48 protein-coding genes, 1 tRNA gene and 1 pseudogene are annotated in these 52775 nt (G+C 41.3%); 4 read left to right on the top strand and 46 right to left on the bottom strand.

Translation table 11 applies throughout. The annotated features are described in order from the left end of the window. Positions 1-297: 297 nt before the first annotated feature. The 6 genes and pseudogenes from BMW61_RS17560 to dnaX form a co-directional block, all read right to left on the bottom strand. On the bottom strand, positions 298-750 hold the full coding sequence (locus BMW61_RS17560; RefSeq protein WP_022761041.1) for a CvpA family protein: 453 nt from the start codon (positions 748-750) through the stop codon (positions 298-300). 125 nt (positions 751-875) lie between these two features. Beyond that, the gene (locus tag BMW61_RS17555; RefSeq protein ID WP_091824634.1) at positions 876-2189 is read right to left on the bottom strand and encodes a DUF5711 family protein; all 1314 of its coding nucleotides are present in this window, start codon (positions 2187-2189) and stop codon (positions 876-878) included. Positions 2190-2209: 20 nt separating this feature from the next. Further along, the gene (locus tag BMW61_RS17550; RefSeq protein ID WP_022761039.1) at positions 2210-3250 is read right to left on the bottom strand and encodes an aldose epimerase family protein; all 1041 of its coding nucleotides are present in this window, start codon (positions 3248-3250) and stop codon (positions 2210-2212) included. Between the two features lie 92 nt (positions 3251-3342). Then, complete coding sequence (gene recR / locus BMW61_RS17545) at positions 3343-3942, bottom strand: recombination mediator RecR (protein WP_022761038.1); 600 nt, start codon at positions 3940-3942, stop codon at positions 3343-3345. A gap of 32 nt (positions 3943-3974) precedes the next feature. Continuing rightward, positions 3975-4325, bottom strand: coding sequence for a YbaB/EbfC family nucleoid-associated protein (locus BMW61_RS17540; RefSeq protein ID WP_022761037.1), 351 nt, complete (start codon positions 4323-4325; stop codon positions 3975-3977). 298 nt (positions 4326-4623) lie between these two features. Then, positions 4624-6279: pseudogene (dnaX, locus tag BMW61_RS17535) on the bottom strand (DNA polymerase III subunit gamma/tau); the annotation flags it as partial. Between the two features lie 234 nt (positions 6280-6513). On the opposite strand from dnaX, the gene BMW61_RS17530 reads away from it, so the two are divergent. Next, positions 6514-6599, top strand: a tRNA-Ser gene (locus BMW61_RS17530). Between the two features lie 47 nt (positions 6600-6646). On the opposite strand, the gene BMW61_RS17525 is transcribed toward BMW61_RS17530, so the two are convergent. The 10 genes from BMW61_RS17525 to BMW61_RS17480 all read right to left on the bottom strand — a co-directional run bounded on the left by BMW61_RS17525 (position 6647) and on the right by BMW61_RS17480 (position 18098). Then, positions 6647-7963 carry a sugar phosphate nucleotidyltransferase gene (locus BMW61_RS17525; RefSeq protein WP_091824628.1) on the bottom strand — a complete coding sequence of 439 codons (1317 nt, stop codon included), beginning with the start codon at positions 7961-7963 and terminating at the stop codon, positions 6647-6649. A gap of 64 nt (positions 7964-8027) precedes the next feature. After that, positions 8028-9896: a glutamine--fructose-6-phosphate transaminase (isomerizing) gene (gene glmS, locus BMW61_RS17520; protein ID WP_091824625.1), complete on the bottom strand. Its 1869-nt coding sequence runs from the start codon at positions 9894-9896 to the stop codon at positions 8028-8030. Between the two features lie 239 nt (positions 9897-10135). Continuing rightward, a complete protein-coding gene (locus BMW61_RS17515; RefSeq protein ID WP_278296704.1) occupies positions 10136-10534 on the bottom strand; it encodes a HipA domain-containing protein in 399 nt (132 codons plus the stop codon). Positions 10535-10628: 94 nt separating this feature from the next. Then, a complete protein-coding gene (locus BMW61_RS17510; protein WP_049946260.1) occupies positions 10629-11861 on the bottom strand; it encodes a glycosyltransferase family 4 protein in 1233 nt (410 codons plus the stop codon). Position 11862: 1 nt separating this feature from the next. Next, positions 11863-13542 carry a hypothetical protein gene (locus tag BMW61_RS17505; protein ID WP_091824620.1) on the bottom strand — a complete coding sequence of 560 codons (1680 nt, stop codon included), beginning with the start codon at positions 13540-13542 and terminating at the stop codon, positions 11863-11865. Further along, a complete protein-coding gene (locus BMW61_RS17500) occupies positions 13530-14525 on the bottom strand; it encodes a type II toxin-antitoxin system antitoxin SocA domain-containing protein (RefSeq protein ID WP_091824617.1) in 996 nt (331 codons plus the stop codon). The genes BMW61_RS17505 and BMW61_RS17500 overlap by 13 nt, the downstream gene beginning before the upstream one ends. Before the next feature lie 94 nt (positions 14526-14619). Next, a complete protein-coding gene (locus tag BMW61_RS17495) occupies positions 14620-15273 on the bottom strand; it encodes a flavin reductase (protein WP_091824637.1) in 654 nt (217 codons plus the stop codon). Continuing rightward, positions 15273-15428, bottom strand: coding sequence for a rubredoxin (gene rd, locus BMW61_RS17490; protein ID WP_026499155.1), 156 nt, complete (start codon positions 15426-15428; stop codon positions 15273-15275). The genes BMW61_RS17495 and rd overlap by 1 nt, the downstream gene beginning before the upstream one ends. A 76-nt stretch (positions 15429-15504) precedes the next feature. Then, on the bottom strand, positions 15505-16383 hold the full coding sequence (locus BMW61_RS17485; RefSeq protein ID WP_091824615.1) for a phosphatase PAP2 family protein: 879 nt from the start codon (positions 16381-16383) through the stop codon (positions 15505-15507). Positions 16384-16463: 80 nt separating this feature from the next. Next, positions 16464-18098, bottom strand: coding sequence for a hypothetical protein (locus BMW61_RS17480; RefSeq protein WP_139176425.1), 1635 nt, complete (start codon positions 18096-18098; stop codon positions 16464-16466). A gap of 836 nt (positions 18099-18934) precedes the next feature. On the opposite strand from BMW61_RS17480, the gene BMW61_RS17470 reads away from it, so the two are divergent. After that, positions 18935-20617, top strand: coding sequence for a glycerophosphodiester phosphodiesterase family protein (locus BMW61_RS17470; RefSeq protein ID WP_091824606.1), 1683 nt, complete (start codon positions 18935-18937; stop codon positions 20615-20617). A 60-nt stretch (positions 20618-20677) separates the two neighbouring features. On the opposite strand, the gene BMW61_RS17465 is transcribed toward BMW61_RS17470, so the two are convergent. From BMW61_RS17465 to BMW61_RS22755, 22 genes are all read right to left on the bottom strand, one after another. Then, positions 20678-21433, bottom strand: a complete 756-nt coding sequence (locus BMW61_RS17465; RefSeq protein ID WP_091824604.1) for an FAD synthase family protein — start codon at positions 21431-21433, stop codon at positions 20678-20680. 26 nt (positions 21434-21459) lie between these two features. Continuing rightward, positions 21460-22398 carry a hypothetical protein gene (locus BMW61_RS17460; protein ID WP_091824601.1) on the bottom strand — a complete coding sequence of 313 codons (939 nt, stop codon included), beginning with the start codon at positions 22396-22398 and terminating at the stop codon, positions 21460-21462. Beyond that, positions 22398-23204, bottom strand: a complete 807-nt coding sequence (locus BMW61_RS17455; protein WP_091824598.1) for an ImmA/IrrE family metallo-endopeptidase — start codon at positions 23202-23204, stop codon at positions 22398-22400. Before BMW61_RS17455 ends, BMW61_RS17460 begins: the two co-directional genes overlap by 1 nt. After that, positions 23201-23575, bottom strand: a complete 375-nt coding sequence (locus BMW61_RS17450) for a helix-turn-helix domain-containing protein (protein ID WP_091824595.1) — start codon at positions 23573-23575, stop codon at positions 23201-23203. Before BMW61_RS17450 ends, BMW61_RS17455 begins: the two co-directional genes overlap by 4 nt. Positions 23576-23727: 152 nt before the next feature. Further along, positions 23728-25410 carry a DUF6311 domain-containing protein gene (locus tag BMW61_RS17445; protein WP_091824592.1) on the bottom strand — a complete coding sequence of 561 codons (1683 nt, stop codon included), beginning with the start codon at positions 25408-25410 and terminating at the stop codon, positions 23728-23730. A 10-nt stretch (positions 25411-25420) separates the two neighbouring features. Beyond that, on the bottom strand, positions 25421-26152 hold the full coding sequence (locus BMW61_RS17440; RefSeq protein ID WP_091824590.1) for a glycosyltransferase: 732 nt from the start codon (positions 26150-26152) through the stop codon (positions 25421-25423). A 20-nt stretch (positions 26153-26172) separates the two neighbouring features. Next, positions 26173-27711, bottom strand: a complete 1539-nt coding sequence (locus tag BMW61_RS17435) for a hypothetical protein (RefSeq protein ID WP_091824587.1) — start codon at positions 27709-27711, stop codon at positions 26173-26175. Further along, complete coding sequence (locus BMW61_RS17430) at positions 27708-28145, bottom strand: hypothetical protein (protein WP_139176422.1); 438 nt, start codon at positions 28143-28145, stop codon at positions 27708-27710. The genes BMW61_RS17435 and BMW61_RS17430 overlap by 4 nt, the downstream gene beginning before the upstream one ends. Positions 28146-28161: 16 nt before the next feature. Then, positions 28162-29343 carry a glycosyltransferase family 4 protein gene (locus tag BMW61_RS17425; RefSeq protein WP_091824581.1) on the bottom strand — a complete coding sequence of 394 codons (1182 nt, stop codon included), beginning with the start codon at positions 29341-29343 and terminating at the stop codon, positions 28162-28164. Continuing rightward, positions 29336-29950 carry a hypothetical protein gene (locus tag BMW61_RS17420; RefSeq protein WP_091824579.1) on the bottom strand — a complete coding sequence of 205 codons (615 nt, stop codon included), beginning with the start codon at positions 29948-29950 and terminating at the stop codon, positions 29336-29338. The genes BMW61_RS17425 and BMW61_RS17420 overlap by 8 nt, the downstream gene beginning before the upstream one ends. Before the next feature lie 63 nt (positions 29951-30013). Next, on the bottom strand, positions 30014-31708 hold the full coding sequence (locus tag BMW61_RS17415; protein WP_175475283.1) for an SAM-dependent methyltransferase: 1695 nt from the start codon (positions 31706-31708) through the stop codon (positions 30014-30016). Positions 31709-31712: 4 nt separating this feature from the next. Beyond that, on the bottom strand, positions 31713-33359 hold the full coding sequence (locus tag BMW61_RS17410) for a glycosyltransferase family protein (protein WP_091824575.1): 1647 nt from the start codon (positions 33357-33359) through the stop codon (positions 31713-31715). A 29-nt stretch (positions 33360-33388) separates the two neighbouring features. Next, positions 33389-36142, bottom strand: a complete 2754-nt coding sequence (locus BMW61_RS17405) for a YfhO family protein (RefSeq protein WP_175475282.1) — start codon at positions 36140-36142, stop codon at positions 33389-33391. Continuing rightward, positions 36129-37082, bottom strand: coding sequence for a glycosyltransferase family 2 protein (locus BMW61_RS17400; protein WP_091824569.1), 954 nt, complete (start codon positions 37080-37082; stop codon positions 36129-36131). Before BMW61_RS17400 ends, BMW61_RS17405 begins: the two co-directional genes overlap by 14 nt. Continuing rightward, the gene (locus BMW61_RS17395) at positions 37072-38070 is read right to left on the bottom strand and encodes an acyltransferase family protein (protein WP_091824566.1); all 999 of its coding nucleotides are present in this window, start codon (positions 38068-38070) and stop codon (positions 37072-37074) included. Before BMW61_RS17395 ends, BMW61_RS17400 begins: the two co-directional genes overlap by 11 nt. Positions 38071-38114: 44 nt before the next feature. Then, positions 38115-39266: an alginate O-acetyltransferase AlgX-related protein gene (locus tag BMW61_RS17390; RefSeq protein WP_091824562.1), complete on the bottom strand. Its 1152-nt coding sequence runs from the start codon at positions 39264-39266 to the stop codon at positions 38115-38117. A gap of 19 nt (positions 39267-39285) precedes the next feature. After that, a complete protein-coding gene (locus tag BMW61_RS17385) occupies positions 39286-40701 on the bottom strand; it encodes an MBOAT family O-acyltransferase (protein ID WP_091824560.1) in 1416 nt (471 codons plus the stop codon). 20 nt (positions 40702-40721) lie between these two features. Further along, positions 40722-43205 carry a hypothetical protein gene (locus tag BMW61_RS17380; protein ID WP_091824557.1) on the bottom strand — a complete coding sequence of 828 codons (2484 nt, stop codon included), beginning with the start codon at positions 43203-43205 and terminating at the stop codon, positions 40722-40724. 30 nt (positions 43206-43235) lie between these two features. Beyond that, a complete protein-coding gene (locus BMW61_RS17375; RefSeq protein WP_091824554.1) occupies positions 43236-44762 on the bottom strand; it encodes a hypothetical protein in 1527 nt (508 codons plus the stop codon). Between the two features lie 63 nt (positions 44763-44825). Further along, on the bottom strand, positions 44826-45659 hold the full coding sequence (locus BMW61_RS17370; protein WP_091824549.1) for an AAA family ATPase: 834 nt from the start codon (positions 45657-45659) through the stop codon (positions 44826-44828). A 135-nt stretch (positions 45660-45794) separates the two neighbouring features. Further along, on the bottom strand, positions 45795-45956 hold the full coding sequence (locus tag BMW61_RS22125; protein WP_175475281.1) for a hypothetical protein: 162 nt from the start codon (positions 45954-45956) through the stop codon (positions 45795-45797). A 35-nt stretch (positions 45957-45991) separates the two neighbouring features. Then, the gene (locus BMW61_RS22755) at positions 45992-46114 is read right to left on the bottom strand and encodes a hypothetical protein (protein WP_278296687.1); all 123 of its coding nucleotides are present in this window, start codon (positions 46112-46114) and stop codon (positions 45992-45994) included. Between the two features lie 101 nt (positions 46115-46215). Here BMW61_RS22755 and BMW61_RS17365 point away from each other — a divergent pair, with 101 nt between their 5' ends. Both BMW61_RS17365 and BMW61_RS17360 read left to right on the top strand, forming a co-directional pair. Beyond that, entirely contained in the window at positions 46216-46395 is a 180-nt protein-coding gene (locus BMW61_RS17365) for a helix-turn-helix domain-containing protein (RefSeq protein ID WP_175475280.1), read from the top strand. A gap of 74 nt (positions 46396-46469) precedes the next feature. After that, positions 46470-47702 carry an ATP-binding protein gene (locus BMW61_RS17360; protein WP_091824544.1) on the top strand — a complete coding sequence of 411 codons (1233 nt, stop codon included), beginning with the start codon at positions 46470-46472 and terminating at the stop codon, positions 47700-47702. Positions 47703-47858: 156 nt separating this feature from the next. Here the strand turns inward: BMW61_RS17360 and BMW61_RS17355 are convergent, their stop codons facing one another. From BMW61_RS17355 to BMW61_RS17320, 8 genes are all read right to left on the bottom strand, one after another. Continuing rightward, positions 47859-48077: a hypothetical protein gene (locus tag BMW61_RS17355; RefSeq protein ID WP_091824541.1), complete on the bottom strand. Its 219-nt coding sequence runs from the start codon at positions 48075-48077 to the stop codon at positions 47859-47861. Between the two features lies 1 nt (position 48078). Continuing rightward, positions 48079-48285 carry a hypothetical protein gene (locus BMW61_RS17350; protein WP_091824537.1) on the bottom strand — a complete coding sequence of 69 codons (207 nt, stop codon included), beginning with the start codon at positions 48283-48285 and terminating at the stop codon, positions 48079-48081. A 66-nt stretch (positions 48286-48351) separates the two neighbouring features. Beyond that, complete coding sequence (locus tag BMW61_RS17345) at positions 48352-49128, bottom strand: hypothetical protein (protein ID WP_091824534.1); 777 nt, start codon at positions 49126-49128, stop codon at positions 48352-48354. Beyond that, positions 49098-49415, bottom strand: a complete 318-nt coding sequence (locus BMW61_RS17340; RefSeq protein ID WP_091824531.1) for a hypothetical protein — start codon at positions 49413-49415, stop codon at positions 49098-49100. Before BMW61_RS17340 ends, BMW61_RS17345 begins: the two co-directional genes overlap by 31 nt. Positions 49416-49462: 47 nt before the next feature. After that, positions 49463-49669 carry a hypothetical protein gene (locus BMW61_RS17335; protein WP_091824528.1) on the bottom strand — a complete coding sequence of 69 codons (207 nt, stop codon included), beginning with the start codon at positions 49667-49669 and terminating at the stop codon, positions 49463-49465. Next, complete coding sequence (locus BMW61_RS17330; protein WP_091824525.1) at positions 49659-50369, bottom strand: hypothetical protein; 711 nt, start codon at positions 50367-50369, stop codon at positions 49659-49661. The genes BMW61_RS17335 and BMW61_RS17330 overlap by 11 nt, the downstream gene beginning before the upstream one ends. 89 nt (positions 50370-50458) lie before the next feature. Continuing rightward, complete coding sequence (locus tag BMW61_RS17325) at positions 50459-50929, bottom strand: hypothetical protein (protein WP_091824522.1); 471 nt, start codon at positions 50927-50929, stop codon at positions 50459-50461. Between the two features lie 57 nt (positions 50930-50986). Then, entirely contained in the window at positions 50987-52606 is a 1620-nt protein-coding gene (locus BMW61_RS17320) for an IS1634 family transposase (RefSeq protein ID WP_091823332.1), read from the bottom strand. Positions 52607-52775: the final 169 nt, after the last annotated feature.

Below are 52775 nucleotides of genomic sequence, written 5' to 3'. Positions count from 1 at the left end.
GGGTCTCAGCAATCAAGTTCTCTCTGGCCAGAACATTGCTTGGCTTTGTTCTGTCCGTTTTTACCTAAGTTAGGTTGTTTTGTTCTCTGAATATTCTTTTTGGAATTTTCAGGGTTGCATTACTATTTTATTGTCAAAGTGCTTTGTCTTGGCTTGTCAGCCGCAACTCGTTTACTTTATCATGAGTGGCTGTCTCTGTCAAGAACTTTTTTAATTTTTTTCAAGAATTTTTATAAGTAGTTATCAGCTCTTATATTTTTGCTCTCTCGAAGTGAGCGAAGTTGATTATAGCATCACTCAAACAGGAATGCAACTAATTAATTTTGAAATTGTAAAAGAAATTGCATCGTCGATTTTATAGCCTACTATATGTTGAATGAGCATTACCCACATATATGTTTCCACGGCTCCGAAGGCAGCTCCCATAACCTTATTAGTATTGGTAAGTATCGGGATTTTCTTGGTTCCTTTTGTGCCATTTGCTATTCCCTGGATGACCCTATATATAGTAATTACAATTGCAAGCTGAATTATTGTTTTTAGTATATGAAGATTTTCCCCATGGATTAGTTTGCCGATCGCACCCGCAGAGAGTGAAAATATCACAAATCCCGTGGCGAGGCCGGCTATTTCAATCAGTTCTGCGACGAAGCCGTACTTGTAGCCGTAGGCTATACGCCACATTAGTATTATTAAAACCGCAAGTGATACAATCACCTGCGGCATTGAGATAAATTCTAAGATGTTCATGTTGTCCTTTCAAAGCCCCTCATCCGCCCCTTCGGGGCACCTGTCTCCGCTCCGCTCCGGTCCGCGCAAAGCCGACGTCCCCCGGACGTCGTGCGCCCCCAGGGGGAAGGCTATAAGTTTGGCTATTATTTTAGTTCCAGGGTTTCGATGGCCTTCTCGGTTACAAGGAGGAACTTGCTTCTGACAGTTGTAGGGATCATGACTTTGACTGCGCGGTCGAAGTTGCCTCTGAACTTCTCGGTTCCCTTCATATCATATAGTATGTACTCATTTTCCCCGTATACGACGATCTGGTCGTTCTCGAAGAGTACGTCTACATATTCGGTGTCGAAATATATGGTGGTCTCGAGAGCTCCGGTCTCGCCGTAGATCTGGAGTCTGTATGCGCCCTGGTCTGTGTTGTTCATGAAGACTATTCCGACATGTGACTCGCTGTAGAATACCGATCTTATTTCTTCATCACCTGTCAGACTCTCGGTCTGACTTGTCGGTATCTCTTTTCCTGAGAAGAACATGATTCTGTCATCAGCTACAGCAAATATCTTGGAGTTGTTCATGAACTGTACGTAGGGAACGACCACATCCGGGTATTCGTATCCGCTGGCGTAGTTGCCGGAAAGGTTTTGTCCGACTTCTCCGAAATTGAAGAACGCAACGCTGGTCTTGATTTTGCCGCTATCAGCTTTCAGATAAGATACGCAGACGAGCTCGCCGCTAGGTGAAATCGAAATGTCCGTGGGGTAGCCGCTGTCCTGCATGGTTGTCTTAAAGCTTGCAAGGGTGTTGCCGCTGGCATCGAAGAGATAAATCCATGTGACGGTTTTATCATCGAGTACTGCTGCCACAACTCCCTGGGAAGCAACGCAGAAATCCCTGATGGGAAGGTTGGTGTCGATCTCTCCAAGTGTTCCTGAGGTGTTTGCAACGTAGATGTTGTGACCGTTGTAATCGCCGACTGCCACTACGTTTTTGCAGGTGTGAACGGTCGGGTTCTGCATCTGATAAGTCTGATTCCAGAGCTGCTGCCCCTCTCCGTCAAGACAGCTCATGCCGTCCTTACTGTAGGTGAGAATGTTTCCACCAAGGTTTAACGCCTTGGCTCCGGATGCATCAGTCAGTTTTACCGAAGATATGATGTTTGCTTCCGTGAAATGCTTATCTCTCCAGCTTACATACAATGCTCCCACCAGGAGAGCCGCTATAGCTATGATAACTACGGTTCTTATGAAAACCGCGATTCTGTGGTTTCGGATTTTTTCCTGATAGGATGGTCCGACGCTTTCGTAGTCGTTGTCGTCGGAATCCAGTGCGTCGTCATCCGAATCCCAGGCGTAATCATCGTTTAGCGCGGCAAAGGGATTGTCGTCCTCATCCTTTCCCTTGCCATTTCTACGCTGAAGTTTCTTTATGTATTTGGTGAAATCCTTGACTTCTGCCATTTGTTACTCTTTTCTGGTATTTAGATAAAGCGATAGACTGTGATGGAGTCATACTCGCGCTCAGGTCCGAAAACCGCATCCGGGAAGTTGCTGTGATGGATTGCGTCGGGATGAATCTGAGTCTCTAAGCAGAAGCCATCTCTTTTGCCGTAATCGGCGCCGTCTTTTCCTCCCTTGGCTTCAAGGAAGTTGCCTGCATAGAACTGGAATGCAGGGAGTGTTGTTGAGCACTGCATTGTGATACCGCTGTCGGGGCACTTAACTGTAGCAAAGGTTCTTCTGGTGCCGTCTGCGCCATCGATAATAAAGTTGTGGTCGTAGCCGCCGCCAAGAGCTATCTGATCGTTGTCGGCGTCGATCTCAAGACCTATAACTTTCTCTTTTCTGAAATCAAAAGGTGTGCCCTCAACATCTGCGATCTCGCCTGTGGGGATGAGACCCTCTCCGACGGTTGTGGTCTTGCTGGAATTGAACTGTGCAACGTGATCCGTGATTTTGCCTGAGCCCTGTCCGCGAAGGTTGAAGTAGCAGTGGTTTGTGACGTTGATCATGGTCTTAGCATCACTTGTTGCATGGTAATGAAGTGTGAGAGAGTTGTCCTCACCCAGTGTATAAGTAACTGAGAAGAATCTGTTTCCGGAAAATCCGAGATCTCCGTCATCCGCTTTTAATGTGAACTTAACGCTGTCGTCTGTCTCCTCGGCTTCCCAGACTCTCTTATGAAAACCGTTGTCAAAATCGCTGTGAAGGTTGTTAGGTCCATCGTTCACAGGCATTTCGAATTTCTTTCCGTCGATTTCGTAGCTTGCGCCGCCAACTCTGTTCGCAACAGGGCCTACAACAACGCCCAGGAAGCAGGAGTTATCGAAGTACTTCTCCGGATCATCGAATCCGAGAACCACATCTCTTTTCTCGCCGTCCTTGTCCTTAACAAAGATGTTGCGGATGGTAGCGCCGTAGTTCAAAAGGCAAACCTCCATTCCCTGGCTGTTTGTCATATGATAGCCGTAAATAGGTGCGCCGTCTTTTGTTTCCCCAAGAAATTCTCTTTTTACACTCATGTTTTTCCTCCGTTTCCCCTTATGCCCCTCATCCGGCACTTCGTGCCACCTTCCCCCCAAGGGGAAGGCAAGGGTTAATCTCTGCTTAATTTTTAGAGTTCGGTTCTGCCCTCAAGAGCTCTGAGCAGTGTGACTTCATCTATATATTCAAGGTCGCCGCCGACGGGAACGCCGCTGGCGATTCTTGTAACCTTGATGCCGGTGGGCTTTATAAGCTTACTTATGTACATGCCCGTGGTCTCACCTTCAAGGCTTGAATTCGTTGCGATAATTACTTCTTTTACTTCATCTGTCTGGAGTCTCTGGACAAGCTCTTTTAGCTTGATGTCTCCGGGGCCGATTCCCAGCATGGGTGAAATGGCGCCGTGAAGAACATGGTAGACTCCTTCGTATTTTCCTGTCTTTTCATAAGCCGCAAGGTCTCTGGCGTTCTCGACCACCATGATTGTGCTGTGGTCGCGCTTTTCATTAGCACAGATGGGGCAGATCTCTCCGTCGGTCAGGGTGCAGCATTTGCTGCAGTAGTGCACGTTCTCCCTCGCATCGGTGAGGGAATTCGCAAGGCGCTGAACTCTGTCCTTGGGAAGTCCTATGATATAAAAAGCCAGTCTCTGAGCCGATTTGCCGCCAATCCCGGGAAGGGATGACAGTTCATCGATCAGTCTGTTGATATGTCCGCTGTATAGATCCATTAAAACGAAATTCCTCCGAGGCGTAGCCTGTATTAGAACGGAAGTCCTCCGAGACCTCCGAGGCCGCCGGTCATTTTGCCCATAAGGTCGCCCTGAGCCTTCTCAGCCTGCTCCATTGCCTCATTAACTGCTGCAAGTATCATGTCCTGAAGCATCTCAACGTCATCGGGATCAACTGCGTCCTGCGCAATTGTGATTGCTGTAAGCTTCTTATTACCTGTAACTGTTGCTTCAACGGCTCCGCCGCCTGCACTAGCCTTAAACTCCTTGGTCTCGAGCTCCTTCTGGCTCTCCTCCATCTGGCGCTGCATGCGCTGCGCCTGTTTCATAAGATTATTCATGTTGCCGGGCATTCCTCCCGGAAATCCTCCACGTTTTGCCATTTGTATTTCCTCCTAATGTGTTGGGTTTTGTTTGCCGATATTGTCAGTCGTCCTCTGTATCCTTCTCTTCGAAAGCGCTCTCATCATCCATGGCCTGCTGATGCATATCATATGCTACGCTCTCCGTAGCAGCTGCGGCGTAATACTCGTCTTCGCTGAGGCCGGAAATAATATCGCCGCCGGATTCATCAGAATTGTCTGCTGAAGAAGCTGTCTCGGCAACATCTGAATTGCTGAATGAAGAAGCTGTCTCGTTAGCATCAGTCTGTTCAGAGGTTGTTTCCCTCTCCGGAACAACGGGCATGTTGACTTCGTCCTCAATTTCGATGTCGAAGTGGATGTCGTTCAGGCTGACGTATTGCTCGTTTACGGGTTTGTCGCGTGTCGTGAAGCGAACTTCAAAGTCCACATGTTTGCCGATGGACTCGTCAAGGATTGCGGATAGTTCCTCGCGTCCTTCGCCGTCGTTGTACTTGGCCGCTTTTTCCTTGGTGTCGAGGACTATGAAAAGCTTGCCATCCTCGCCCTGGCTAAGAAGTGCCTTGGTCATGAAGGCTCTCATGGGCATTCCCATCCGGTTAAGTATGCGATTCCAGTTGTTGACAACTTTCTTCACATCCTCTGCAACTGCGGCTTCGAGCATCTTGGCTCTGTCCTTGGAAGTGGCTGTACTTCCTGCGCTGGCGCCGCCTGCTCCCGCACCACCGGCTCCGTTAAAACCCGGGCCGTTACCTCCGTCGCCACCTGCTACATTAACTGCTATCTGTCCGCTCTGGATTCCTCCGAGAACGCCGTCAAGCTGCTCGCTCTTTTGCTCGAGAATTCTGATTCTGTCGAGGAGCGCGTCGGTGTCCTCGTCCATCTGCGGTTTACAGAGGCGTATCAGTGCCACCTCTATTAGAATACGTTTTGCGGCGGCAAATCGCAAGTTCTGCGAGAGTTCCGAGAACACGCGGATGTATCGCATTATGGTGTCGATGTCGGAGCTTTGCGCCAGCTCTTTTAACGAATTCAGGTTGTCAGTGGACATGTCCACCGCGTCCTCCATGTTGTCGGAGGTGCTGACCAGCATGAGGTTTCGCAGGTACCAGATAAAATCGCTGACGAACTGTGTCAGCTCACGTCCCTGGATTACGATATCCGACAGAAGGTTCAGAGCTCCCGTCACATCCTGGACGATGAGATATGAAAACAGTTTTCCGAAAATAGCGGTGTCCACTGCGCCAAGTACACCGAGCACCCTGTCGTAGGTGAGCTCCTCGCCGTAGTTGAAGGCGATGCACTGATCAAGGAGACTCAGCGAGTCACGCATGGAGCCGTCAGCGGCCTTCGCGATATAACGAAGCGCGCGGTCCTCGACCTGTACGCCTTCCTTGTCCACTACCTCGCGGAGTCTGTCCGCTATGGTGTCGATCGTGATTCTGTGAAAATCGTAGCGCTGGCATCTCGACAAAATGGTGATCGGGATCTTCTGCACTTCAGTGGTCGCAAGAATGAAAATCACATAGGATGGGGGCTCCTCAAGGCTCTTTAAAAGTGCGTTGAAAGCGCCGGTCGAGAGCATGTGGACCTCGTCTATGATATATACTTTGTATTTGCCAACGGTGGGTGAATATGAGATCTCGTCAATGATCTCGCGGATGTTGTCTACGCCGTTGTTGGATGCAGCATCGATCTCGATGACATTACCCATCGCTGCACCGGACTCAATCGCTTTGCAGGTGGGACACTCGCCGCAGGGGCTTCCGTCCTTCGGACTTTCGCAGTTGACTGCTCTTGCGAGAATCTTCGCCACCGAGGTTTTACCGGTTCCTCTGGTTCCGCAGAACAGATACGCGTGTCCGATCCTGTCGGATTTTATCTGATTTTTCAGCGTAGTCACTATATGATCCTGTCCTTTGACGTCGTCGAAGACAGGCGGTCTGAATTTTCTATATAAAGCTACGTATGCCATTAAAATCCCCATTTGTCCGGGCAGCTTTTTGGGGTATGTTTAATGCCCCAGGCTGTTAGTAAGCCTATAAAATCTGCTCGGCTTTTTCATACTCTAATCATCTAATTATACTCAATTAGAGGCGCATCAACAATAGTTTATTGACTTAGGAAAAGAGGGCTCGTATAATAAAAAAGCGCGCTGATGCACGCTTTATGTTGTCCTGACGACGAGCCGGGATTTCATAAAAAATATGGAGTCGTATCAAAGTGGTCGTAATGAGGCGCACTCGAAATGCGTTTGTCCTTCTGGGCACGAGGGTTCGAATCCCTCCGACTCCGCTATGAAAGAAAAGCTTCGAAAGCCGGTTGGCTTCGAAGCTTTTTTGTTAGAGGTCGTATTTGATTTTGTCGTCGACGGTAATGTCTGTGCCGAGCTGGACTTCGATGAGCTGAAGTTCTTCGTTGCTGTCGTTCTTGATGGTGTGTTTCTGGCCGGCCTTCATGTTAACGACATCTCCGGGGCGAACGATCTGCTCTTCGCCGTCGATGATGGTCTTACCGACACCGCGGACGATGCTCCATACTTCGTCGCGTCTCTCGTGGCTGTGGTAATTCATTGAGTGACCAGGGTTAAGTGTAACCTTGATGGTCATGGAGTCCTTCTCAACATCAAGGACGCGGTAGCTTCCCCAGGACTTCTCAGCGAACATGATGGGCTGCTCGATCTTCTCGACGTAGGGCTTGATGTATGAGCTCTGCTCCTTGTCTGATACAAGGATTCCGTCGGGTGATGCAGCAACAATTGCGCTCTGAAGTCCCATAACAACTATCGGGATGTTCAAGTCGTTGATTACATGTACGTCTTTGCAATTTTCATTGAGATATGCCTCGCCGATAACGTTCTCTTCCATAGCCTCGGTGAGGGTGTTCCAGGTTCCGAGGTCCTTCCAGAGCCCTCCGAAACGCATTACGCTAATCTTGGATTCCTTCTCAACAACAGCGTAGTCGAAGGAGATCTTCTCGAGGGTCTCGTACTTTTCAAAGAGATCCTGATAATCCTTGAAGTCGATGATCTCATGAGCCTTCTCAAGAAGGTATGAGAGCTTGTATGCAAAAATTCCGCCGTTCCAGAGAGCGCCTTTTGAGATATAATCCTTGGCTGTCTCTACGTCGGGTTTCTCCTTGAAAGATACAACCTTTGATACATCGTCCTTGTTCTCGGGGATGATGTAACCGTACTTCTCTGAAGGATAGGTGGGATCGATTCCCATAAGTGTGAGGTTTGCATCGCCGGTCTCAGCGAGCTTGGAAAGCTTCTCAAGCGCAAGGAAGTATTCCTTGTCAACGTAAGGATCAACAGGGCATACAACTACTGCTTCATCAAGAGATACCTTCTGCACATCGTGGAGGTATGCGCTTGCGAGAGCGATTGCAGGGAAAGTGTCGCGTCTGCAGGGCTCGATAGATATGCCAACGTCCTCTCCGAGCTGGTTGTTGATGGCAGAAACCTGAGTCTTACTGGTTGCGATGGTTACGTTAGCGTCGGGATCGATTGATCTGATCTGCTGGTAAACACGCTGAACCATGGACTCGTACTCGCCGTCCTTACCCTTGAAAATTTTGATAAACTGCTTTGATCTGACTTCGTTTGAAAGTGGCCAAAGGCGCTGGCCTGAGCCACCTGATAATAAAATTACGTTCATTCTTATTCCTTTCTATCCCCTCATCCGGCGCTTCGCGCCACCTTCCCCCCAAGGGGAAGGCAATTTATTCTACGGTTACACTTTTGGCGAGGTTGCGGGGCTTGTCGACATCAAGGCCCTTGGCAACGCTGATGTAATAGCCAAGAAGCTGGAGCGGGATAACTGCGAGGGATGCAGCGAAGTGCTCCTCAATCTTGGGAACATAAGCTGCGAAATTAACAGTATCCTCTATCTCGTAATGGCCGTAGGTTGTAAGACCCATGAGGTATGCGCCTCTTGCCTTACACTCAACCATGTTGCTGATGGTCTTCTCGTAGAGGTCGTTCTGGGTGAGGACGCCGATAACAAGGATTCCGTCCTCGATAAGGCTGATGGTGCCGTGCTTAAGTTCGCCGGCAGCGTAAGCCTCTGAGTGGATGTAGGAGATTTCCTTCATCTTAAGGCTTCCTTCAAGGGATACAGCGTAGTCGATGCCACGTCCCACGAAGAAGACGTCCTTAGCGTTTGCGTATTTAGCCGCGAACCACTGGAGTCTTTCTTTATCCTCGAGAACTTTCTGGATCTTCTCGGGGATGGTTTTCATCTCTGCAATATAATTAGCGTATGCCTTATTATCGATGTGCTCTCTCACAAATCCGAAGTGAACAGCAAGAGCGTAGCAGGCAACGAGCTGTGCACTGTAAGCCTTGGTTGTGGCAACTGATATCTCGGGTCCTGCAAGTGTGTAGAGGACATGGTCTGCCTCTCTTGCAATTGAAGAGCCAACAACATTGACGATTCCGAGGGTTGCAACGCCCTGGTTTTTCGCCTCACGAAGAGCCGCAAGGGTATCAGCAGTCTCACCGGACTGGGAGATAACGATTACCAGGTCATTTTTATCAAGAAGCGGCTTCCTGTATCTGAATTCTGAAGCGAGCTCCACGCGAACGGGAACTTTGGCAAGATCTTCAAATATGTACTGCGACGCCATACCTACATGCCATGCGGAACCGCAAGCTACGACGAAAATCTGTCTTAAGGATTTGATCTTTTCATCGCTGATGCCGCACTCTGTGAGGTCGATCTTTTTACCCTTGATAACGGAGCTGAGAGTATCCTCAACTGCCTTGGGCTGCTCGTGGATCTCCTTCATCATGAAGTGCTCATAGCCGCCCTTCTCTGCTGCCTCGGCATCCCACTTGATCTCAACCTTTTCCTTCTGGATCTCGTCGCCGTCGAGGTTGTAGAAATGTGCCTCTCCTTTTCCGAGGCGGGCCATCTCCTGGTTGCCGATGTAGTATACGTTTCTGGTGTATTTCAAAATTGCGGGAACATCGGATGCAACATAAGTAGCGCCGTCTGCAATACCGATTACCATGGGTGAATCCTTGCGGGCAACCCATACCTCATCAGGATAATCCTTGAACATGAGGGCAAGGGCGTATGAACCGCGGACACGAACCATGGTCTTTGCAATCGCATCGATGGGTCCGATGTTGTACTTTTTGTAGTAGTAATCAACGAGCTTTACGGCAACTTCGGTATCTGTCTGTGAGTAAAACTCATAGTCGTGGCGCATGAGCTTTTCTTTAAGCTCCTGATAATTCTCGATAATTCCGTTATGAACGCCGACAACGTTGGCCTCTTCAACTGTGGTTCCATGCTCAAACTTGTTCGCCGAAACATGGGGATGCGCGTTGTTCTCTGAAGGCTCACCGTGTGTAGCCCACCTTGTGTGACCGATACCGATGCTACCATCAAGAGAGGTTCCATCGTTGGTCTTCTCTGAAAGAACCTTGAGTCGGCCCTTCGCCTTAACGACTTTGACCTTGCCGTCAGCGCCGCGAACAGCGAGTCCTGCTGAGTCGTATCCACGGTACTCGAGCTTGGAAAGCCCATCAAGAAGAATGGGTGCCGCCTGCTTTTTACCTACATATCCTACTATTCCGCACATATATTTATCCTCTTAAATTAAAAATTGACTTATCAACATGTTATTGCAATACCCCTCATCCGGCGCTACGCGCCACCTGTCTCCGCTCCGCTCCGGTCCGCGCAAAGCCGACGTCCCCCGGACGTCGTGCGCCCCCAGGGGGAAGGCTTAGTATTGCTCCCCTTATTATATTCAATTTATAGAAAAGGGCAAGTTTTGATAATTTCGCGATACTTATTGTCCATCTTCACACAGTTTATCTATTGATTCAAGACCTCGCACCTATCCTCAATCAGATTGATTAAAGAATCCTGATAATCGGATGGCAGATAGGAATCTCTTGTCATATCAATAAACAAGTCCTTACTTTTTACAACTCTTTCCATAAGCCTTATAGCAGCCTTGTCATTTATTCTATAGCTCTGTGCAAGGACTAAAAAGTCTTTTTTTCTTATATTTCGCTTTCTACCATTTAAAGTGAGCGCCATCTGTTCTTTATCTGCAGGAAGTATCACATTTACCGGCAGAAGATCATAAGCGGGAGATAACATAAACTTCCTTGAACCTGGGTCTTCCTCTATCAGAGAAAAGTTCTTAAGGTGCATATCGGAATTACCAATCACGAAGCAAAATAGCAATCTGTAAAAAAGCTCCGTCAAATCAAGTCCGACATTTTTATACCCGATAAGGTATAATTTGTATCACTTCGTGCGTTCTTATACCCTATCGGGTGCAGTTTGTTTCGCTGTAAAACTATTTATTTAACTCCTGCCTGGTAAGCTCCGCGAATCTCTCTCGCAGAATTCCCGCGGCTCTCTCGGGAGACATGCGCTCTCGGATATGCTTCATGGCTGCGGTCTTCTTGTGATTGTAGAAATCCTTATCATCATGAAGTCTTCTGATAAATTCAGAAGCTGCGTGGACATCGGGATCCGCCCAGTGATTGCCCTTGTGATAGGGAGGTGTCTCCTTCTCAATCTCTATTATCTTCACGGGAACCATGCAGCAGGCATCCTCGGACATGAACTCCGCATTGGCAGACCAGTTGGTAGCAACCGTGGGAGTTCCGAGGAACATCGCCTCCGCCATAACAAGCCCGAAGCCCTCGGAGCGGTGAAGTGAAATATGAGCATCAGCGCACTTAATAAGACTGTTGAATTCCTCCTTACTGAAGCTGTCCGTTAAAATGTACACATTTTCATAACCCGCCATGAGCTCTCGAAGGTGCTCCATCTCCGCTTCGCCTGCATGTGTCGCCTTGATGATAAGCCCAACATCAGGGAGCTCAGTAGGAAAAGCCGCCTTATAAGCTGCAATTGAGGCATCCGGATTCTTTCGGTCGGAATTACTAAGTCCATCGTAGGACATTAGGTATAAGAACTTATCCGCCGGTATACCGAAGTAATCCCTATCGCATTTATCCAGCGTTGCCGGCTCTCGCATGGCATAAGGCACAGTATGTACCGGCTTGGAGGTCACCCTTCGAACCGCATCCGACACAAACTCAGACGGCGTCCAGATCTCGTCGAACATATCTATCTGATACACCCACTCCTGCGGGAACTCAGGCAACTCCCAGAGCCAGAAGGCAATCTGATACCTGTTGTCAAAATCGCTCCTCTTCGAATGCAGTGAGAAGTTCACGATCTCGTTGGGATTAACATGAATCAGGTTCACATTGTACTTAAGATCCTCCGATTCATACTGGGCGTATGACATATTCGTCTCGCTCGCATTTTTATTCTGAAAAAGATTCTTAATTGAAAACGGAATCCCGGAAGTCTTTATCGCCTCCGCCACAAGGCGGCAGCTCTCGCCGAGCCCAAAATCCCCGCGTGCATAGCCAATCAGATTTATACCCGCGGGATAGGTATTAAAATCGCATTCTTTCCTTTTTATCTTTGGATAATTTACCTTAAAGAGCACTCCGCGAATATGCTCGCGAAATATGTAAGGAAAAATCAATTTAAGTATTTTACGTACCAACTCAGTTCCTCTTCCATTCCTTAGTTGCAAGGTCGTAACTGTAAACACCCTGCAGATTATTAGTCTCTATCCAAGCGGCTACCTCTTCCATATAATTCTCCGCATAGATATTATATATTTTCTTGTATTTCTTAGGTGTGAAGCTTCCAAAGCCGTTTATGGACGGCACATCGTACTTATCCGCTATCCTCCAGGCATTCAGGAATCCCTGATAATATGCAGGAAACTCTGCCTGCTCCGGTGTCCCGGCGGAATCCACCAGATAAAAGCTCTCGCAGTCCTCCGGCGGCGCAACATCAAACTCCGCTTCAGAAACTATTGCACTTTCATGGTTCCAGGCTGATGGAACCCCCGAAGTTAGCGAATTTTCAAAAACAATACAAATGGCAATTATTACAAATAATGAACTTATGCTGTCGCTTCCCTTATTTTCTCCGAGCTTTTCAGATATTTTCACACACGAATAAGATACCAAAACAGCCAGTAACGGCAAAATCATAAGGAAAAGTCTGCAAACAACTCTCATTCCGGACGCCCCGGGAAAAAACGAATAAAACAGGATCCAAAGGCAGTGTCCCTTAATTCTCATGGGAACAAAAATCAGCACAATAAACGTAATCGCCAGCGCACAAATAACCTTGTCTTTATTTCTAAATGCAACAACGATACTGCATATTGCCAAAAGCCACATAACAGGAGTGAGCCCCACGGTGTTTTCTCCGAATGTAAAAGGCAATTCGCTTATAAGCCTTCCATACAAAAGATTACCGTTTGATACATTGAACAAATCCCTGAATGAAATGAAAAATGCGGAGGCATATTTGTAGGATCTCACATTTTCCCCTCTCCAAGGAAAATATACAAGGCAAAACGGAATCATCAACAGTATACCGCAGGCCACGCCCAGTAAAGGCTCATACCAACTGTGCTTTATATAATTAAGTACGCCGCCAAATAAACTCTTTTTATCCGAAATAATAATCAAAGCAACCAGATATATAGAAAGGGTAATCAGCACAAACTCTGCCACATACGGGCTTGAATAAAACAGAAGCACTTCACCCATAATTCCTATGAACATCCACAGAATTCTTCGCTTCTTGTCTGAATAAATCACATAGTAAACAAACAGATATGCCGCCGTCATTATCAGCGGAACTACCGCCAGACTGACCAGCTGACTGTGCACCAGCTTTATAACATAATAGCTCCCATATGAAAAACACGCCGTTCCAAGCAGTGAATAATAAGCATCAAACTTCAGCGCTTTATTCAAAAAGAGCATCATGCAAACCGAGCCGCAAGCATGAATCAAAATAACGGCCGCCTGATAAGCCATATATTTATCCACCCCGAAAAATCTCAGCGGACAATAGAAAATGGCATGAAGGATATACATATCATTTAGCGCAACCGTGTTCCTGACAGGATACATCGAAATCCAGTTATTCCATTTCTCAAAACCGCACAGCACCTTATACCAGTGCTCAGTCATAAGAATTGCGAGCATCCCATCTTCGTTATTGCCAAGCAGCATACCGCTGAAAATGATATTCCTGAAGGTCCATAGTTCAAAAGCCACCAGAAAGAAAAAGGCAACTATCAACTTAAAAGTAGCATTATTCTTTTTCTTTTCATACAACATGTTATCCCTTTTTATTCCCCTTCTCATTTCTGCCATAGTAGTGCGTCTATATAATTCTTTACTCCTGACTCCGTGCTTAAATCAAACTTTTCATTCATCTTATTAAAGTATTCAGAAATTGCATCATGAGTAATAATCTCCCTACAATGTTCTTTCTCTCCATACCCTTTATGAGCATTTTTCCACGGTTCCTCGGAATGGCTCAAATCCTTTAAAGTCACACCATTATATATAGCAAATTGGCTAAGTACAAAATCAATTACCTTGCAGACACCAGAAGATAATCGATCAGATAAATCTGTTTTATCTACTTGTATTTGAGAACTGCCAAACGTTTTATATTTCTCGTATATTTCAGGATATACCGGGCCATACATCCATGCTTCACAGCGATTTACAAAAATGCGTTTTTTTAGCAAAACTTCTGCAAATGCCTCAACATAATAGAGAAGTTTTTGTAATGACATATTCGTAATCTCATACTTAGAATTAAGGATGTATAATGCAACATACTCTATAGCTGAATCACATGAATTAATACTCTCATAATATTTCAGTTTATTATCTATTTTCTCTGAAGCAAGCTTATTCAACTTATCTCTGTTAGCGCTGTAATACTGTTGCAAGTACTTATAGCTCTCTAAAACTCTGCGAAGCATATCTGAGTATCGCTTACTTGGAAGTTGCCCTTTTAAATAATTTTCAATTGTATGCTCACCAAGTCCGAGAACTCTTGATAACGGCCGCTTCTCAACGTCATACTTAATCAATATATCCTGGATCTCATATACCTGTATGTAGTCGTTCTCTTCTCTGCACTTTATTTCGAACTCACTCTCATTCAAGTCATTCAATCCCGGAACAGTAACCTGATGACCGCAATTTGAACATACTGCTATACGTTTATTAAATGTATACTGTTTCCCGTTCCACGCTCTCATACACTGCTCTGTATGAACTTCATAAGATTGAACGCTTCTGCACTCTGTACAAAGTACTTTGTCTAGACAATTATCCATCTATTATACCCCTCTTCGGTTGCATGAATTAAGCATAAATAAAAAGTACACATATGTCAATATGTGTACTTTTTATTTATGCTTTTATTTTTTATCACCTAACAATCTTCTCAAAGTCAGCCTTCGGGTGCTTGCATATCGGACAGATGAAATCGTCCGGGAGCTCCTCACCTACCCACTCGTAGCCGCAGATAAGGCAGCGCCATACTGTCTCACCCTTGGGAGTTGTGCCGACAGCCTCGGGCTTAGGCTTGATATTGTTCTGATAATACTCGTAGGTGCAGGACGACGTATCTGAGAGAACCTCCATCTCAGTGGGCTCACAGATGAAAAGAGTATGCGAACCGAGATCCACCGTCTGCTCTACCTTCAATGAGAAAAATGCATTAGTTCCTGTTGTGATGTACGGAACACCATTCTCCGCAAGTTTGTAGGATATCTTCCCATCAGCAATCGTCTGCGCCGTTGCATCACCTGCGAACTTGTCGACATCACGGCCCGACTGGAATCCGAAATGCTTGAAAATATCGAAAGTTCCGTCGTTACTGATAACCGAAATGTTACACAGACCGGTCTCCTTAATCATGTCGTGAGTAAAATTGGCCTTATTTACAGCAATGGAAATACGATTGGGTTCTGATGCAACCTGAATAGCGGTATTGATGATGCATCCGTTCTTCTTATCCCCTCGCACAGCCGTACAAACAAAAAGGCCATAGGATAGTTTAAACATCGCCTTCGTATTCATCATTCTACCTTAAACTCTTCCTTTCCAACGCCGCAAAGAGGGCATACCCAATCAGCCGGGAGATCATCCCACTTTGTACCGGGTGCTACACCATTATCCGGATCGCCTGCTGCCTCGTCATAAACATAACCACATGTCCCACATACGTACTTCATAGAAATGTCTCCTTTCCTGAAAAAGATGTAATAAAGTTAACAAATCTATTATATCACGAGCAAGGAATGACAATTATTATCTATTTATAAATAATTTTAAAACCTTCCCCATAAGCGGAACTACGCTCATTATGTAAAACATATAAACAAACGAAGCCACCGTCCAGGTCAGCGTCCCACAAATTGGGGCAAGAAGCACCGACGCATACTCAATCACCATCAAAAATCCGGCACCGCCGACAACGAACAAAATAGCCTTAACTACCATATTCTCAGAAACTTCATGATGAATCAGCCGTCTGTCCAACACGAGTGATACGAAAAACGCCATCCCCGCTCCCGCATTGGAAACCGAATCCACAAATATCATCCACAAAATGCTAACAACACTAAACACTATCAGAATCAGAATATCCCCATACGCCGACTCATCAATAAGACGAAGGAGCCGATCCGATAAAAACCACACAGCCACGCAGTACAGCAGAGCAACCACCACATCCTGCGGAGTATGAACGCCCAAGTAATTGCGGGAAAAGCCGATGATTAAAATCATTACCATCGCCGCCACGCCAATGGCCTTCCTTTTCTTCTTAAACTCCCGGAATCCAAATGCTCCCCAGGTCGCCGATGCTCTAGTCGTGTGACCGCTCGGGAAAGAGTACCCACTCGCTGCAGGAATCGCCTCCTCAACCGGGTGAATCAACTCACTTCGGATCCAGGGCCTGTCCACATGAAAAACTGACTTTAGCATCTGAGAAAAGGTACTGGAAAAAGCAACATTCATCCCCATGAACCTGCCTGCTTCCTTATCCACACACCAATAGATTAGTCCCAGAAATAAGAACGTAGCCTTCGACTCAGCAAGCATTGTCATAAAAAGCATGAAACCGTCAAGAGCTCCGCCCATGCTCTCTCGTATATTTTGTAAAAAAAGAAGGTAATCTATATCCACCAGGTAATCCCTCAATCAATCTTATTTTTGTATAGTACTTATCATCTGCCTTCATAATCAGGCAGCAATTCTCAAGTCTCTCATCTCTTCATCAGATATAGCTTATCATTAGGGACACGAGCAGTCTCCCTATAGGGCTTACTTCCCGACTCAAAAAGGATATACAATCCCTCGTCCGTCATCTGCAAATTCTCCGAACCCTCAGGCATAAGCTCGCTCCTTAAAGGCTCATCATAACTATCTATGTCCTCACCATATTCAAAAGTTAGCAAATGAGCATCATCAACCTCATGACTCTGAGAGAGAATCATGAATTCTTTATCCTCATCATCTCTATAGAAAGTCACACCCTGAATGCAATCAGGTATATCAACCTCTTTTACCATAACTGGATTAGAAGAATCGCTCACATCATACTTTCTGAGTTTCCCGCTCTGCCCGATACAATACGAACCCACATACAAGTCGCCATCGTACATTCCTATAAAGGAAGCAACGTGGCTCCCGCCGTGATTTACAAGTTCACCATCAAAATCGGTCACATAATCTCCAGCAAAAGATCCATCCAAAACCTCTTTCCAAGGAGCAGCAAGAACATGCCCATTTTCACCAGTAATCCATAAAAGGTCATTTCTCTCATCAAAGGCGAGACCACCCGCATGCGCCATAGTTTGCATATCTACCCTGTGCAAGAGCTCTCCCTCTCTCGTAAACAGATACACAATACTTGTCTTCTCGCCTTTCTTATCATAGGCAGAAACCACCAGCACATCCCCCGTATCAGTAAAGCCCTGCACCACAAAATCATCATCTGTTTCATCATCGCTGTAAAGCCACGGCAAAGTCACAGTACTCTCAAGATTAGAAAGGAATTCATCAAATCTGGTATTAACTGCAACAATGGCTATACCGGAATCACCGGTAACAACTCCATCAACACCGATTGCTATAGCATCTCTTATAGATGCAAGAGTGTCAGCTTCAAGTGCAAATACCTTACTTCCGGAATTATGTATTTGATCTAATATGTCCTGACTTACAAAGTCTGAAGAAATTCCATAATAATCTGCCGGACATTCAGATATCACATCCTTTGTCCATGTGCTCACAATATAGAGAATCTGACTATTGGAATTCATATCCTTTATAGACTGAAGAGAATCATACTGCGCTGATGCATAGATAACTCTATCTGACATCCCTTCTTCACTGACCAGATTAATAACCTTTGTAAGTAACTCTTCATCAGTCTCTGTATCCTCAAACTCAATACATACCTTAAGCTCTGGTCTTGCAGTAGATCTAATACTCTCATAGCCTTCAAGCTCACCCTTAACAAGCTTTATAGAATCCTGCAAGGACTCCAGCTTCCCATCCTGCACACCAATCCAAACATAATCATCTCCGAGATCCTTAGCTGCAAGAAGAGAATTAAGCCCATCCTCCTCCAAAGTAGGATAGCCATGGTAACCTATCACAGCTATTTGTTCTGTGTTGTCAGCTTCTTCAGCACTTGTGGCATCCTCACCATTCTCACTATCTGAAGCTTCACCTGTATTGTCATCAGTAGCAGCTTCAGTATTTATGCCATTATTGTCAGCCGCTCCGGTTTCTGCTTGTCTGCTACTGCAGCCATAAACACCACAAAATGATATGCTCAAATTCAAAGCAAGTACAAAGGCTCTGATCCTATTATTCATTCTTAGAAAGCACAAAATGCTAACCCCCTGAAATATTCTTATGAACTCTATTAAATCACAGAATAATAGCTGCTGCCAATCCACTATGATATCAACTCAAAGCCCCCAGATAAACCTGTGTCCTCGCCTTTATAGCTAGAGATAACTCCTTCTTGGAAAAATCCCCAGCTGGTTTTATGCGCGGGAGCCAAGTAACGGCCGAAGATAACTCCATTCGCGAACAATTCTTTTCTAGATTTACGCGCGGAAGCAAGCATAAGACAAAAGGTAAATCTCGGCCGCCAAAAACGCCTATAAGTTTTATGTGCGGGAGCTATGATAACTGCTTCCGATAACTCCATTCGCGAACAATTCTTTTCTAGGTTTACGGCATGAAAAAAATAGTTAAAAAATGGTAAATCCGCGCAAGGATATGTCCTAATAAGTTTTATCCGCGGGAAAAACGTACTGTCATCCGATAAATCCAGCCAAGAACAATTCTTTCCCGGATTTACGCATTGGAGAAAGTAACTGAAAAACAATAAATCTTCCTGAGGAAAAGTCCACAAAAGGTCTATCCGCAGGAGTTAAGCCCAGAAAACAGATAACTCCTCCAACAAGAAATCCTAACTGGGATTTACGCGACCACCTAAACAAACACCTAAACAACCTAAACAAGCACCTAAGCAGACCTAACCAAACACACAGCCCCCAAAAATCTCGAATTTATCCTAATTTAATAGGATTTCAATCTTGATTTAATGATTGTGAGTCATAATGTAGGTGTGAATAGCCACTATTATGACGTTATTTGATTACATACAAGCATCACGTACAGCATACACATTATTCACATAATCAGGAGCACCACCATGAAGCGAACCACCTTACTTACCCTCATCTTCACAACACTAATACTTCTGCTTACGCCAATAACAGCCTCTGCACAGACATATTCTACACAGCATAACTCTGCCCAAACCGCTTCCTCACAAGAAGCATCACCTCTGGCCACCACCTCCACCACAGTAAAAAGCGTAAGTCACAGAGGATACAATACTGTCGCTCCGGAGAACACTCTCCCCGCTTACGAGCTCTCTTGCACCATGGGATTTCACTATGTTGAGGCAGACATCTCCTTCACCAGTGACGGAGTACCTGTGCTCCTACACGATGAGACCTTAAACAGAACTGCCAGACATCCCGACGGCACCCAGTTACTATCAACAATCAGCATCAGTGACATTACCTATGACGAGCTCCTCCAATATGACTTCGGCATTTGGAAGAGCACCAAGTATGCCAGAACAAAAATCTCCACCTTTGAAGACTTCCTGACCTTGTGCAAAACCAAAAATCTTCACCCATATATAGAATTGAAGGACAACGGCGACTATCAGGCGAGTCAGATAAACCTGCTTGTTGATATGGTGAAGCATGCCGGACTCGAAGGGCATGTAACCTGGATATCCTTCAACTCCGAATTCCTCGCATGGGTAAAAGCCAAAGATGCACACGCAAGACTGGGCTACGTTGTGTACAATATTTCCGGAAACGAACAGACAATCATCAATACTGCCATTAATCTTAGATCAGAATCCAATGACATATTCCTTGATCTATACTTCCGCGGTGTATCAGACAAAATAGTAGAACTATCCAAGAATAACAATTTCCCGATAGAAGTCTGGACCATAAATACAGTTGATGAGATAAAAAAGCTTAACCCCTACATATCCGGCATCACAACAAACAAACCTAAATATGAAGAGGCCCTCCAGGCGCAGCAAAATTCCTCACAGTCCGAAACCTCAAAAGAAAACAAGGAACAAGCACAAGAAAAAAATCAAAATCAAGCGCAGGATAGCGCTAAAGCACAAAATCAAGAAAAAGATCAGCCGCAAAACCAGCTACCTGATCAGACACAAGACCAAACACAAAACACAGATCAGGAAAAATCCCTGAATCAGAACGCCGAATTACCCGGCTTCAATTCAAACATAAAAATCACACAGCCCAACAACAAACTCAAAGTAAGCTGGACCAAAAAGCCCGGCCTCTGCAAGTATGCTGTTTATGCAGCATATATGGACAAAAACTTCACCGCAAAGCCTACAAAAACCACCACAAGCACATCAGTTACAATCAAAAAACTAAATGGGAAAAAGCTTAACAGCAAAAAGAATTACAAGATATACATTGTCGCCTACGACAAGCGCGGAAAAGTAGCGGGAAAATCCGTAATATCCTATGTTGCAGGCAAAAACAGCAAGAAATACACCAACCCCAAATCTATAGATCTTTCGATAGGCAGCGCTACTTTAATTCCCGGCTCCTCTATAACAGTAAATGCCAAAATAAAATTGGAGAAGGGCAATTTGAAGCCCCTCCCCAATACAAAAGTTGCGAAATATAGATATGTATCGTCTGATCCTAACGTGGCTACAGTTAGTAATTCCGGAACAATCTCCGCTGCCGGAAATGGAAGCTGCCATGTCTACGTTTACTCTGCTAACGGTCTCTCAGAGCGTATCGCTATCACCGTAAACGACTAGCCCATGAAGACATCCGCAAAAACGCCAACCTAAAGCACCCGCACAAGTGCTAAACAACGACTACTTCAGCTGCAGCACATTAAACAGCTTATCAAAGCCCTTCTCCTTAAGCTTCGGCCTTACTTCATTCTGGAATTCTTCCTTCATTGCCATGATGATACCGGTGCGCTCATCAGGACGAACTGCGTCCACATCAAATACCGGATGATCTTTAACCGGCTGATTAAGCTTAGTGATATCGGAAACCATGTAGCCATCGAAGCGAATCGCATTCTCATACAAAAACTTTGCCATCTCCCGGCCGTATTTACCAGCGCCATAGATGTAGAGCTTATCAAGATCCTTGCAGAAATCAATTACAAGATTCCTCTTATCCGCATCGTCATAGCCATCATGTCCCTTAAGCGCACGCTTAATCTGCGTGGAACTTGTCGACTGAGTGTAAGGGAAGAAATATATGTCGGACCCAACCTGATTAAGCAATTTTCTCTCCTCTTCCCACACAGGATTTCCTTCATAATCATTACCTGAGAAGAAGCAGTCATACGGATTCTTCTTCCAGGCATCCATCTTAGCTATATTTGAAAAATCTACCGGAACAACCTTATCCACATACCTACATGCCCCAACAATATCCATTCTCTCTGCATGCGGTATGAACGGAGCCTTGCCCTTAAAATGGATAACCAGATCGTCCTCAAGTACACCAGCAATCAAGTATTCACACTTAGTTTTTGCATTTCTCATAAGGTTTAAATGACCTAAATGAAATAAATCAAAAACACCTGCTACATAACCCACTTTGTATTCTTTCATAATACATTTCTCCTCTGAATCAAATTTCAAAAAACAATTTTAATCCCATTTGGCTTCATTATTAACCTTGCCAGATCTGCTGCAGCGAGCGAAATATCATAATCTATCTCAAAATCATATTCTTTCAACCCGCTTACCCTAACATTAGAACCGAATACAACTGACAACATTTTTATCATGTTATTTTCTGTTATTCCGTCTCTTAGATTATATATAGTCTGCACGAGTTTTGGCGTACTATATATAATTATTCTGGCACCTGCATGTTGTCTACCGGTATTTATAATTTGCGTTGCAACCTGACCTGCAGCATTCCTATCATCTGTAATAAGGCAGTACTTTCCATCTGCCGTGCCCGGTAGATGAGATAATATTTGGATAACAATTGACAATATCTCTTCTCCAAGATTATCTCCCTGCTCTTTTGCGCTTCTCAGCGCCCTAAAAAAGCGCTGGTAAATTGAAGATGAATCGTGATTCTTTCCCTCTATTATCAATTTATAGAGAGTCACATCATTTTCCAGTAACTCTCTTATAGTGCTCACAGGCTTGTTTAGCATGCGTACTGCCCAGGTTAAATAGTCATTAATTCTTACTCTATCCGAAAAGCACTCTGACAATATGTTAAATACTTTTTCTTCATCCAAGACAAATATTCTGATGCCATTCTCAGAAAGCAGCCTAAAAAATGCTACATATTCCTCGTTTAATTCACCACTTATAGATGCCAATTCCATTAGTATACATCTGGTAATGAATATTGCGGCATCAGCACTTTTGAAATAGTCTGTAAGAATCTTCTGTTCATCATTCTTGAAATTCGAATGATATCTAAAAGAGCATGTATCATAAAAAAAAATTTTCCTGTTAATCAGAATGCTCTCATTAATCTCTTCTATCTGTTCCGATACAAAGGGACTAATCTGTGAAAAGTTAGCCGGCCTCTCGGTATATAATGTCTGCATTAGTGCCCTCCCCGCGTCTTTTCACGAAGAGCATGCATATTACTAATGATTTTATCCAAAGTTCTTCTGTTAATTAACTGTTCATCAACATAATCATTTCCAAGCTTAATAACAACCTTTTCCAACAGCGGGTATTCATCGATTAGCGAAGGAGACATTATCATGCTATCAAGCCACAAATTGTCGAGTTCATTACTTATTTCGTCTTTTGAAACATTCATAATTGTTTCTGTGACTGCTTTTTTTTCAATCAATTCCAATTCACAGCATCTAATAAGTGCGGCCATATATGGAACGCAGTAATATGCCATCAATTTACATATTGTAGGCTTAAGATTGCTATCCGATTCCTGAAAGAACTTTTTAAACATTCTGACAAAATCGGTCTCCGGCATAAGTAGCATACCGGCAAACAAATTAGCAGCGTATTCATCATCATGCTCATAATAGTGGTCATCAGCAAATTCCACTTTTGAAGCAAACTCATCTGACTGAAAGAAGACATGATAAATCTCATGGGTCAAAGCAAAATTAGCATTTACTCTGGGAAGAGATGAGTTTATTATCACATATCCTAATCCTTCTCCTTTATAGCATAATGCGCCAATCTCATCATCAGCTATAGGCATCTCAAGAAAAAGAAACCCTTTCTTTTGAAAGAGTTCTCTCACGATCTGAAGAATATTGAGCATATTGCTCTCAGGCTCAATATCCGCATATGCACAAAATTTTTTTACCTCAGTACTTATTTCAGTTCTATTATCCTGACTGTATTTAATAATTTTTCTCAATCTCTCAATATTCATACATCAGATATCCTTGCTACATTTTCAAAGCGACTCTTCGCACTAAGTACCTGATCCACATTTTCCATCAATTCAACGAGGTCATTAGCTATTGCTTCCTGCCTCTCATTAGGCTCACCTGCGTAAAATGCTATCTTATTTGGTGCAAAACTGCTAATTTGTGGCACACAAAAAGAATCTGATACAAAAAAGGCAACATTCTTCCCAAGAGCCACAGAAAGTGTCTCCATATCCGACTCTCCAATTTCCTGTTTGCCGCTTAATATGCGGGACAGCTTATTCTTTTCTATCCCCGTCACTTTACTGATGTAGGTTTGTTTGATTTTCATTTGATCCAAATAAGCATTGATATTATTTATAAATGTAGTCATAACACCCCTGCCTTTCTTAATTCCATTATACACACAATTCGATACATTTTAATACTTTATATCATTTTTTAAGACTTTTCAAGAAATTTTAATATTTTATCCAAGCAAATACACATTATCTCTTGGCTGCAATATCAATTTTTGATATTGCATTACCCAATGTCTTCCAGACTCATCTCCTGCACACTCTCACACTGCAGCACTCTCGGTACACCAATAACAACATCATCGATATAGTAATAGTGGAGTCCTTTATCATCTTCGGGCAATTCATCGATAAATACGTACATAGTATCTGCGTACTCTCTGTCGCCCTCAAGATTTTTGAATCTCTTCTTAACTGCTTTATTCACAGATCCCGTAATATCCCTGGAAAGATATACAACATTCATTGTCATATCATTCTCCTGTGCGTAAAGCCAGATGTGTTCTCCTTTAACATTGGAAAACATCTTAAAAGTGTTGGGATATATTACTATGTGCTCGTAATTATCCGCCAGTTCATTCCAGGCATCACTTTGAAGTGAACTCTGAAAAGAAATATCGTTGTAATAAACATTTCTCCTACTGATTATAGCATTCTTCAGCTCATACAGCTGCAAGCTGCAAGCAGCAAAAACAAGAATGATCGCAAGACTCTTTTTGTTAAAGGCTTTCCCGATATACCCTATTACCACAAGATAAATCATATAATATACCGGCCAGATCAATCTGCCTGAGCTTCTGAATGTACTAAGCAAATTAAAAACAGTCTTGGGAAGCTGAATCTCGTATCCGCTCAAACCAAATGTCACCGTCGGGCTTATAGCGTAGCAAGTGAATCCAACAAAGAAAAAAATCATAGGAATAATGACTGTTTTGTCCATATTCACTTTATTATTTCTCGCATATACAGCACAAAAATGAATAAGTGCTACGATTATTAAAAGGAAAACGCCGGCTCCAAGATAAGCATATCCTTCACCCTGACCATCTCTGAAGGGCAATCCTCGGAACAACACAGAAATACCCTGCGGATTAAAAAATCCGTTCAGGTTAAATGAAAACACACCAAGGCCGCCGCCGGCGGAAGGAACATGTCCGTAAAATAGTCCATATATATATCCTACGAGCAAAGTCCCCGACATCGCAAACACGACCACAGAGAAGGCTTTGGAAAACGCCTTTTTTCTCATGATCTCCTGAAGCAATGCGCAAAGCATAATTCCCCAAACCATAGGAAGAAAATATGCCTCGGAAAGCAGGGCCAGAATACTCAAAATGCTCCAATCACGAATAGCCTTCCAATCACTGACCTTCTCATTATGTTCAAACCAATAATACAATGAAGCGAGGATCAGCCATTGACCTGCAAGAGCAGTATGATAAAACATTCTCTGCATCATAACTGCAGATGAAGCGAAAAATACAGAGCCAATTATTGAATATAACTTTTTACCGGAAAACTTATATATTAACAGACCGCCATACATTCCCTGAAGGGTATAACAAATAATCCCCCACAGCCCCATATATTGAAAAGTGCTTGGTAATATAGGTGATAATGCTTTGAACACAATCGCGAACAGCGGAATTGAATCAGTGTATATTACAGAAATTGAATCAGGGTAGATTATTCCATCAATCAAGCCAATAGGAAATTTCCATGGAGTATTGCGAAATGATACCCATCCCAAATAATGCTGTATCAAATCGCTGTATCCTGTCAAAATCCAATCATCGTATGTAAAATCTAAAACCTTTAAACCATAAATAGTAATGAACATCAGCATTCCAAGAATCGCTGATACAAATCCTACTATTATTTTATTATTATCTTTTTTGATAGTATCCATAGTTACAAATCTATCCTCTAATTCGCATGGTTGTTAATCGAACTAAAGATTTAATATAACTGATTATGTACGGTATCAAGTGTCTCTTTGATTCTCCGAAAATTCTTTTTTCAAAAGATATCGGAACCTCTCCGATTTTAAATCTCTTATTATTTCTTTGGAGCTTGAAAATTACTTCCTGTAAAACATCATAGTTCTTGTTCTGTAATGATACCTTCTTTAACTGTTCCGTATCATACAGTCTAAAATCAGTAGAGATATCCTTAGCTTTGATTCCTAAGCAAACACGAAATGCAGTATTTAACATCTTAGACATAACTATAGAGGACTTACTGTCAAATGTCTTCCCACCCTTTGTATATCTTGAACCGATTACAAGATCACACTTGTCATTAACAAACATCTCATACATTGACGGGATATATTTAGGATTGTGAGATCCATCAGCGTCAAGGATCAGGAACATCTTTCTGTCAGCATATTTTATTGCAGTTCTGAATGCTCCGCCAAAACCGGGGTCTTCCTGATTTATATATTTTGCACCGTATTTATTGCAAACCTCTTCAGAATTATCTCCGGGAGTAGCTGCGTCCACAACAAGCATTCCATAATCTACACCCAGACCGCCAACTTCATCCATTATCTGCGGCAATAAAACATCTAAGTTTTCTGCCTCCTTGTAGGCCAACAATACAACTAATAATCCTTCTTTAAGCATTTCTTCTTTATTTCCTTTAACCATTCTATATTTCAAAAGTATTTTTATTCAATCTGAATGTTCTTATCATATACCAGTATAGACCAGTCATAGAATTCCAGTGTTTCTGCCGGCTCACCAAGTGCACTAAGAACATTCTCTTTAGTCATTCCCAAAATGCTCTCTTCATTCGTCACTACAAAATTAGCCGGTTCTGAAAACCATTCATCTTTACAAAACCAATTATATCTGGTAATTGAATTTGCTCCCGGGTCATATATCACCGATCTTACAGATACGTTTCCATTAGATAAAACAACTGTTGATGATGCATCCCAAAATTCCGCATATCCGCTTTCCAATCCGTTTTCTTCAAGATACTCCGCCAAGAGTTCCTGTTGCGCAACCGCCTCTCCTGTATGCGACCATATATGCACTTTAAATACAAAGGATATCATGGCCATCAAAATCAAAACATTTAAGACCGCCATCTCCCTATATTTCAAATGCCCTGTTATCCCGTCCAAATTTCTCGTGATAAGAACAGGGAATGCTACAGTAAAGTATGCCATATATCTTGAGCTAAGAATATCTACTGAAATATCAGTCAGGATGAATACCAGGGAAATCACAACAATTCCAAATGATAATACTCCCGAAACAAAATCTGTCTCCACGCCTTTGATAAAACGCACAAAGCATACTATAACAAGAATTAGTCCCAAAATCAAAAACAAAGTATTAACAGCATAATTAGCTGTAAATAAACTAATTAACTTTCTGTTCCAGAACTCAGCGCCAAAGAGCATAAACACAGCCTGAACATAAACCTGAAGTTTATCCCCCAGATCAGCCAAACCAACAAACGTTTTCTCCGAAAGAAAACTGTTCTTATTCGCACCGCCGATAAGAAAATATACTTTATCCAAAACCGACCCCAATACTGTTCCCAGCATCGTAAGTCCTAAGATTTTCCCGATAAATAACCTATCAACCGCATCCTTCTTAACAAGTTCAAAAATGCAATAACAAATAATAGGTAATACGCCAACTATAAGAGCTACCGAGTCACCGCAGCAGGCAAAGCACAAGAGTGCAACAAACAACACTCCCTGCAAAGCACTGATTTTCTTCGACTTAAGCCACCTGTCAACAATTCCGATTGAAAATAGCGAAAACGCACTGGACATAGTGTGCGCACAAAGTGCAACAGGCGCAAATGTAGCGGGTAAAAGCACCAAAAGTAAGAACAATATTACAGGCACTTTAGATTCGCCATCTTTCTTACATATCAGTAATCCGGCGATATTTAAAAGTACAATCATTATTGCTACAGCAATACCGTATGCGCTCTGATCAACTCCCTTTATTAAAACTCCAACAATAAACGCGGGCACATCAGTTGTAATAAATGATATACCTGTCAAATTCCATCCCTTCAGGAATATATTTCCATGAATTATATCCGAAGCCTCCAGAATAAGGCTGGAATAATCAGAGTTTATAGCAGTAGCCCTGACAATTTTTGACAAATACAGAACATACAGACATGCTACTACACATAATATTATTATCTTGGAAAACAATACCGCTTTCTTCTTCATTTTTTAAATTCGTTAAACCTTTTCACTGTTCTCTCATGCTTATCCAGCACTTTATTTAAAGTTGTCTGGTCTTTTATTGACAAATCCTCAACAGAACTTTGTTCTATCTGTTTGAGGGTCTTTAAAACATCCAGATTAAAGTCTGTCTGATCAAATAAATATGGCCTTAAGGCCGGTCTGATAATCAATGATAATACTTTTTTTATCCCTGCTTTAATCCTGTTTCCGGGAAAATAGCCGTACCTATAAGAATAATTCTCAGCAGCTGTTTTTATGTGTCCCCGAAGGACATTGGCATCAAAGCTTTCTGTTGCACTATCTGCGCACAATCTGTTTTGCGCATATTTTAAAGGCTGCCCGCCCTGCCTCTTCTCATCAGCGGACGCTTTAACAGCCATCATTATCTTTTCAATATCTATATTTTGTCTATCCATATCACTTACCACAGCATCAACCCTTCGTGATGAAATCCCTGATTTTCCTGGTCACAACATCCCAGTCATAGTTTTCAAGCACAAACTGCTTACCCTGCTGTCCCATAATCTTCGCCTCATCCTCATGAGTGAGAATATAATCAACACACTCCTCAAACTCGTAGTAATCACCGAAGTAAAGACCACCGTTTGAGCGCTTTACAAACTCCCTGGTAACGTCACAGCCTTCATGAACCAAAACCGGGCGCTCACAGAGCCAGCTCTCCATAATTACAATACTGAAACTCTCATGAGTCGAAGGCTGACAAAGCATGTTTGCTGCAGCGTAAGCATTATTCTTATCCTGAATATCAACAAAACCAAGATCTATGACATCCTTTTTAACAGACGCCGGAATAGGAATCTCGCCTCCACCCAGAAGAACCAGCTTCAAGTCAGAGTCATTATTCCTGTACTTATACTCAGCAAAATAGTTAAGAAGAATATCCACATTCTTGCCGACGTCTTTCCTACCGGCATACAGAATGAACGGCTCTTTAATTCCGAACTTTTCTCTGAACGCGTCCGCATCGTATTCAATCCTGGTCTCAACACCGGTTCCGATAACAACCTCAGAGATCCCTGAAAAATCAAACACCTTATGCGCAGTCTCTTTCTCAGGCTCCGCCAGATAGATGATACCCTTCACAGATTCGAATGCCTTTTTATAAATATCCATATGGATATAGGCTTCTTCATGAAAACATGGGATTACCACTGCCTTCTCAGGACAAGCCAGAATGCCATAATAAGTCGTCCCAAACATATATGGAATATAGACAAACGCATCATACTCATCTCTGTAATCAGCGATATATTTATATAACTCAGGGCTATTCACCATCTCCTGCATGAAAATCTCTTCTTCTGCAGGTGTTACCTTCTGCCCCTGTATAAGCTTAGCATTTACTCTGTCAAATGCCTTGGTATCCCTTTTCCTGACCTTGAATCTTCTTACCGGAACCCCACCGACATTATCCAGGCCGCTCTTATAATAATTTTTATTCCAATCTGCGGTGAACTGCTGCACGCAGGTAGTCAGAACCTCAATATCAACACCAGCCTGCCTTAAATGCAGAATTATCCCGCGAAGCGCTGTCTCAGCGCCTCCCGGGATATTATCACCATACCATGGACTTACAAAAGCAATTTTACGCATTCTCTTCCTTAGCTCCACGGCGATCTAATACATAAAGAACAACAGTTGCTGCAAGGAATACAAACATAACTCCCAGACACAAATAACCCCAATGACCAACTCTCTGTTTCTCAATTCTTGTAATGCGTAGCTTAGTTACTGTAAACTGAGCACCTTCCGTATCTGTAAAAATACGGAATTCGGAAGTCTGCGGATGTCCAACTCCTTCAAAATAGATTTCGCCCTCAACCTCATTTTCACCTTCATGAATTGTTGTTTCAAACTCACAATCTTTGAGGTCAAACCCCTCTGAAAATAAATCAACAATCAGGTTTGCTTCAGACGCTCCCTCCAAGGTTACTTTAAATTTTGTCTTAAATCCCTCACCGGACATCAGACTAACGGGCGCATGAATAATTCTGCTTCCAAAAGCGGTCATACTGAAGCTCTTATTTCCATAAGGAAGTGTCTGCAATTCTTCTCCGGTAACATAATCCGAAAGAATCATGCTCTGATTACCGCGAACCGGAGCATCTGAACTATATGCAAGGCAAAAGGCCACCAGTGCAAGATATGCTATGAATGCACAAACTACCATTCTAAATTTACGTTTTCTAATTAATTCCATCTCTACCTCAATCATTTCTAACGCATAATAATAATAATGCAATAAATCCAAAGCAAGATTATATCATATCAATAGCCTTTTTGCATTATCAAGCATCCGAGCCTCGTCTACGCCCAATCTGTCATAGAAAAATCTGTTATCGGAAAGTCTTCTTATGAAGCTTACGAATCTGTTCTCTTCAGCCATAAAAATCTGCCACAACGCTTCTTCAAAACCATATTTATTCTTCACTTCAGCAATAGGCAAAACATTTTCAATCTCAGGAATATTTATATATGTATACAGAATAGTCCTGAACATTGCATATTTCGCAGGAAAATTCTCCCTTGAAAACTCCTGGTCAAAGAAATATATCTTCCCATCAATATAGAAACAGTTCATGGGCATCATTTCCATATAGACCTTTTTGAGAATCGGCCCCCAGTTCAGACCCTTGTTCTCTACATATTCAAGAATTTTATTCTGAGATTCCGGAACTTCATCAGATGACTGTAATATCATAGTCCACAACTGCTCAAAAATACCAGCTATCTTATCTCTGTCATCCGATATGGTTCTCATATAGTCCATGAGTGCCGGAGCTGTAATATAGGGCATACTAATGACATCACCCTTAAGCTCATGCTCTATAACAGGGAGTCCCCTATCCTTCATCTCACAGACATTGCGATAAACCTCTTGTATACTTTTTCCGCCTTCCGAATACAGAGGTCTCTTCTCTACCATATCGCCCTTGATTACGGTAGTAAGCGCTGCTTCCGGTCCTCGATCTGTGGTCAGCGCCACAAATGAGATAGGTGATAATACATCTCCCGAGCTATCAACTGAGCCGAATTCCCGGTCACCCTTCATACACTCGGCTAAAAACGAATTAGCCACGAACGGAAATACTCCGTTGTCGATGATGTCTGAATACAGCTTCTTCTCATCCGCAATTAAAGACCTGTTGTCATCGTGATAAAACAGAACCCTCTCTCCGATATTCTTCTGAGGAAGATAATCATCTGTATAAACCTGAAGCGGAAATCTATAGTCAGGAAGCGGATAGAAAAGTTTATGTCCCGTAAGTCCAACCCTATCAAGTAATTCTAATAATTCACTTCTACTAAAGGGATGCCCCTGAACGCCAACACCGACATCACCTGACCCGCCTTGAACACCTAAAAACGGTACTCCGGATACATCCTCCTTCTCACCGCAAAGATACTTAAGCCCGTATCTATTCTCAGTAGCTATAAGCATCTTCCCTTTCGCCGCAAGAAGCCGCACTAATCCTTCAAGAAACCTACCATGGCCGGATGATAACTGCTCAAGAACACCGGTAAGAATTATATAGTCATACCTATCATTATCATCAAAGCTCCCAAGAAAATCATCAATTCTCGATTCATCTTCCGAAACAGCCCTGTAAAAATCCTTATCAGAATTGATCGTCACTCCGGGTAACGAAAAACTCATAACCTCAAGATTATCACGATCTTTATATCGCTCTCTTATCGCCTCAGCCCGGAACTCATTCTCCGCAATAGCTGTCACGTGTCCGCATCTCTCGCAAAAAAGGCCGGTGAGCGCTCCAAATCCGGCACCAATCTCCAGAAGCTTTGAACCCTCCTTAAACTCATACCAGTTATACAGAGACTTCCTCATCTCTGACAGATGATAGAAATAAACGAGTTCCTTCTCTTCCTTTATGTCAGCATCAAGGATTCCCGAAGTATTATTATTTATATAATTTCGTATATTGGCTCCAATTCCCATGTCCTTAGCCCTTTCTGGTCCATTCCTTTGTGGCGAAGTCATAGCAATAAACATTAACTAAAGAATTATCCGAAACCCATCTGTCAATTTCCGATGGATATTCTGAAGTATATATATTATAGACAGTACCATAACCCTCGGGCAAAAAGCTTGCGAATCCATTTAATGTAGGAACATCATACTTTTCTGCCAAAAGCCAGGCATCCAAAAATCCTTTATAAAAATATGGATTTTCACTTTGACTTTCATCTGCCATTGAATCTATGCAGTAGAAGGAAGCACAATCTTCCGGCGGTGGAACATCCAAGACCGCTTCTCTTGCTACCGCATCCGGATAATTCCAGGCTGAAATCACCCCGTCCTTCTGTCCATTCTCAAGGAGAACAAAAACAGCAATTATGACACCCACTGTATTTAATATCATATTGCTTTGAATCTTCGATCTGCTAAAAAACAACTCAAACAGCCATGCAAGCATAATCCCCACAAACGGGAGCATAATCAGTGCAATCCTACAGGGCACTCTCATTCCCGATGCCCCAGGAAAGAATTTATAAAACACCTTCCATATAGTAAAATTCCCAACCTTTGTCGCACAGCAATATATCAAAAAGGAAGTGAGAAACAGACCCTTAATGTTACTTTTCTTCTCTCTGAACATAAAAACAAAAACCAGCGCCAAAAGAATAAGCTCAAAAAACGGAAATCCAATAGGCCACTCCGCATCTGTCAGAGCCGGTATTTTCTGAATCACCTTACCATACAGAAGGTTTGTAGAAGATACGTTAAAGAAGTAATACCACGGTGCTGAAATGGATAATACTTCCTCCCAGCTGCGAACACTTGTCGACCTTGTCGGCAAATACACGTAAAGCAGCGGAATCATACTTATTATTCCCATCAAGATAAGAGCCAACACCTCCAGCAGATGGTTCCTGACATATTTAAATGCAGCAATCACCTGGCTCTTCCTATCACGGCGCACAATAAGCATTGAAAAAACAAAGAGTATAAAAGTAACAAGCACATATTCTGCCATGTATGGACTTGTATAAAAAATCAAAACTTCAGTCAAAATGGCTATAGCAGCACTTTTTCTTCTTATTCTATCATTGTCCATATTGTTCCAAAAACAATATAAGGACAATATCACAAGCGGAACCACACTAAGTGAAACAAACTGACAATGCCAGAGTTTATACAGGTAGTAACTGCCAAAAGAGAAAGCTGTTGCACCTATCAGTGACGGAATACGCTCATATTTCAGGATTTTATTAAGGAACCTATACATTATACAAGTCCCGATAAAATGCCAGAGTAACTGAGCACTCGTCATAGCGATATACTTATTTACTCCCAGAAATCTAAGCGGGCAGTAGAGAATTGCATGGAGAATATACATATCATTGAATGCTACCGAATTCGTAACCGGGTACATGCAAATCCAGGTATTCCACTGTTCCTTCCCGCAAAGAACCTTAAACCAATGCTCAGTCATTAAAACAGATAGTAAACCATCTCTATCGCTACCGATCATTGCTCCGTTAAAAAGCACTTTCCTAAACGTCCATACTTCGAACAGCAAAAGAATAGCAAGAATAAGCAGACTTCCGTATTTATTGGATTCTTGTCCATTTGAATTATTGTCCATAAAAATCTTCAAATCCCCCGGTACAAAACTCAATCTTTCTTCAAAGATATTTTAGTCACCACAATTATACATATCAAAGATATAAGTGATATCAGCGCTCCTACCTTCAAATATGGCGTCTCATATTTAAACAAGACATCATGGTCTCCCTTATCAGATATCTCCACGCCCAAGAACATAGTATCAACTTTTCTGACATCGCAGCTCTTGCCATCAACCGTCACACTCCATCCTTCAGAATACGGGAGTGTATAGCATAAAATGCCCTGACCATCACTAGCCATCTTGATATTATGTACATTTCCGCTATCTGTAATATCACACCCGGACATCCTAAGTGCGCTTGAATAATCATCCAGATGACCCAGAGGCTGACAAACAACTCTCATACCACTAAATCTAAACTTGCCGGGATGAGGAAAAGTTATCGTAATTATATTTTGCGCACCTTCACTGTATCCCAGATTCATCAAAAACTCATGTCGCCCGGCATAATAGTTCTCTCTTACAGAACTGATATCAATACTATCTGCTCTAACATTTCCCGCGGCTATCACAGATGCTCTCACACGTCCGTTATTCTGATGATTCCATATAAATGCCTTTATGCGAGGTATCAGACCATTTGAATCCGTCACATACCAGTAATTAAAATCCTCATAATCAATATCATCAAAAACAAGATAGGTCTCTGAATTCTCCAGACCCTCGAAGGATAAGGTCATTGTTGCGTTTTCGCTATATACCTCAATTTGATTTCCATCAAATGCGATTCCCTCGGACAACTCTACAGAATAAGGAATCTCCTCATTCAGGTATTCCGGATCACACTTCACAAGACCGCTTTCTTCATCAAGAACAGCCCCTTGTAATAACGCTTCCTGCTTTTTAGCAACATCATATTCTTTATATTCTTTCTCAGGAATCACTGATTTATAAAAATATGCTTTACCCTGAGAGTTCTCATCTGCCAATATATCGTAAGTTCCATTTGAACTCTTCATTGAAAAGCCGTACAAAGGACTACTTCCCGAAGGAGTCACGAGGTATTTTATGCCCATTATTCTCTGAAGTAATCTTCTTCCATCCAAATTAAAATACTGATTAGCAAACTGATATTTCAGATACATATCCTTCTGAAATTCACTGATCATTCCATTATTCGCAGAGCTGTAATAAAAAGATGTTCCGCTGGTACCTGTCAAAAGAGATGAATTCAGGAGTAATCTATCTGGCCACAGATCCAAAGTATCATATCTATCACTCTTTGTAGGATTTATCTCCTTCTTCAATGCATATCCCGGAGTATCATAATAATCCGCATCATAAGCAGTTCCCGCATCCTGGAAGTTAGCAAGATAATTATCATACTGAGGCACATATGCAAGCCATGCATTCACTGAAACATTAAGGGCAACCAATATCACCAAAATCACTCTGGAAAAGACCAGCACATTCCCTTTCGAGACCACACTCTTACCCGAAACAGCAGATGCAGAAACAATCAAAACCACTCCCATCAGCACCACAAACAGTAAAGCCATCCTATGCTTCATATTCATACCGTTTCTGTAAAGAGCATACATGCATACCAGATAAAGCGCTACAAATCCCACACACCAAAACAGCTTCTTACCTTTAAACTCGGACAGCACCTCCGGCAGCATATCCGCACAGATATAAGCTACACAGAAAGCATACGCCCAGATCCATCTGTTAGTGGCATATGTCATACCATTAAATGCTATCCCGGCAAAAGGTATAAGCAGCATAATAGTCTGGATAACAAAGAATATCTTCCAATCCCTTCTGCCACTCTTACTCATAAACAAAAAGCACAGGCAGAAAAGCGCTACTACAGAATATCCCATGTATGAGTAATAAGCATTTAGTGTGGAAGTTACAAAGGTTCCCAAAAACTCCTTATAGTACTGAACCTGATAAAACAAAGGCTGGAAGTGCTCTACTCCGATTCTGGTACTGCCCATCATGGAATACACTGTAGGCAAAAGCAGAACCGCAGCACATCCACATGCTATCAGCGAATACAGCATGAATTTACCGCTAAGTATAAAGAAACCTGAAACAGACTTGTCCCTAACTGTTCCAAAATATCTGAACAGTGCGTACATGACAATCAGAATAACAAACATATAGAAGAAATAGAAATTACTAAGCGCCGCCAGAGCGACAGCAACTATATAAGTAGTGGGCTTTTTCCCCTTAAATATCCTGTCTATTCCCGTAAGAATCAGAGGATACCACACCATCGGAGTTGCAAAGTAGGGATGAAGAATCGGCGCAAAAATGGTATATGCAGAAAAAGAATACACCAATGCTCCTATAATCGAGCCATAGTCGTCCTTCTCATTTTCCTTGCAGTAATATATGAAAAAAGCTCCTGAAAAGTAAATTCTAAGAACAATCAAAAACTCATATAAATATTCCGTATATCTCTCAGGGCAAAAAACAGCAAGAAAAGAAAAAGGATCTCCCATAACATAATAACTGAGAGTCGTAATAATATCGCTGCCGTAACCTATAGATGAATCCCACATCGGGATTTCAAAAGAATGCGTGGTAAATATGTTACTAAATACCTGTCTTAAATATCTTCCGTAATATGCCAGCGCAGTATAATGCTGTGCTATACCATCTCCGCCATTACCAAAAATAATAGCTTTTTTGTTCAGAGCAAAAGGTGAAAAAAAAGCTATTGCAGTAAGGACAAAAATAATCGTCCAGCAGAAATATACATTTTTCCTAAGTTTAGTTACTTTCATTTTTATCATCAAATCCAATTTTCTTATCAATCAAATATATAGGTCTGTCTTTTGTCTCCGAAAAAAGAATAGCCAGGTACTTCCCTATAACACCTATTACACAAAAGAGTACCGCAAACAAAAAACATATCAGTATTACTATCGTAGCATAGCCGCTCGGAGCCGTCTTATAGGTTGCCAGTGTATAAACCAAAACTATAAGTCCCATAAACGCAGCCACAATCCCGGCATAACCGCCTATCTTAAGCGGAAAATCCGAGAAACATATTATATTATCTATGGAAAATTTCAAAAGCTTTCTGATACTATAATGACTCTCTCCACCGGCTCTCTCGGGAGCAACATACTCTATTGTGGTAGTCTTAAATCCAATACTCTGAATATAACCGCGCAAAAAGCGGTTCTTATCCCTATAATACTTTCTCAAAACATCAGCAGAGCGCTTACTAAGCGCAAAGAAATCCGACGCATTCTCCAAAAAGCAGGTTGAATCCGACAAAATATTTATAACCCTATAGAATGCTTTCGAGGTAATATTCTTGATAATCCCGGCTGACTTGTTCTCAAGCCTTATCATATTAACCACATCATAGCCTTCCTCAAGACTATCAATGATAGGATTGATCATCTCAAGCGGATGCTGTAAATCAGAATCCATACAAATTATTCCGTCACCATCACAGTTATCAATACCTGCAATCATAGCAGCTTCATGACCAAAATTCCTGGAAAAAGAGACAATCTTAATATATTCCCTCTCTCTTGCCTTTTGCTCCAATATGCTAAGGCTATCATCTAAACTACCATCATCCACAAAGACCAACTCATAGTCCCACTTAAGCGAACCTCGTATAGACTCAAAAGAATCGCAGAATTTTTCTATAACAGCCTCTTCATTGTAAACCGATACACATATCGAAATCTTTTTCTTAGTTGTCATCTACTTTTTTCACCCGTGCAAGTTTTCCGGAAACCACCTTTGATAAATAACATATTATCGCCACTGAAATAACACTTAAAAATGTGGCTGACAGCAGCATTTCCGCCGGTTCCAACCCACCAACTTTATCAATGGCATACATAAAAATATGCGCCAAATATGTGGTTCCAATATAAACCGGAAGTGTATAGCGTCCCCATGAAGATATTATAAGCTTTTTCCTTGGAACAAGCGAGGAGACACATGCACTGCTTATCATAGAAAGCGGAAGAAGTAATAACCAAACCAAAACTCCCACAAACAAATTTGAGAAATCCCCATAGGTAGTTCCTCTCTGCAGTGTCACCATAGTTACTGTCCAGTCACCGCCTCTTCGAAGCCAGAGATAACTAGCTGCAAAAATCCCCATCAGAACAGCAATGCTTAAAAACTTATTTATACTCCTGATCTTTAGAACAGTCTGCTCATCGATCAGCAGTCCAAATACAAAGAATGGTAAAAAGGCCAGTGTTCTCCTAATCCCAAGAAAATTATTGATATCAACCTGCAATACCAACAATACTGAGATTATTGAAGCCCAAAGAGCAATCCCCCGGACCTTGATCATTTCTTCCGAGAAGTATCTCCACCAGAATACTGCAACCAGATACCACAGGGAGTTATTCGGACTCAGGATTGTCTTTAAGGAATCATAGCTTCCTGTCATGAACCTATCTATAACAGCACAGACAATTCTCACCACAAAATATATCTTTAAAATATCCAGAGCTCTCTTCTTATTCTTCGCAGTATTTCTTGAAAAATAACCGGTAACAAAAACAAATAACGGCATGTGGAACGTATATATTGTAAGTGCCAACGCATTACCAAAAAGTGATCCGCATATCGGAAGCATATGCCCCCACACGACAAGAAATATCAGCAGAAGCTTCATATTGTCATAATAATAATCACGCTCGCCCGCAGCGCCTAATTTATTCTCCATCATTTAACCCAAGCTCTGTCTCCGTCTATGAATTAAAAAACTTAAAATCAAAAACCGGTAAAAGAAAATGCCTTCCTTTTCTTTTGTAAACAATCAGGATAATACATCATAATGACCACATCCGGGTCAACTTCTTCGATAAACTCCGGTGTTACTACCGATACATCCGCATCATGAACAAAATCAATTTGAGCAAATCCCATTGCCAGATAGGGATTAACCGCTTTTCCATAGGAATCGGTAATAGTCAGAACCTTAATATCATTCTTACAATCCAGATTTTTGAAATTACCCAATGAACGATCCAATACATTATCATAAGTATATCTGGAGGTATAATTCTTATTGGTGAGCGGTTCTTTGTTCAAAATGATATCCTGCATGGTACCAGCCACACCTTCATCATTCTGAATTGTGGTTTCAAAATTGGGAACAATCAAATCAAAATCATCTATGCCCGCATAATAAATGCCTGTTCGTTGCCCATTGGAACCAAGATGCCATTTCTTATAGGTGGTTACTGTGTAATTTTGAATATCAGCAATTCTCTCATCAACACTGCATCCGGTCTTCTCTACAATATAATCCTGCAACACACCGTATGCATATAATCCGGCCTCAGTTGTCCAGTGATGATCTGTTTTGTACATCATGGAATAATGATCTATTCCATCATCATGCATGGCTTCTCTAAGATCGATAGTATCAACACCTGCATCTCTAAGCATCTGCAGGAATCTGTCGCAGTTGTCATTGCCGTAATCCTCCACACCTACAGGAAGCTCCGGATCATACTTATTGGTTGTATATGGCGGATTTGCATAAACAAGTACAGTACCTCTGTTTTTCAGGTAATAATTCAGCTTTACCACAGAGTCTGCGTACTTTCCCAATACTTTGTCAGATGTATGCTTAAATGGTGAAAGCAAATATCCATTATTAAGCTTAACCACCCCATTCATGGTTGGCTGCTTCAGAATATTGCAAATCGCTCCATTAAGATTTACAAATCCGACTTTATTATAAAATGTGCTGGCAATATCGGTTTCAAACTTACTTCCAAGTTCCGGTGTCCACTCGTTATAATCCAGTTCCTGGTTTATATAGAAATTCACCAGTTTACTATAACTAAGTCCCCCAAACACCAAAACTATCAGTAAAAACACTGCAATAAATGCATAGTTTTTAGTCTTATTCATTCATATTTTCCTTCTTGCTTCAAAAGTTAAAATAAATAAACGGATTATGAGCACCCAGGATCAAAAATGAGACACCCCAAATAAAAATCAATCCGTATCCGATTGGTTCAATCCACTCGAAGATATATGAAGCTTGTATCCCACTCAATTTCTCCTTGATACATTTCATAATCGGAGTAGAGAACAAGATTCCCAATACTATAAATACACCATACTGATGAAGGTTATATATAATCTCAGAATCTATACTTATACTACGTTCATATCGACCCAGCATGCCTAAGCAATACCTGATTCCGGAAAGCAAATCCGGAGAATTAAATATGACCCATCCAAAATTAACACACAGCAGGGTGAAAATTTGCCAGAAAATCCGGAATACGATATTTTTCTTCTCAGAGGGCTTTACTATAAGCTTCTCAACCACAAGTAAAATGAAGTAACCAAGTCCCCATGCTATAAATGTATAGTTAGCACCATGCCAGATTCCCGTAAACATCCACACTACAAACATATTGAAAATATGCCTGCCCCAGGATACTCTCGAACCACCAAGCGGTATGTATACATAATCTCTAAACCACTGGCTCAAGGAAATATGCCATCTTCTCCAGAATTCTGTCACCGATTTTGAAATATACGGATAATTGAAATTCTCTTCGAATTTGAATCCAAAGATTTTGCCCAGTCCTATCGCCATATCGGAGTAGCCTGAAAAATCATAGAATATCTGCAGGCTAAAACATATTGATCCCAGCCAGAGATACAGGATATTTGCTTCCTTTACATCACACGAAAAAGCACCCTGGGCTACCAAAGCAAGGTTATTAGCCAATATAACCTTCTTACAAAATCCCAGCATGAATCTTCTTGCGCCATCCGCAAACAACTCTACCGTATGCTCTCTATGTCCTATCTGCTCCTCAATAGTCGAATACCTGACTATAGGACCTGCAATAAGTTGTGGAAAAAACGAAATATAAAGAGCTACAAACAAAGGATTCTTCTGAACCTTTACAACTCCTCTGTATACATCTATGACATAGGATAATGCCTGGAATGTAAAGAAGGATATTCCTATAGGAAGGACTATCCCCACTGCCTTAAATTGAGATCTAAACAGGTTATTTGAGATATCTATTGCAAAATCAAGATATTTGTATATAAACAATATCCCAATATTCAATACAGCGGCTATCGCCATAAAAACTCTGGCAAGGCTCTTACCCTTAAACTTATCAACAAGCAGAGCCATCAGATAATTACACAGGATCGAGCCCACCATAACGAAGACAAACTGTGGCTCTCCATAAGAATAAAAATACAGGCTCGCAATCAACAGGATATAATTCCTATATTTATCCTTTGCCAAATAGTACAGTATCAGTACTACCGGCAAAAAGAAAAATGTAAATATTAAGCTTGAAAAAACCATCTATCCTCCAAACAGTACATTTATAACTTAACCTCCACCTTCACCTGATTAAGGTCATCATAAGCACTCATCTTGCAATCGGCAGAGTCAGCTATGGCAGAGAACTCATCCTGCCTATAATGATATAACATATCCGGAACAACTCTGCTGATCTCGATGCCCTCTACCCATAACAGTTTAATATATTCCTCAAAGTAATCTTTAACAGCCTTATGAATTCTCTTCATAAAGCGTATCTCTTCAGCAGAACGCTGCTCCTCATCAAACACCGGATTACCGTTATCATCAAAGCAGCTAAGTGAAGGCTTATCGGAAGTCATTATTCTCTCCAGGAATAAATAATCCTGATAGAAATAATTCGAATCATGATAATTACCATATTGATTCGATTCACGAACATTCATATACAGCCAGTCTTTATGCTTTAGAGCCTTCCTATGCTCAAATAAATCAAATCTGAAGCATGCATAAAAGGCATCAAAATCAAAAGCGCCGTTTCTTTCCATGAAATCCTGGCAGCTTCCCAATGACACAAAGTCAAAAAATGCATACTTGCCCGCCGACGAAACACCCTTCTTCTTAAGGTACTTCTTGTAGTTTTCGTTATTTTTCACAGAGCCCTTGAAAATAGCTTCCTTGTTTTTCTCCCAGAACTCATAATATCCTTTTCTCTTTTCGTTCTTACTAGCTTTGGGCGCCTTAAAGTGGAAATTACTTTCAATATCAAATCCCGGAGCATACTCATAAGCGTGCTTCAAATCATCATCCGTAAAGGTTGAAGCGCTTATAATCATTCTCCTGGACATAAGCAAATACAATGATTTCGGAAGATTCCACTCAGGAACAGATTCTCTTAAAATCTCATACAGCTTATTTAATATATATCCGTCTCTTGCTCCGAAAAGAACCTTATCATAGGCGTTATTCCTGGTACTCTCGCCCATCCAGATCGTCAATGCCGTAATGAGCGGAGCAATGATAACATATCCCAGCTCTGCAGTATTGCGGATCTTAATCCTGCCATCTGATTCATATAACGCAAATGGATCGTTAAACAGCTTGGCAATGCACAGGCCAATCATTGATCTCTCATTTACGTTTCTGGCAAGCGTCCTTATATCTGCGATGGCTGTTATCTCCATCATCTGCTTTGCACTCATAATAACAAATGCATCTAGGCCATTCTTTCTGGCAAAATCTCCATCAGCCTGCCCACTGTCTCCTATATGTAAAACAGATTTATTATCAACATTATCCTTACAGAAATGTGCGAATAATCCTTCCGTCTTCAACGTACGATAATCGCAGGATACATACATCTTCTCATAACCGGTTATATCCAGCGAAACCAAAATATCTCTCAAAACCGTCTCCGGCAAATACATGTCAGATATTATATGCACTTCTTTGCCAAGCTTATTTGCATATTCCATGAGCTCGACTATCTTTTCACGCCTTACAAGAACCTTTTTCTCCGTATCTATTTCCAGTTCTTTTATCTGTTCACGCAGAGAATCAGACATTCCCGTGATAACCTGCAAGCGCTCATATATCTCATCCAAATTGGGATTCGGAACACCGCTCTCCTGCGCCAATATTCGAAGCTGTTTGAAATTATCATAGATAATCCCGTTCCTTTTCAGCTTATGCTGCATAATATCAAATACATCAGTCGCGTTTAATGTTTTGCGCATTACCAAAGTGTCGAAAATATCAAAAGTGATAATATCATGTTCTTTGATCTGCTTTCTCAGCTGCTCCTCATCGACATTAAAATATGGTGAAGGCCCTTCCGCAACTTCTTTCACAGCCTTTTTCTGCAATAAATTATCACCCTTATAGTCATAGAGTAATATGTGATTATAAGAGCAGAACTCACCTATACGCTTTGCGATTGCCCCTTTATGTGCATCTTTTGTTGCGGTAACTATTATATCAATATCCCTATCAAGAACCTCTTCATAATCCAGAATCTGTTTACCTAAAGCTACTCCCTGCTTCAGAGTTCTATCCATGATACCACGGATATTAAAATCCGCATTCTGATCGATAATAGATTTTGCTATGGGTCCCTTTCCGTATAATGCTATTCGTCTCTTCTTATCGTTCGCAAAGTTCTCCCTAAAAATCAAACCTGCATTACACTCCAAATCATCTGTGCCATACGCCTCGACCAGATTACTTCCATCAACACCGTACAAACCTATGTGTTTCTCTACACAAAACATGCCTATGCGCTTATATACTGCATAGGCTGATTCCGGTCTTGCAACCACCACTATTATGTCGATGTCATGATCCTGTATTTCGTCAATTGCAATCACAGGCAGTCCATAAACCGTGCCTGATTTCACATCGCGGTCCACAACCCCAACAAAATTATAGCCATCAGCTAACCTGATTATGGCCCTGGTCATGGGTCCCTTTCCGTATAATGCTATTCTTTTTCGGGACACGGGAAATTTCCTTTTAAATAATTCTACTGTATAGTTAATATCTTCCATCAAATGCTCCTGTAATCGTCTAAAGAAGACTTATTCTAACCCTGTTATCAATTCAGATAAATCCTTATCATAAATCATGATAATATTCCCATCAACTTCTATCTCCCTAACCGGATCACCAAAAAGGGATAACGCACCTTCCGGTGTAATTCCATGTCCGTTAGCCTCGGATGTTATTACAAAATTAACATAATCATCATACCACTCATCTTTGCAAAACCAAATATATGGTTCGTAGTCACGTATAGCCCTGACTCTTACTTTACCCTTGGAAATGACAGTTATTGATGATGCATCCCAGAAAAATCCGTATCCGCTCTCTAATCCTTCATCCATCAGCACCTCTGCCAGCTTTTCCTGTTCAGTGGTTTCCATCGGCCGTGCTTTCCAATTTACTATCCTAAAACCAAGCACCAGGAAAGCAAGAACTGTAAAAACAATTCTCATTATCTTATAATCGGCTTTGCAAAAATCAGCTATGGCTTCCATATTCCTTGCAATGATCACCGGCACGGCAATTATCACAAAAACCATATATCTCGACCAGTCATTTGACGAAAATTCCAGCGATGTTAATCTCAAAACAACATAATCTACGAGAACTGCCAGAGCCAGAAGAACAGTAATAATATCACTGTTCTTATCTCTTACAAATTTGTATATCCCCACAATTCCAACCAATAATCCCAATAGAAGGAAAACAGTGCCGATTGCATAGAATAATGTCTCAGTACTAACAAGCTTCCTGTTCAGAAAGTCGATATCGCTGATACACATTAACTTTTCAATATAACGCTGCCTTGAAACTGCCCAGTTCTCATATGTAATAAAGAACTGATTACCAAGTGCCTGATTTTTATTAGCATCTCCAACAATAAAGTATATCCTATCCAGTACAGTTCCTAAAACCGTTCCAGCAACAGCAGGACCAATAAATCCCCCTGCCTCGCTCCAATACTCTCTGCCTCTGATAAAATCAAAAAATGCCACAACAATCATAGGCATTACTGCAATGATAATGGTCAAAGGATCTCCCATAGCGCCTAATGCAATAAATGCCGTGCAGAGAACTAAAAGCTTAGTTATTCTCTCCCTTTTCCATCTCGCAATCATTAAAATAGCGAGAAATGCCCATATTACAGCCCCGGTGTGTGCACGAAGCGCTGTCATGGCTGCATAGCAAGGTAGTCCCGTCAGACATAAAAATACGGCACAAGCAAACTTGTCGTCTATCTCATCCTTAACAAGCAACCATCCAACTAAAACAACAACTGCCGTCATCAATCCGGCAGCCACATAATATGTTCTGGTGCTGATTCCAAAGAAAATTGCTCCAAAAATAAAATAAAGCAAATCCGTAGTAACAAATGAAAGTCCTGTAAGGTTCCAACCATTCAGGAAAATATTTCCATGAATTACTTCATTTGCTTCAAGCACCAAATTTGCATAATCCGAATCCATTTTTACATATCTGGCCAAATACACCAGCAATGCAAAATATATAATAAAAATTACAGGTAAAATAATATTTTTCTTTTTCAATATATTAGAGCCCATAAAGTCCTATGCTCCCAACCCAACTTTCATTCCCACCACATTCTCTGAAAACTCCAACCAAGGTCAGAATTTTCTTATCACACAAGAATGCTTTTTATAATTCTTATCTGTACTTTTTAAACTGCCGTCGTAATTAATTCCCAAAGCAATTATATTATCCATATTATATTTCTCACAGAGCTCGTCAACTTCCTCCACTGTGAATCCGGTGTATCTGGCAAGTACCATTGGAGAAATCATGGAATATTCATCAAACATATTGAGCGCAGAATGCTCTCCATATTTCTTTATAGGCAAAATACCTGTCATATAGGCAAGTGCAAGATATATTCTGTCCTTCAACAAATTTCTAAGGAAATCCAGATATATCTTCTGTCCTTCCACGTCATCCTTACGGATACGGGAAACAGCATCCCACTCATCTATTACTATCACAAACTGCTTTTTTGATTTCTGATAAAACTTCTCCAGACTGTAAAAAAGATCCTTTTCATCATATGAAACATCCGGATACATTTCGGATAACTCATCTAAAAGTCTATGCGATATTGTTCCTACAGATTCAGTAACATCTCTATCCGATTTAATAAAATCAGTCATTAATAGTCTGATTACATTATATTTCCCTAAGTGCTTATCCCACTCCCCCGGACTACTCTTTGCTATTTTTCTTTCCTTAAAAAGACTCTTTGCCTTTTTATTTTTTCCATAGTAAGCACAAAACATATCAGCCGCCATTGTTTTACCAAATCGTCTAGGCCTGGATACACTTACATATTTCTGTTTAGTTCCTATTACGCAATTAATATCCAGTATCATCTCTGTCTTATCAACAAAGATATCCGAATTAACTGCTTCTTCAAATGCTTGTATTGAGGGATTTATATATATTGACATGTTATTTCACCATCTCTTCCTTCACCTTCACACTCGATTATAATTTATCTGTTTTTCTTTCACCACCTAGTATTTTGTTTTCTATGGAAGGTGGTGCTTTCCCCTTGTTACCCACACGGATTCCATTTCTTTATTTCAGAGTATACCTTCAACACACATTGCTTCAGCCGGAAGATAATTCTCTATCTCCTTACCTTTTGTAATCCAACAATATAATCCGGCTTTTTTGAATTCATCCCTAACTCTCTTTTTGGTCTTATTTATATGCGCCTGTGTAGTTCTTTTATCACTATCCATAACCATAATAGCATGTTTTATTTACAACACCAATCTCAGCGAGCATGCACAGCTACCTCCATGATACTTTTTAGCAGTATCGGAGAAAGACTGTTATGTATCTGTATTACCATGCGACCTGTCTTGATGATGGCATCCGGTAAAGGAACAAGATTCATACTTTGCCTCCTTTAGTCTTTAAAAACTAACTAGTTTTCTTGTTTTTCTAGTTTACCCTTTTATAGATATGGTAGATTCTAATTTCTATATCAGTGAAAATATGAAGATAAATTATAAAACGATAGGAAAAAGAATAAAGATATTCAGAAATGAGAAGAATATCACGCAGGAGCAGCTTGCTTATCAGATAAATTCGTCTCCGTCACACATCTGCAACATCGAACGAGGAATTAAAAAGCCAAGCCTTCAGAAGTATCACATCAATAATCAAAGCGTTTAAGCCCTAGAACTTGCCTCCCAACTCTTTTTCGGCTAAAATATGATTGAATCATATTTTAGCCGAAAGGAGCCACGATGCGATATATTCAAAGAGACCTTAAATCCAAAATAATTGAATTGAATAAAGAATATTCTGCCATTTTAATAACCGGAGCAAGACAGGTCGGAAAAAGCACATTATTTAATGACATCAAAGATGAACTGAAATCCGAGAGGGAAGTTGTCACATTGGATGATTTGGAAGATCGTGCCCTTGCCAAAAATGATCCTGCAATGTTTTTGCAAATTCATGAGCCTCCTGTTCTTATAGATGAGGTTCAATATGCACCTGAGCTCTTTTCATATATAAAGATTGCAATAGATAAAGGTGCTGCGCCCGGTTCATTCTGGCTCACGGGATCTCAGTCATTCAAACTTATGGATCTGGCACAGGAATCCCTGGCAGGAAGAATTGCTGTTCTTAGATTACCTACCTTGTCTCAGCATGAGATTTGTGGAAAAGGCAATGCTACACCATTTACTATAGACCTTGGTGAAATAAAAAAACGCAAGGAAACACATGCCCCCGCATCTATGCAAGAATTATATGAACGCATATGGAATGGCAGCATGCCCGGCTTAATTAGTGGGCGCTTTTCAGATAGAGACATATATTACAGCAGTTATATGCAAACATATATTGAGCGCGATGTCAGTGATTTAATTCAGGGCGTTGACAAATTATTATTTCAAGACTTTATTCGATCTGCTGCTGCACGAATAGGTGAAGTATTGAATATTCACTCTATTGCAAATGATGTTGGGATAAATGATGACACTGCTAAAAGGTGGCTTCAGGTTCTTGAAAAATCCGAAATAATAACTCTACTGCGTCCATATAGTAATAACGCTTTGCATAGAACAATAAAGACTCCAAAACTATATTTTTTTGACACAGGGCTGGTAGCATATCTGACGAAATACTCCTCGCCAGAAATTCTGGAAAACGGTGCTATTGCAGGACACATTCTTGAAAATTACGTAGTAATGGAAATAATAAAAACATATAAAAACGCTGCCAAAGACTGTTTATTCTGGTACTACAGAGACAAGGACAGTAAAGAGGTTGATATGATATTGGAAAGTAATGGTGCTCTCCATCCCATAGAGATAAAACGTTCAGTAAATCCGAGAACAGAGTTGGTTGATGCTTTCAATGTATTAGATAAAGCCACCACACCCCGTGGCGCTGGTGCAATAATATGCATGCGTCCTGAACTATCAGCTGTGGATAGCTATAATTTGATTATCCCCATTTGGTATATATAATATAATCGGCTAAAATCCGGGTCGATCAGATTTTAGCCGATAGTCACAAACATTAAATCTGAGCACCCGTTAATCTTAACTTCCAATGATTTTACCACTCAATAATTTAAGCCTTACGCAGATGATCATTATAGTCATCCTGTAGGGCTTTGTTCTTTATTCAAACAAAAATTCATCAAGATCTTCTAATGCTTCTCTTAATTCCGGATTACGCTCCTGATTAATGTATCGTTCAAGCTGTAATGCTTCCCACTCTTCAGGCTCGCACTCCATGGTGTAAGAGAGATCAACTAAATCCCACAGAAACTTGCTTTTCTTGGTATTTCTATGTATCATACAGTATTGCTCAATAAGAATTCTTGAATACTCCTGCATCTTATTCTTCCTCTCTTTCAGTAGAGCCTTTAATAAATGCCATGATCTCTTCGTAAGAATGCTCGCTCTTGATAACTGCAGCCATGAGTTCATCCTTCCTGAGTTCATTGCGAAGCTTGATGAGCTCGGCAAGAGCTTCTTTCTCGGCTTCATATTTATTACATATATAGTCAAAGACTTCTAATAAAACATAGGTGTTATTATCCATATATTCATACCTCATAATCAAAAAACACATTTTTTCGATAAAAACTTGAGATGGAACTAACTCTACTTAAGTATGATCATCTACTTTTTTGTAATAACATTCTGTAATCTTTTTAAATTCCATAGGATCTAGATCTCCCTTTTGAGGCAATGGACTATCTCCATTTTTATGATCCTTGACAATATCTTTTATTCTATTAGCAAGTTCCTTGAAATTTTTATTGCCTTTAATTGTTATTGATTGAAGTGCTGCTTCACATTCAAGACATGTGCATATTCTTCTAATTTTCTCTGGTGTTATCCAAGCGGCATCTTCGTCACTGTCCGGTAAAAAATCTATTTGAAAATGAGGCTTTTTCTCCTTCTCTTCTATAATTGCCTTAAATAATAATCCTATGCCATCATTTATTTCCTTAAACAAGACACAGCTTAGCCATGGCTTTTCTGTCATTGATCTAAACTCATTCACCACATGTAGTTCTGCAAAGCTATCAATAACATCATATCCAGAATATGATAAGTCTCCCAGAAGTTCTACCTTGTCAAAAAAAACGTTTTTCCTAAATGTCAAAAACTGACACATTTTATTTATTGCATGATAAAGCGGAATAATATCTGTTAAAGGCAGTCCCTCCTCTACAATTATTTCAAGGACAACTTTTTCATTTGAAAGCGATTTCCCACTAACACCCATCCTTTCCTCAATAGATGAATATATAGTTAAATTGTATTTTTTACCGCCCGCTGCAAAGGTTTTATGAAAAACATCATCCTGACATTGGGCTATATATTTCCCCTCTGCAAGATTAATCTTTAATTTGTTTGGAATAAAAAGTAATCCCAATACTCCCCAGTGAATCGTATCCCTTTACATTTTTTGACTTCCAACGACTCACCTACGATGTAAGCATCTGTGCTAAAATGCACCGCATTATGTTCAAATTCGAAAGGCTCCTCCTTATGCAAATATATAAATTGTCCATCCAATGTATTACCTTTGATAAAACCATCTTCGGGAATGATCATTATTCTGGATTCAATTTCTTTTAGGAAATCAAATTTGAAATCTTCATAATGTACCCACCTTATATCACCAGCAGTATTTAACTTTCCGTATTTATCCAGTTCCATACAAATTATCTCTTATAAACTCTTATCAACATAAAAATAACTAGCAGTTACTTAAGACACTCCCTCCTCAGCTTCTCAATCTCTTCAAAAGGAAGGCACTCCGCGCAACCAACCGGTATTTCTTCCACTTCATCCGGCTCAGCATTTAAAATGGTCTCATATTCCAGAAGAGACTTATCAACAAGCCACGGCTCATTGACATATAAAGTTGTCTCATCTTTCAGTATCGGATATGAGTCAAGTTTATGATACATCCCCCAATTCCTCTATCTCTTCACCACCCGCAGAAGCAAATATCTTAACCTGATTTATGTCGTCTATCAAATCATCATAGCGCTTCCCATCCATATAAATGAAATCTTTGAGCATAATATACAGCACATAACCAATTGCATAAACCGCAAGCACAATTATTACCATAAACAGTATTATGGATATATAATCAATGTCATGAGTATCAACATAATTCTTAAAAAGTATGCCGAATGCGGAAGCCACGATTGTTCCCATCATTCCCAAAGGTTTTTTCACTTCTGCCCACGGCGCATTTTTTGCTTTATTGCTTTTAGCTTCACCGACAATCAAGTCCAGTTTTTGGGAATCATTGATATCTATACTATAATCCTGAAGCAGCTGTATAAATACATTCATTCGCCTTGTGGAATAAGGCTTCCAAATCTCCTCCAACAGCCTCTCCTTATTCTTTCTTATTGAATCCAGTATCCCCATTATGACAATAATTATAAACATACCAACTGCCGAAACACCCATGTAAACCGTAAACATATCATCAAAGATCACATTTGATACAGCAAATATAGCAAAAAGCGTCGCGAATATTATAAATAAGCCAAATAAAGCCAATCTGTAGCGCGGCTGCTCATCGTACCTGATTACAGAATTAACGCTCTTCATCCTCAGCTTATACTCCACGAAAAAATCGCAAAATCTCATTATTTCTCTGCCTCTCTCCCAAAAACTTCTCTTCACTTAAAATTGCTGTATGAACTTATACAGATTCACGTATTCATACTTTCCCCATGTTATACTTCACCCGGATTCCATCTCTTTATTTCAAAATACACCTTTAGAACACTATCCTTCAGATCAAGTATCCCTACAGAATTGTTATATGTGATATACGGACTAATCTTCCTTGCCACATCCACCTTCTTATTCTCAAAGTTCTTACATGTCTTACTGATATACTCCGGAAACAGTTCATACCGCTCCACCTGTTGTAATGTTGTACCAAACGCATTACTTATTGCTTCAGCCGAAAGATAATTCTCTATCTCTTTACCTTTTGTAACCCAGCAATATAAACCAGCCTTTTCAAATTCATTTCTAACTCGCATTTTTGTTTTATTTATGCGACCCTTTGGCTTTCTAATATCGCTATCCATAACGATTACAGCATTCCTATTTGTAGTCAGAACATTTATCAGATCATCCGTCCTATCTTCAAATTCATTTGCTTCATAATGTGATAGCAGCCTGCCACCATAATACATAAACTGAAAATGTAATCCTTCTTTGTAGCCTAAAGTCCCGTCATTTTATACCAAGGATTATGTCGGGACAGGTACTTCCATAAGCTCATAGAGCTTACGTTGTTTGTTAGTTATTTCAGATAGATGATGCGCTCTGCCTGGCTGCTGGTAGTATTCAATAACATCCAGTTCATCAAGCAATGACTGCATTGTGTAATCACTGAACAGGCCATGTTCATCCATCTGTTTTTTGATATAAGACATCAGCTGCAGTGCTACGAACTGCACAAAGAGTTTACCTTCGAAGTTTTCTTCAGATGCGACAGACATCCTGCGCATGGAAAGGCGCTCTTTGAGGTTACCAAAGGACTTCTCAATAAGATCCTTCAGCCTGTATATACGAAGCGCTTCGACAGGATCCTTGATGCCATTGGTCATGAGAGCAAAATAGCCATAGTTACGCTCAGCCTTGCGAATTGCATCCTCATTGAATGAGTAGGTTTTTCCTCTTACTGGTGTCTCATGTATTGTAAAGTACTTCTGATACAGCTTTGTATCTTCCGGATCAGGAGTGCCATTTACCAGGTTGTTTTCAAGGCGGTCAAGCATTGCATTGAACCGTACCTTGTCATCAGTAGCTTTCTGGTCATTGTAGTAGAAATGGAGATATATACGGTGCTTGGCAGTAATGACTTCACCGGAGCGAGGTTTTTCCTTGGTGTATTCCCATTCCTCTGTGAATGACATGACATAGAGCTTTAGCTCAGAATTATAGTTAAAGCGGGTAACGAAATCATCACGGATCTTGTTAAGACGGCTGCTTACAAGATTCAGTGATAGCCTGGCTCCTATGAGGAACTTATGATGATGCTTCATCAGATCATTTATGTTCTTCTCGCTGTAGAAGCCTCTGTCCATGACAAGCTTGAGTTTCTCAAGTTTAAGGAAATCAACATCCTTAACGAGGTTCTCTATAGTCTTAACATCAGTAATGTTACCTGCCAGTTTCCTGTAGTAAACAGGGAGCATTGATTCCTCTCCATACAGCAGAGCAAGATTTATCTGCGGAAGGGAATCACCTTCCTTGTTCTTTCCATACTTGGCCTGCTTTATCAAAGTCGAGTATGAGGAGATAGATGTTGTATCAAAAGCGAGGTATTCATCGCAGGAGTGGCGCTTTGCCTGATATTTGAAGTAATCCATCTTGGATTCTTCAGTGATCAGTCCGAAAAGTTCACTGCTCCTCTGAGAAGGAATATCCTTGCCATAAGGATGCCTGTGGGTGCTGCCCCATTTGGTGAAACGGTATAATGGCAGCCCTTCCTCGATAACGAGGTAGTAAGCTATGGAGAGAATCTGTGGTGCCAGTGAGCCGTAGCACTTTCCAAGATCACCGGCAATGCCTGTCTTTTCAGCAATCCTGTCAAGCAGGTATGTTGCTCCATAAAACTGACAAAGACAGATGTCTGTTGGTACAGGCCCGGTCTTGGAAGTCGTGAGACTGGCTTCATATTCAGCTTTGAGACGATGGAAGTTTTTGTTGGGCTTGAAGTCCGTTCCATCATACTTGCCAATGTACTCACGCTTATGATCAGCCTGCTGCTTTTCTGCATTCCAGAATGGGTGATCAATATATGCGTAACCATTCTGAATGCGGACTTTATCAGTGATCCAGGGCTCATTTATCTTGATTTCCATAACCCACCTCCTTGGTATAATTATACCAAGGCATTGACGGAATATCAAGCAAAATCTGTGTTTTTGATACAATATTTTGTGCTCGCAAAGCCAGTAATATCAAGGATTTGCGGTAGTAACTGTTAACGATTTATACCAGAGCCTTGGTATAATTTCGCGGGAGCGCAGG

The organism is Butyrivibrio sp. ob235, assembly GCF_900109475.1.
In the GTDB taxonomy this organism is placed as follows: domain Bacteria; phylum Bacillota; class Clostridia; order Lachnospirales; family Lachnospiraceae; genus Butyrivibrio.
The sequence above is the reverse complement of the archived record's forward strand: the minus strand, read 5'-3'. Positions and strand labels throughout refer to the sequence as shown.

What these genes read in the sequence shown, in the direction of transcription:
- BMW61_RS17560 (WP_022761041.1), bottom strand. Translation starts at nt 750, where the DNA reads ATGAACATCTTAGAATTTATCTCAATGCCGCAGGTGATTGTATCACTT.
- BMW61_RS17555 (WP_091824634.1), bottom strand. Translation starts at nt 2,189, where the DNA reads ATGGCAGAAGTCAAGGATTTCACCAAATACATAAAGAAACTTCAGCGT.
- BMW61_RS17550 (WP_022761039.1), bottom strand. Translation starts at nt 3,250, where the DNA reads ATGAGTGTAAAAAGAGAATTTCTTGGGGAAACAAAAGACGGCGCACCT.
- recR (WP_022761038.1), bottom strand. Translation starts at nt 3,942, where the DNA reads ATGGATCTATACAGCGGACATATCAACAGACTGATCGATGAACTGTCA.
- BMW61_RS17540 (WP_022761037.1), bottom strand. Translation starts at nt 4,325, where the DNA reads ATGGCAAAACGTGGAGGATTTCCGGGAGGAATGCCCGGCAACATGAAT.
- BMW61_RS17525 (WP_091824628.1), bottom strand. Translation starts at nt 7,963, where the DNA reads ATGAACGTAATTTTATTATCAGGTGGCTCAGGCCAGCGCCTTTGGCCA.
- glmS (WP_091824625.1), bottom strand. Translation starts at nt 9,896, where the DNA reads ATGTGCGGAATAGTAGGATATGTAGGTAAAAAGCAGGCGGCACCCATT.
- BMW61_RS17505 (WP_091824620.1), bottom strand. Translation starts at nt 13,542, where the DNA reads ATGGCAGAAATGAGAAGGGGAATAAAAAGGGATAACATGTTGTATGAA.
- BMW61_RS17500 (WP_091824617.1), bottom strand. Translation starts at nt 14,525, where the DNA reads ATGGATAATTGTCTAGACAAAGTACTTTGTACAGAGTGCAGAAGCGTT.
- BMW61_RS17495 (WP_091824637.1), bottom strand. Translation starts at nt 15,273, where the DNA reads ATGAATACGAAGGCGATGTTTAAACTATCCTATGGCCTTTTTGTTTGT.
- rd (WP_026499155.1), bottom strand. Translation starts at nt 15,428, where the DNA reads ATGAAGTACGTATGTGGGACATGTGGTTATGTTTATGACGAGGCAGCA.
- BMW61_RS17470 (WP_091824606.1), top strand. Translation starts at nt 18,935, where the DNA reads ATGAAGCGAACCACCTTACTTACCCTCATCTTCACAACACTAATACTT.
- BMW61_RS17465 (WP_091824604.1), bottom strand. Translation starts at nt 21,433, where the DNA reads ATGAAAGAATACAAAGTGGGTTATGTAGCAGGTGTTTTTGATTTATTT.
- BMW61_RS17460 (WP_091824601.1), bottom strand. Translation starts at nt 22,398, where the DNA reads ATGCAGACATTATATACCGAGAGGCCGGCTAACTTTTCACAGATTAGT.
- BMW61_RS17455 (WP_091824598.1), bottom strand. Translation starts at nt 23,204, where the DNA reads ATGAATATTGAGAGATTGAGAAAAATTATTAAATACAGTCAGGATAAT.
- BMW61_RS17450 (WP_091824595.1), bottom strand. Translation starts at nt 23,575, where the DNA reads ATGACTACATTTATAAATAATATCAATGCTTATTTGGATCAAATGAAA.
- BMW61_RS17445 (WP_091824592.1), bottom strand. Translation starts at nt 25,410, where the DNA reads ATGGATACTATCAAAAAAGATAATAATAAAATAATAGTAGGATTTGTA.
- BMW61_RS17440 (WP_091824590.1), bottom strand. Translation starts at nt 26,152, where the DNA reads ATGGTTAAAGGAAATAAAGAAGAAATGCTTAAAGAAGGATTATTAGTT.
- BMW61_RS17435 (WP_091824587.1), bottom strand. Translation starts at nt 27,711, where the DNA reads ATGAAGAAGAAAGCGGTATTGTTTTCCAAGATAATAATATTATGTGTA.
- BMW61_RS17430 (WP_139176422.1), bottom strand. Translation starts at nt 28,145, where the DNA reads ATGGATAGACAAAATATAGATATTGAAAAGATAATGATGGCTGTTAAA.
- BMW61_RS17425 (WP_091824581.1), bottom strand. Translation starts at nt 29,343, where the DNA reads ATGCGTAAAATTGCTTTTGTAAGTCCATGGTATGGTGATAATATCCCG.
- BMW61_RS17420 (WP_091824579.1), bottom strand. Translation starts at nt 29,950, where the DNA reads ATGGAATTAATTAGAAAACGTAAATTTAGAATGGTAGTTTGTGCATTC.
- BMW61_RS17415 (WP_175475283.1), bottom strand. Translation starts at nt 31,708, where the DNA reads ATGGGAATTGGAGCCAATATACGAAATTATATAAATAATAATACTTCG.
- BMW61_RS17410 (WP_091824575.1), bottom strand. Translation starts at nt 33,359, where the DNA reads ATGGACAATAATTCAAATGGACAAGAATCCAATAAATACGGAAGTCTG.
- BMW61_RS17405 (WP_175475282.1), bottom strand. Translation starts at nt 36,142, where the DNA reads ATGAAAGTAACTAAACTTAGGAAAAATGTATATTTCTGCTGGACGATT.
- BMW61_RS17400 (WP_091824569.1), bottom strand. Translation starts at nt 37,082, where the DNA reads ATGACAACTAAGAAAAAGATTTCGATATGTGTATCGGTTTACAATGAA.
- BMW61_RS17395 (WP_091824566.1), bottom strand. Translation starts at nt 38,070, where the DNA reads ATGATGGAGAATAAATTAGGCGCTGCGGGCGAGCGTGATTATTATTAT.
- BMW61_RS17390 (WP_091824562.1), bottom strand. Translation starts at nt 39,266, where the DNA reads ATGAATAAGACTAAAAACTATGCATTTATTGCAGTGTTTTTACTGATA.
- BMW61_RS17385 (WP_091824560.1), bottom strand. Translation starts at nt 40,701, where the DNA reads ATGGTTTTTTCAAGCTTAATATTTACATTTTTCTTTTTGCCGGTAGTA.
- BMW61_RS17380 (WP_091824557.1), bottom strand. Translation starts at nt 43,205, where the DNA reads ATGGAAGATATTAACTATACAGTAGAATTATTTAAAAGGAAATTTCCC.
- BMW61_RS17375 (WP_091824554.1), bottom strand. Translation starts at nt 44,762, where the DNA reads ATGGGCTCTAATATATTGAAAAAGAAAAATATTATTTTACCTGTAATT.
- BMW61_RS17370 (WP_091824549.1), bottom strand. Translation starts at nt 45,659, where the DNA reads ATGTCAATATATATAAATCCCTCAATACAAGCATTTGAAGAAGCAGTT.
- BMW61_RS22125 (WP_175475281.1), bottom strand. Translation starts at nt 45,956, where the DNA reads ATGGATAGTGATAAAAGAACTACACAGGCGCATATAAATAAGACCAAA.
- BMW61_RS22755 (WP_278296687.1), bottom strand. Translation starts at nt 46,114, where the DNA reads ATGAATCTTGTTCCTTTACCGGATGCCATCATCAAGACAGGTCGCATG.
- BMW61_RS17365 (WP_175475280.1), top strand. Translation starts at nt 46,216, where the DNA reads ATGAAGATAAATTATAAAACGATAGGAAAAAGAATAAAGATATTCAGA.
- BMW61_RS17360 (WP_091824544.1), top strand. Translation starts at nt 46,470, where the DNA reads ATGCGATATATTCAAAGAGACCTTAAATCCAAAATAATTGAATTGAAT.
- BMW61_RS17355 (WP_091824541.1), bottom strand. Translation starts at nt 48,077, where the DNA reads ATGCAGGAGTATTCAAGAATTCTTATTGAGCAATACTGTATGATACAT.
- BMW61_RS17350 (WP_091824537.1), bottom strand. Translation starts at nt 48,285, where the DNA reads ATGGATAATAACACCTATGTTTTATTAGAAGTCTTTGACTATATATGT.
- BMW61_RS17340 (WP_091824531.1), bottom strand. Translation starts at nt 49,415, where the DNA reads ATGGAACTGGATAAATACGGAAAGTTAAATACTGCTGGTGATATAAGG.
- BMW61_RS17335 (WP_091824528.1), bottom strand. Translation starts at nt 49,669, where the DNA reads ATGTATCATAAACTTGACTCATATCCGATACTGAAAGATGAGACAACT.
- BMW61_RS17330 (WP_091824525.1), bottom strand. Translation starts at nt 50,369, where the DNA reads ATGAGATTTTGCGATTTTTTCGTGGAGTATAAGCTGAGGATGAAGAGC.
- BMW61_RS17325 (WP_091824522.1), bottom strand. Translation starts at nt 50,929, where the DNA reads ATGTATTATGGTGGCAGGCTGCTATCACATTATGAAGCAAATGAATTT.
- BMW61_RS17320 (WP_091823332.1), bottom strand. Translation starts at nt 52,606, where the DNA reads ATGGAAATCAAGATAAATGAGCCCTGGATCACTGATAAAGTCCGCATT.